This window comes from Vibrio sp. A2-1 (genome assembly GCF_021728355.1).
Taxonomy (GTDB): Bacteria; Pseudomonadota; Gammaproteobacteria; order Enterobacterales; family Vibrionaceae; genus Vibrio; species Vibrio splendidus_K.
This window is the reverse complement of the sequence record NZ_JAKKCO010000015.1, coordinates 1-57485: the sequence shown is the minus strand read 5'-3', so window position 1 is coordinate 57485 and position 57485 is coordinate 1. Positions and strand designations below refer to the sequence as shown.

Here is a 57485-nt window from a genome sequence, read left to right as displayed (position 1 = left end):
AATTGATTTTAATTAATAAGTTAGCAGGAGTTTTCTCAGTAGCTGTGGCTTCTTAATTACTTCTGTTGAGTGATGATTAAGCCGCGCTTTAAACTTCGGAGTTTTGCTGTGTCCCAGAATTGATTTCGTCTAGAGTCTGAAACTCGGCTGCTATACATTCACTTCTTCAATCTTAAACCAAGCTATCTGATCGTTATTCCTTCAAAAATCTATATAAAGGTTGTCAGTCAGCTCAAATGGATTCTAAACAGCTTGTTTTATAGTTTGCTAAAACTACATACGGATAGATCTAACGTATCCCTCAGTGTTTTTTAGGAAACCTTGCGGGGGATTTCATGAAGATTTAACCTCATGACTTAAAATCAGTACTTATAAAGCATTAATAGCATTTGAAAACCCATGATCAAGATGTGTGACTTATGGATTGTTCCAAACTAGGTAGGTCTTATTAAAAATGGACGATGCTTCGGTCAGCAATAAGCTGGGTGTGGAGAATGGATTTGGATTGAACACTTTTACCATCGTGCCTAGTGTTTGCTTATTCGTACTGAGCAAGTTACTTAAGGTAAACAGTAGATACAAAAAAGCCGACGCTAGGCATCGGCTTCATGTTAGTTGTATCAGTTTAAGCTGGTTGAACGAGAGCGAGTGCCTTACGAGATACTTCGTGCGCTGCCTTCGTTAAGTTTTGCTTTTCTAGTGCATCAGATAGGTATCCGTAATCTGATACGTTTGAGCGAAGTGCTAGTGCTTTCTCGAAGTGGGTTTGTGCTTCTGCCCACTTCTGTTCTCTTAAGTAGAACTGAGCCAATGCGCTGTGTGCTTCGGCATTGCCACCATCTTTACTGATGGCGCGCTCTAGCATCACAACGACTGGGTGGTGATCGGCAAGGTTAAGCTCTGGAAGCAACATGTAGAGCTCATTTGAACCACTCTTCGCAATGTTCTCTTTGATCACAGTGAAGGCTTCTGAGTCAGCTTTACGAGCGATCAGTTGCTTCACAAAGCAGGAAACAAGGTGAGAGCTTTGTTTCTGCTTTCTTGAAAGTTTGTTCCAATGACTGATTAAACCTTCGCTACCTTGCTGCTGTGCCACATCGTGAAGCAAGCCGCATTGTGCTTTTTGTTCTAACTCAACTTGCTCATCAGCCGTAAGAAGCTTGTTTTTAGCTAGCTTAGGCGTTAACTCTAGTAATGGCTGCCAGAGTTTAAGCTGCATGTAGGTGGCTTTTAATAGGCCAAGTACAGCGGTGTTATTAGGATATGTACCTTTTAAGGTCGAAAGTGTGTCGAATGCGGCTTCGTAGTTCGACTCACTGATCTGTTGTTTTGCTTTAGTTAGCTCAACGGCCAGTAGAGAGTCCTCTTGTTGGCTAGCAAGCTCGATGTACTTATCACGCTCACTCGTATTACCTTGTTCGTGAGCAGCTTGAGAAGCGACTAAATAACAAAGTAGAGGCATGTCGTGATGATTAGCCCAACGAGTTACTTTCCTCTCTGCGCCTTTCCAATCACCTTCAAGAAGCTTGATGATGCCTTCATTGGTATAACGACGAGAGCGTTTTAGTTTACGAACACTGAACCAGTTCCAAGTCGTTGAGCTTGCGTACATAAGCTTTTTGAATAGGTACTCCAAGCCGAATAGAGCAGCGAGAAGAGCAATGACAAATATAACCAGTGTTGTCACACTCATCTCAATGGTCTTATTTGCTATCGAGATCAGGACATAACCTTGCTGACCTGAGAACTGGGTACCGACAACTAATCCGGCACCTAGAACGAGAAAAAGAAAAATCCAGCGAATCATTATTTCTCCTCCGTGGTCATAACGGTCACTTCACGACGTAGGCGCTCACGTATAACATCTGACAACTCATTTTGAGACTCAAGTTTTACAGGGTATTTCACAGAGATATTCTGCTCACTTAACTGTTTAATCGCCTTCTCAAATTCAATCACTGAGTTGTTATCTTGGTTTAGGTACGCTTTCGACCACTCGCTAGCGGTATTAAGTGCAGCACTGTAGACATCACCTTGCTCTTTGTAGACAGCGCGAATTGCAGTCTCTAATTTGCCCTTGATATTCTCACGTAGGTAGAAGTGTTGCTCAGGAGAGAGTAGAGGGATGACTTCACCATCACGACTACGGAAGGTGATGAAGTTTTCTGAGAAGTCTTTCATCGACGTCATCAGGTTGTTCTGCCAATCATTAATATCTTTCGATACCGCTTTTTTCTCAACAACTGCAGCTTCTGGAAGAATTGCATTGGCAAGCGGTAGCGTATCGACTTGCTGTTGTAGGCTCGTGATGCGCAAAACTAAGCCATCGCGGTCGATAAGAGGGATAGTACGAAGCTTAGTAATGTCATTGGTCATTGATTGGCGCAGTGACACTAAGCTTGGGTCATTTAGTGCTGCGATACGTTGATCGGCGCTTTCCATTAGTTTGGTTGCGCTAACGGCATCATGCTCAAGGAACAATTTACGACCTGCTAGTTTTACTAGGTAATCGGCTTCAGCAAGCAACCAGTCATTTGGTCGACGGCCTTTAACGTCAGCTACTGCTAACTGCAGACTTTGAATACTCTTTTGTTGCTGGGATTGTACGACCTGAGTTTTCTCCACTGCGTGAGAAGCTTCTTGGATAGTCTCTTGCTTGATGGTTTGCAGGTCTTTATTTACTGCAGATTGGGTATTTTGCAGTTGTGTTTGAAGAGCCGAGATTTGAGCCGAGTATTCAGCGCTCTTTTGCTGCATTTGAAATGCGATACCGCCACTGAAAATAATAGAAATAGCGATCGCAATAGCGCCTAGTTTGACACCGCGCTTACCTTGCTTTTCTGCTTTCTCGATTTGCTCTTTATGCTCAACTTGAGGCTGTTCACTTTGAACCGTATTTGACGCAGAGGCATCAAGTTTTTTTTCAGGCTGTTTTGTCTCTGTAGATTCAGCTTTTTCGTTTTCAATAACTACTGGCTGAATGTCTTGTTTTTTTTCAGGTTCAATATGCTCATTATTTTTTTTGCTTGTCATGCTTATTTCCTGTTTCTAGCTAGGGCCGGAGAGCAGCCAGTAATATTTGGTTCGTAGCACTGTGAGTATTGGTCACGTTCGAGAAACCGAGTTGTTGTGCTCGTTCTACTATGCGCTGGCTTGGGACAAATAGTTGTCTCGTTGAAAGCCAAGCCAAATACTCATCAGGGGTAATTGAGCAGAGATACTCCAATTGTTCCTGACTAGTGATGACAACTTTGGACGTTTTTTTGTTTATCCATGTTTGATAGATATTGTGATCGTTAATGGGAATATATTCTCTACGGTAGGTCTCACAATAAGAGACTTGTGCACCTCGATTGAGTAAAGAATCTCTAATGAGCTCACGCCCACCATTTCCACGCAGTATCAAAATGGATTTATTATCTACGCCATTAAGTTCAGTAAGTTTGAGAAGATGTTCACTATCACTCACTTGGGGATAGTTTACTTTTTGTTTACTAACTTTGCTTAAAACGTGCGCAGTTTTTTGACCAACGCCAAGATAAAGCGGCGAAGTTGGCCAAATAGATGAAGTTTTCGAAAGGATGTTTTGGGCAGCGGTCACAGCGTGGTGACTGACTGCAATAATGATATCGCTGTTATTAAGCTGGGTGCTTAAATCCGATGAGTGTGGATTATCAACGATACGAATAAGCGGATGATGGATTGCTTGAATCCCCTCATCCGCTAGTTGTTGGCAAAGCGATTGTCCCTCTGAGCCGGGACGTGTCACCAACACTGTCATGATTATTCTTGGTCAGCGTAGAGCTTGGTTAAGATTTCTCGCGCGCCATCATCCAGCAATTGATTTGCCAGAGTAACGCCAAGCGCTTCTGCATCTTTGCGAAGGCCAGAGATCTCACCACGAACCATTTTAGAACCATCCGGTTCGCCTACTAATGCACGTAGCCAGATATTATCGCCATCTAATAATGAGTAGCTGCCGATAGGAACCTGACAACCACCTTCTAGGGTAAGGTTCATTGCACGTTCGCACAGTACACGATCAGCCGTGTCTTTATGATTCAGTGGTTCAAGGAGTTTAATTAGACGCTCGTCATCAAGGCGACACTCAATACCAACAGCGCCTTGGCCAACAGCAGGGAGAGATTGCTCTGGTTCGATGAAGCTACGAATACGCTCTTCTAGCTCTAGACGTTTAAGACCTGCAGCAGCCAGTACGATCGCATCGTATTGACCATCATCGAGTTTACCTAGACGAGTACCAACATTGCCGCGCAGTTCTTTGATGATGAGATCTGGGCGGTATTCTAGCAACTGACATTGACGACGCAGGCTACATGTACCCACGACAGCACCTTGTGGTAGCTCGTCGATATTGTTGTAAGTGTTTGAAACGAAAGCATCACGAGGGTCTTCGCGTTCACAGATAGTTACTAGACCTAGACCTTCAGGGAAGTCGACCGGTACATCTTTCATTGAGTGAACGGCTAGGTCAGCACGGCCTTCTAGCATGGCTACTTCGAGTTCTTTAACGAACAGCCCTTTACCACCCACTTTAGCCAGCGGGGTATCTAGGATGATGTCACCTTTGGTCACCATAGTTACCAACTCAACCTCTAAACCAGGGTGAGCAGCTTGCAGTGCATCCCTTACAAAGTATGCCTGCCAAAGGGCAAGAGGGCTTTTTCTGGTCGCGATACGGATTGGTGCTGAATTTGTCATGGTGTTTCCGATATAGGTTCTGTAATAGGCTAATCCTACCATTGTGAGGCGAAAATTCTTACTGTTTGATCATTCCATGCTTTGATAGCTGAGGGATTTTCATGAGTTCACCAAAATAGTGTGATTGGTATCTCATTTGAAACATGGGCTATTATTAGAAATAGGTAATAAAGAGGACACTACGGCGCCGTGAGTTTAACTTTTTGTCATCAAGGCATTGGTCAGTATGACAGGTTCCTTTGCTTTACCATTAAGGGTAAAAGTGTTAAATTGATCACGTTTTGTTGCTCCTTTCGTTCAGTAACTAAACAGAAGTGCATTTAATCTCAAACCAAGGACTTACCTTGCAGGCTTACACTCAGACTTTGATTCAACGATTAGACAATCTTAATCAGCAGCGCATTGATCGTGCGTTGGCGTTGATGAATGTCCAAGGCCAGCGAGTTTTCAACCTTATTCCTGCACTACTTCACTTCAATCATCCCATGATGCCTGGTTATTATGACCAACAAGTTCCTTTTGGAATTCGCAGCTTCACGCCTAATGAATTCCAAAAGCAATTTGTCTCTGATACCGAATTAACGCTGGGTGGAAAACTCACCGAGGCTGCTGAACCGGCAATCCTGGGCTTGTACACCATGGGCAGTACTTCTTCTATTGGCCAAAGCACTTCAAGTGATCTCGATATCTGGGTGTGTGTTTCTCCGGATATGGATGGCGCATCTCGCGACAGCCTGACCAACAAATGTCTGTTGATTACCGACTGGGCTGAAACCTTAGGGGTTGAAGCTAACTTCTTCTTGATGGATGAACAGCGTTTCCGCTCAAACCATTCTGAAGAGATGACCGGTGATAACTGTGGTTCTTCACAGCACTTATTACTGCTTGATGAGTTCTATCGCTCTGCCGTTCGTTTGGCTGGCCAGCGTTTGTTGTGGCAAATAATTCCTCCAGAAATGGAAGAGTGTTACGACGAGTATGTCCAAGGCCTGTGTCAGGATGGTTATCTTGATTGCTCGCAGTGGATCGATTTCGGCAAGCTGAACCGCATCCCTGCTGAAGAGTACTTTGGTTCAAACCTATGGCAGCTCTATAAGAGTATCGACTCACCGTATAAATCGGTTTTGAAGGCGATCCTGTTAGAAGCTTATTCATGGGAATACCCAAACACCCAACTGCTTAGTATTGATACCAAGCGTCGCTTCTTCGCGGATGAACCGGATCTGTATGGCATGGATAGCTACTATCTGATGCTCGAGAAGGTAACGCGCTATCTAGAACGCATTAACGACCACACTCGATTGGACTTGGTGAGACGCTGTTTCTACCTTAAGACCCACGAGAAGTTGTCACGAGATGCGGGCATTGGTTCTGTTGCGTGGCGTCGTGAAGCCTTAACTGAGATGACTAAGTCTTGGAATTGGGGACATGAAACCATTGCTGAGCTCGATAACCGCCGTAACTGGAAGGTAGAGCAAGTTAAAGTGGTACACCATGCATTACTTGATGCCTTGATGCTGAGCTACCGCAATCTGATTCAGTTTGCGCGTCGTAACGACATCACTTCGGCAATCAGCCCACAAGATATCAGTATCTTGGCTCGTAAGCTTTACGCTGCGTTTGAGGTGTTGCCGGGTAAAGTGACACTACTGAACCCACAAATCTCTCCTGATCTTCATGAACCAGACTTGAGCTTCATCGAAGTTCGTCAGGGTCAGTCGAATAAAGCCGGTTGGTACTTGTATAAGCAGCCACTGGTAGCGCATCGTATTCTTGGTCAGCCTTCTCTGGAACACCATGAGTACTTGAGTAAGTTGGTTGCTTGGTCGTTTTTTAATGGCTTGATTACCGAGTCGACGCGTTTGCACTCTGTGGTACGTGACGCTCAGATTGATATCGATAAGTTCTACCAAATGGTGAGCGACCTGCGTAATACCTTCTCTTTACGTAAGCGCCGCCCGAGTATGCAAGCTCTGGCGAGCCCGTGTGAAATAAGCCAACTGGCGATGTTCATCAACTTTGAAAGTGACCCAACTTCTGAATTAAGTGGTCGTGCGTTGAAGGTTGATCTTAAGAACGCCGATATCTTCAGTTTTGGTGAAGAGGGTAAGAGTTTAGTCGGCAGTGTTGATCTGGTTTATCGTAACTCTTGGCATGAAGTACGTACGCTTCATTTCCAAGGTGATACTGCAATGCTCGACGCGTTAAAGACGGTACTTGGTAAAATGCACCAAGATGCTTTACCGCCAGAATCGGTCGATGTGTTCTGTTACAGCAAAAACCTGCGTGGTGTGATGCGTAATATGGTGTATCAACTGCTTGCTGAGTGTATCGACTTACGATTGAAACCGATTGAGCCGGAGAAGCGCCGCCGCTTCAAGGCTATTCGTCTGGCAAACAAGATGTTTGGCCTGTTCTTTGAACGTCGTGGCGTTTCGGTGCAGATGCTGGAAAACTCGGTCGATTTCTATCGTAGTATCTCGACGAATAAGCTGAAGGGCTCACCTTTACTGATGCTCGATAAAGAGCAAGAGTATCAGCTACCAGAAGTGGTTGATGGTTTTGCGAGTGAAGGTTTAATTCAATTTTTCTTTGAGGATACCGACAAAGGTTTCAATATTTATGTATTGGACGAGTCGAATCAAGTTGAGGTGTATCACCAATACAGCGGTGAAAAAGATGAGATGATCGCGAGCGTGAATTCTTTCTACACTTCAGTAAAAGATGAGTCGAAGGTGTCATCTAAGTTGATTAATTTCAATCTACCTCAGTACTACCAAATTGTTCATCCTGAAGAAGGTAACTCTTACGTGGTGCCTTACCGTAATGATGCGACTTTAGCTTCTCGGAGCTCAAAGATAGTCAACATCTAGGTTTATTCTCGATAATTGATATTAAGAAAGGAGTGATTGATTCACTCCTTTTTGTTTTTTACCAATAATTAGACCCAATTGATCGCTTCATCTGCGTGCTTCGCGCATTCTTCTTTAACCATCTCAAACAATTCCATGCCCGTCTTAGAACATGTCCACTTGTCGTCGATTAGCTTGAAATGAAAACCACCAGATTTAGACGCTAACCAGATTTCTTTCATTGGTTCTTGGCGGTTGATAATGATTTGGCTGCGGTTCTCAAACTCCAGCGTCATTACGTTACCAGTCACTTCGTAATCAATATCTGCCTCTGATTCATCGATAGCTTCTTCGATGTTTTGCATCTGTATATCGACCAGTTGATGAAATTCAGTCTCGTTCATCCTTTCTATCCTATTGCTTTTCCTGAGTGTGGTGCGATTATAGGGGGCATTGAGTTAATAATCACGATATGCAAAATGAAAAAATTAATTACCGCTCTGTTTATGGTGTCCGTTATTGGACTTTCTGGTTGTGGTCAAACGGGTCCTTTGTACGATCCTGATGAAGTTCAGCAGACTGAACAATCACAATAAGTGAAAACACGCAGAAATCGTTATTTATAAGGGATAAGAACTTTGGATTACTTCAACTATCAGGAAGATGGCCAGCTTTGGGCTGAGGACGTCGCACTTTCACAACTAGCAGAGCAATATGGTACACCGCTGTATGTATATTCTCGTGCAACATTAGAGCGCCACTGGAATGCGTTTGATTCGTCGGTTGGCGAGCACCCACACTTAGTGTGTTATGCCGTTAAAGCTAACTCGAACCTTGGCGTGTTGAATACTTTGGCTCGCTTGGGCTCTGGCTTCGACATCGTTTCTGGCGGTGAGCTAGAGCGTGTAGTTGCTGCCGGTGGCGATCCAGCAAAAGTTGTTTTCTCTGGTGTCGGCAAAACAGCCGCTGAAATGAAGCGTGCGCTTGAGTTGAACATAAAATGTTTTAACGTAGAGTCTGAGCCAGAATTGGAGCGACTGAATAAAGTGGCTGGTGAGCTTGGTGTTAAAGCGCCGATTTCACTGCGTATTAACCCAGATGTTGATGCGAACACTCACCCTTACATTTCTACGGGTCTGCGTGATAACAAATTCGGCATTGCCTTCGACCGTGCTCCTGCAGTTTATGCGTTTGCAAAAACACTCGATAACTTGTCTATCCACGGTATTGATTGCCACATCGGTTCCCAATTAACGGATATCGAACCTTTTATCGATGCCACTGATCGTCTGCTTGCACTGATTGACCAACTACGCGCCAATGATATCAACATCAAGCACCTTGATGTTGGTGGCGGTTTGGGCGTGGTTTACCGAGATGAATTACCACCACAACCTTCCGATTACGCGAAGGCTTTGTTAGCTCGTCTAGACAATCATTCTGATCTAGAGTTGATTTTCGAGCCTGGAAGAGCGATTGCTGCGAACGCTGGTGTACTATTAACGAAAGTCGAGTTCCTGAAGCCAACAGAGCATAAAAACTTTGCCATCATCGATGCGGCAATGAACGATCTAATGCGCCCGGCACTTTACCAAGCTTGGCAGGATATTGTGCCAGTGAGCCCGCGTCAGGGTGAAGCGGTGACTTACGACTTGGTTGGCCCTATCTGTGAGACGGGTGACTTCCTAGGTAAAGACCGTGACCTTGTTCTTGAAGAAGGCGATCTATTGGCCGTTCGTTCTGCAGGTGCTTATGGCTTTGCTATGTCATCTAACTACAACACTCGTTCGCGTGCGGCTGAAGTGATGGTTGATGGCGATAAAACTCATTTGGTTCGTCAGCGTGAAGAGCTTACGAGTCTGTGGGAACTTGAAAACATTCTTCCGGAGTAATTTTAAGCGTTATGCACTTCCACTTTTCTAAAATGCATGGTTTGGGCAATGATTTCATGGTCGTGGACTGCATTACTCAAAATATTTTCTTTTCTCCAGATTTGATCCGTCGTTTGGCGGATCGTCACACTGGTGTGGGCTTTGATCAGCTACTTGTGGTCGAGGCTCCCTATGATCCAGAAACCGACTTCCATTACCGCATATTCAATGCGGATGGCAGTGAGGTGGAGCAGTGTGGTAATGGTGCGCGTTGTTTTGCTCGATTTGTTCGCATGAAAGGCTTAACGAATAAGTACAGCATCAACGTGAGCACCAAGAAAGGTAAAATGGTTCTCAAGATTGAAGACAATGATCAGATCACTGTCAACATGGGCATTCCTGAGTTTGAACCTGGCAAAATCCCATTCAAGGCAAAGCAGCCTGAGAAGACGTATATCTTAAGAACGGATGTACACACCTTGTTCTGCGGTGCCGTAAGCATGGGTAACCCGCATGTGGTTACTGTTGTTGATGACGTCGATACTGCAGATGTGGAGACCTTAGGTCCGCTTCTTGAATCACATGAACGCTTCCCTGAGCGTGTTAATGCTGGCTTTATGCAAGTGATTAACCGTGAAGAAGTTCGTTTACGTGTTTATGAACGCGGTGCGGGTGAAACTCAGGCATGTGGCAGCGGTGCATGTGGCGCAGTTGCGGTTGGTATCAATCAAGGTTTGCTGGCTGAGAACGTGAAAGTTCGTCTACCTGGTGGTGATTTGCAGATTAGTTGGCAAGGTCCGGGTAAACCTCTGTTTATGACTGGCCCGGCAACCCATGTGTTTGATGGTCAACTTTCTTGCTAATAAACATTCATAACCAATAGATTCATAAAAATAAAGGATAGGTTTTGTCTTACGTTCAAGCCGACGCACTCACCGCAGAAGTGGTCGCGGAATATTTACGTGATAACCCAGATTTTTTCCAAGACAGGAAAGGTTTGGTTGATCGCCTTGCTATCAATAATGTTGAGCAGGGTGCTGTTTCTCTGGTGGAGGTTCAGCTTAAACGCCAACGCCACCGAATCGAAGAGCTAGAGGAAGAAATCACTGGCTTGATGTCGTTGGCAGCGAATAACGATAAAACCTTCTATGAATTTATGGATCTGCAAGCTCAGGTATTGAAATGCAGTGATTTCATGCAAGTCATTAAGGCGGTTGAACAAAAGGCGATTGAATTAGGTTTGAAAGCTCATATTCGCGTACTGTCTCAGTTGGGCTTTTATCAGCTTAACGGAGAGCGTTATTCGAAGTTTTCATTGAACCATTTCAACGGTAAAGATGCTTATTTAGGGCGCTTGAGAAAAGCGGACAGACAAGATTTGTTTGGTGATTTTCCAGTTCCAGAGCTAGGCTCTTATGTAGTACTTCCGCTTGCTAAGCAGTCTCCATTGGGTTTGCTTGCCTTTTCTAGTGAAGATGGCGGACATTTCCAACCTCATATGGATACGCTATTTTTACGCCATTTAGCACTTGTTGTGTCTCATTTGGCGGACACCTTACCTTGGCAGATAAATAATGAGCCTAGAGCCCAAAATACCTCTTCCTAACAGCCTTCAAAAGCCACTTTCTCGCTTCTATGAATATCTCAGAAGCGAGAAGGGACTCAGCCTACACACCCAACGTAATTACAAACAACAACTTGAAACTATGGCTTCTCATTTGGTCACACTTGGACTGAAAGATTGGGGCCAAGTAGACGCGGCGTGGGTAAGACAACTTGCCAGCAAAGGCATGCGTGAAGGAATGAAAGCGAGCAGTATCGCGACGCGCTTATCTTCACTACGCAGCTTCTTTGATTTCCTAGTGTTACGTGGCGAAATGACTGCAAACCCAGCCAAAGGGGTTTCTGCACCTCGCAAACAGCGTCCTTTACCTAAAAATCTCGATGTCGATGAAGTTGGACAGTTGCTTGACGTGAATGAAGACGATCCATTATCGATTCGTGATCGAGCGATGATGGAGGTGATGTATGGTGCAGGTTTACGTCTCGCTGAACTGGTTGGCATCAATCTTAAAGATGTGCTGGGCCGGCAAGGCGAAATCCGAGTGATTGGTAAGGGAGACAAAGAACGCAAAGCGCCGTTTTCAGGACTGGCTAAAGAGTGGGTCGATAAATGGCTCAAAGTGCGCGGTGATCTTGCTTCTCCGGGAGAAAAGGCCCTGTTTGTGTCCAAGTTAGGGACCCGGATCTCCCATCGCAGTGTGCAAAAGCGCATGGAAGAGTGGGGTAAGAAGCAATCCGTTGCGAGCCATATTAGCCCGCATAAACTGCGTCACTCCTTTGCAACTCACGTGCTTGAATCGAGCCAGAATCTTCGTGCTGTCCAAGAGTTGTTGGGGCATGAAAACATCTCAACTACCCAAATTTATACTCACTTGGACTTCCAGCACTTAGCTCAAGCGTACGATGAGGCTCACCCTCGAGCACGTAAGAAGAATAAAGAATAGATTAAAGGTTTTACTATGCGAATTTATCGAGGGTTGAAGCCCATCAAAGCCATGACCTTTGACTTGGATGACACCCTGTATGACAACTGGCCTGTGATCATGAAGGTAGAAAAAGAGATGGCGCAGTGGCTTTACCAAAAGCACCCTGTGTCGGCTTCTTTATCGCTTGAAGAGTGGCAGGGCATTAAGCAGCAAGTCGCCTCTGAAAACCCAGCTTTAAAGCATGATGTTACTGTTTGGCGTGAAACACAGATTAAGAGTGGCTTACTGCAGTTGGGCTACTCTCAGCAACAAGCTGAACAGGCGGCTCGTGAGGGGATAGAACATGCTTTGTGGTTGCGCAATCAAGTCGATGTTCCTCAAGAAACGCATCGAGTGATGGCAGAACTTAGCCAACGCATTCCTTTGGTTGCGATTACCAATGGCAATGTCGATCCACATAAAATTGGTTTAGGGCAGTATTTTCAACGAATCCTTAAAGCTGGCCCAAACGGTAGAGCAAAACCTTACCCAGATATGTTTGATAAAGCGCAACAATACTTAGATGTTGATGCCATCAACATTCTTCATGTCGGCGATCATCTTAGAACGGATGTTTACGGAGCTAAGCAAAATGGCTTCCAAGCATGCTGGTTTAATGACATTGGTTCCAATTTATACCTCTCTTCGAAGGCGAGTGTGCTGCCTGATGTTGAAATAGAGCAACTTAGCGATCTTATGCGACTAATTTAAAGACCTCTGTAAGCTTATTGTGTCGCATTTATGATATTGAATTGTTACATTAGTCGCAATTAAATGCCTGTTTAGGCTAGGATAATTGGCGACTACTTTTTATCGATTCATTTCAGTCATAGCAGTGGTTGCGGGTTCTTCACTTCACTCTATTTCGATCAAGGGTTGGCATGCAAACATTTACATTTCTCGCAAATACTGAGGAGCTATTTAAATCTCAATTTGATCAGCGAGAGTGGTGTGACAGCAAACAATATCTTATTCAACTTTTCTCTGCCCAATCTTCTGATGTGGCTCGTCGAATCGCGAGTGTTGCTCTCAATCGCCTAAGCAATGCCACCTTAATTGGCCAGAGTGCGCGTCATGTTATCTGTGACAATTGTCTTGAGAGTAGTTGTACCTTAATCATTATTAGTGAGTTTAATGAAACCCGTTTAACCTCCGCGGTTCAGCCTTTTACTGGCAACCCAAACCAAGACAGCCAAGAGCTCGCTTCTCGACTAGATCTCTCGAAAGATGCTAAAACGGTCATCAGCCTATGCGATCAGGTTGAAGGTCGTGATTACCCTATCTATAGCGCCTTTGAAAACCTACCCTATACGTTGCCTGTTGCTGGTGGCTTGTGTCATGAGAATGAATACGGGCGTTGGGTTATGCATAATGAACAGACCTACCAACACGCTTGTGTGGCGGTGGCTCTGACTAACCCCAGATTGAAGGTTTGGTCAGATGCCTATTCTGAGTGGAACCCGATCGGGATGAAACTACGAGTCACACATGCAGTCGGAAATCGCTTATACGCGTTGAACGACAAGCCGGCTATCGACGTATTCAAACATTACCTTGCTGATGGTAAAGATCTCCCTTTCAGTCAGCTGATGAGCTTTCCGCTTTATCGAGAGCTTGGCAGAAAGAAGGGCATATCGACACCGCTGCGCATTAATGATGATGGCAGTATCGAGTTTGATAGTCCTTGGCATGTCGGCGAAGAGGCACAGTTTTGTTATAACCATCCTTCTTTGACCGCAGAAAAAGTGCGTCATGGCGCTGAGATGCTTGCCATGCATCAGCCGGAATCGGTGATCATCTATAACTGCGTCTCTCGACTTGAATTCATCGACAGTAAACTTGAGCTCAAGCCATTTGAGGGGATAGTAAATGCGTGCGGCGCATATTGCATGGGTGAGCTATACCGCAACGACGATCGCCAAGAGATACTGCATCACAGCCTCACCTATATTGCGATGAGAGAGTCGGACGAGATTAATGAGTTTCGTTGTGAAGATTTCCAGCGTGACTCAACGGTATCGCCACTGCTTAATCTCGTTAGAAATGCGGTGGCTGATCTCGACAGTATGAACACGCAGATGGAGAAAAAACTTCATCAACAGGCGCGTCGTTTAACCGAAAGTTACCGCATTGATTCCCGCACCGGGCTGCCCAACCGTATCGTGTTAAAAGAGCGTCTCAATACGATTCTCTTCAGTGAGCACTTACTGACGTTAAAGCTGACTAATTTCCATCAAGTTAACGAGAAGTATGGTTACCAAGTGGGTGACCAGTTGTTACTTGATTTATCTAATCATTTTGTCGAGCGATTACACCTTAGTGTGGCTAAGGAATCTCAGGTGAAAGTAGAGCTGTTCAGCATTGGTGTCGGCGAATGGGCGATCATTTTTAACGCCAATGTTGGCTGCGATAAGATAGAGCAACGTTTCGTTGAGTTTGCTGACGATATTGAGCACATCAATTTTGAGCCGTATGGCTTGGCTGATATTGATTATCTGTCAGTTTCTCTGTGTGGCGGCTTCGCTAGTCGTTGCGATTTCCTAACCGATAGTGGTGATGAGATCTTATTAAAAGCGATCGAAGCTCGACGTTATGGGGTCAGGAATAACACTCACATCACCAATGCTAAAGACATTCAGGTGAGTGAAGAAGATCGCAAAGAGCAACTCGGCTGGCTGAGCTGTGTAAGTCGTGCGATTTTAGATCAGAACATCATCACTTATTCCCAGCCAATTGTGGCATCCGGTACTCACGAAATGATTGGCCAAGAGTGCCTGGTCAGAATTATGGAGTCAGACGGTACCATTGTGCCACCAGGTAAGTTCTTACCTATCATTGCCGACACGCACCTTTACACTCGCCTCAGCCGACACATGATTAAGAACACCATAGGTTATATGGCGGATAAGCAAAGCCCATTTTCTATCAACCTATCCCCGCAAGATTTGTTGAGCGACAAGACGCTTGAGGTACTCGAGACCGCCATCAGTGCTATGAACGATCCCACTCGACTTGGCCTAGAGGTTCTCGAGTCTGAGCAGATTAAAGATTACGGTCGCATGATTGAGGTGTGTGATCACTTCCGTGCTCTCGGGGCGAGAATCATTGTTGATGACTTTGGGTCTGGCTATTCCAATATTGATGAGATCATTAAGCTTGAGCCGCAGATTATCAAACTCGACGGTAGTCTGATTCGCAACATCGACAAAGACCAAAAGCAAAGAAATATCGCCTCTCAGTTGGTTCGCTTATGTCAGGTGTTTAATGCGCAAACCGTCGCTGAATTTGTCCATAACCAACAGGTTTGTGAGATAGCAGAGCAAATGGGTGTCGATTATCTGCAAGGTTATTACTTTGGTGAGCCTAAGCGACTGTTTTAGTTGTTAAAGCTTTCCGTATCCTATTGTGACTTGCTTTAAAAATTGTTTTGCCGCTATTGGTGACTGTTTTGGGTGGAATCAATGATGTCTAACTAACGTCACAATATTTATAAGACGATCGTAAGTATTCCGTGCAAGCCTTATCTATAATAAGCACAATAACCAATCATTAACGTAACGATTAATGTGAATATGCAATCGACCTCTCTCCTGATACAAGACATAGAACAAACCCAGCGTGAATTGCAAAAGATAGATTTTCATCAACATGAAGACCTACTGATTCAGGTGTTTTCTTCTTTCGAGAAAGGTTCGGTTTTGGCTGCCTGCCAAGTGATTCAAGCGGCTTTCCCTAACGCTAGGCTGATTGGCTGTAGTGCAAACCACTACATCAGCCAAGGCGTCATCCTGCATCAAGGCCTCTATCTTATTGTCACTCGCTTCGATGCGACCTCTTACACTTGTGGCGTTGTCGAATACAGCAAGCAACCACTATTAGATAGTCAATCGATGTGGCAGCAGCTTGAGTGTAATACCAATACTCAAAATATCATCTGTTTCGCCGATCGCTTGCAGATAAACAACCGCGACTTATTTTCAGCGTTTGAACAATCGAGATATTCATTGCCTATTTGTGGCGGTGCATCGACCATCACAGATAATGGGCGATGGGTAATGCTAGACGGCATTTGCTATGAGAATGCTTATGTGATGTTGGCGTTGCACAGTGTCGAGCTCGTAACCACCAAGGGTTATTACACCGAGTGGAACCCTATTGGCCGCACTTTTCGTGTCACTGGTGCTCAAGATAACCGGTTGGCTGAATTGGATGGTATGCCTGTTCGCGATCTTTATAATCGCTACCTTGCTGATGGCCTCGAAGTACCTTTCGAGCAACTGCATAATTTCCCCTTGATGGTCGGCGACCCGAAAGAGCAAAACATTCACTTGCCACTCAAGGTGAGAGAATGTGGAGAGATAGAATTTAGTGGTCATTTTCAGATTGGTGATGAGGTCAGGTTTTGTTACGACCACCCTTCACTGACCTTGGAGCAGATCCGACTCGGTGTTCAACAGATTGCCTCTCATAGACCGGAGCAGTTTTTTATCTACAACTGCACCTCTCGTATCGATTTTATTGATGGTAACCAAGAAGTAGAAGTCTTCCAGAAGCTCGCAGACACCTATGGTGTGTACTGCATGGGAGAACTCTATCAAGATCGTGGCCAACAACGAATCCTGCATCATAGCCTCACTTATCTCGCGCTTAGAGAAGGTGAAGGCAAGGCTGTACAGCCATTAGAGACACAACCCACGACCAACATATCGCCTCTGTTTTCATTGATTCGAAATGCACTGCTTGATGTTGATGACATGAACAATAGCATGGCGACTAAGATTCAGCAGCAAGCGACCGCATTGACGGCGAGCTATCGAATTGATCGTCGCACTGGGTTACCCAATAGAAGTGTACTGCGTGAGAAGCTGTCACAAATGAGCTCTGACAGTCATTTGTTGGCTTTGAAGGTCACCACATTTGGTCAAATCAATGAGAAGTATGGTTATCGAGTAGGTGACAAACTTCTGCATGATCTGAGTGAGTACTTTCAGAAAGCACTGTGGCAGTTTTTTGATGAGGGTTGCCAGCTCTACAGTATTGGTATTGGTGAGTGGGCGGTGGTGTTTGATAGTTGGGCCAGCCAAGAACACATTCATCAGCGTTTCTCTGAATTTTCAGATCAAACCGAGCATGTTAATTTTGAGCCGATGGGGCTACCCGATATCGATTATCTTTCGGTTTCGGTCTGCGCAGGTGTCGCGAGTCGTCGCGATTTCCCTACGACCTCCATTGATGATTTATTACTGAAAGCGATTGAAGCTCGACGCAGCGCGGTGAGTCAGAATAAACATCTGGTGAGTGCCAAGGCGTTAATCCAATTAGAGAAGCATCGCCAAGAACAACTCGGTTGGCTATCGTGTGTCAGCCGCGCGGTGCTCAACCAAAATATTGTTGCTTGCTCGCAACCCATTGTATCGGCGCATAGTCATCAAGTAGAAAGCTACGAGTGCTTGGTTCGAATCGAAGAAGATGGTCAGCTGATCGCTCCGGGTAAGTTCTTACCAATCATTGAAGGAACCCACCTCTATACGCGTCTGAGTCGCCAAATGATAACGCGCACTTTTGATTTTATGAGCCAAAGAACGGACTCGTTCTCAATTAACTTAGCGCCACAAGATTTCAGCAATGAGAAAACCATTCTTCACCTTGAACAAGCCATCAAAAAAATCAGTCACCCACAGCGTATTGGCTTAGAGGTGTTAGAAACGGAACAAATTCAGGATTACGGTCGCTTGATCGAGGTGTGTAATCACTTCCGCGATCTTGGTGTGAATATTATTGTCGATGACTTTGGTTCGGGCTATTCGAACATTGATGAGATATTGAAACTGGAGCCACAAGTGATAAAGCTTGATGGCAGTTTAATCCGCAATATCGATCAAGATAAGAAGCAAAGGAAGATAGCCCAGCAACTCGTCAGTCTGTGTCAGATCTTAAATGCTAAGACGGTGGCTGAATTTGTTCATAACGAACAGGTGTGTCGAATCGCAGAGGATATGGGGGTCGATTATTTGCAGGGTTACTACTTTGGTCAGCCTCTACGCTTATTCTGATAGGGAGAGTAAAATCTCTTTTCAGCGAACAGCCAGCGTGTGCGTTTCACGTGAAACACTAAATGGTTCAATAGATTAAAGTACGATGTGAAAAGGGTGAGCTTACGGCTCACCCTTTTTGTTTTTAGTATCTGTCCCGCCCTGAAATGTGCTTATTGCCTTCCTACGCTCCTGCTTGATCTATTTGAGAGCGTGGCCACATTTGTCGGCGTGGAATACTTTTAGATACTGTTGGTAGTAGTCATCAATGAGCTTGGCAGGTTCACTTTCACCTAAAGATTTGAGTAACTCAACACCCACTTCGCAAGTACACAGATGGCCACTGTCTTGATTGCGGCGCAAGGTGTAAGAGGATTCGCTGGTAATGTTGAGGTGAACTTGTGGGACAGCTTGTAACCACGAGCTCTTGTTAAGCATCTTCTTCGCTTCTTGCCATGTGCCATCCAAGATGATGAATAACGGCTTACGATTCTGGGCTTGGGTCATTACAGCTTGCTGGCACTCAATGCTTTGATCACTCGGGAATAAAAGAAACGGTTGTCGTGTTTCATCTTCAAGCAGCGCCATTAGCTCGGCTGGTGGTGTTTTCCTTTGCCACACAATGGACTGACACTGCTCAAGGGATTGCTCAAGCAACTTTCCGGTGTTGGTGTCTCGCAACAGCTCATTCTCATGAGTCAGCAGTACAAGTTCGGTTTGGCTTTCAACCGTCGGTATTAGATGACAAACGCACTGGTGAGTGAAGCCACAACCATGGCAAGCTTGTTGGTTACTCATCTTTACAGCTTAACTCCACTTTGTGCAGGTGATACACCATCAGCAAACAAAACTACATCGCTGATATCAGCATCATCTGTAATTGGAGCAACACTTGGGTTGAGTGGGTAGCTCACACCAGAGTATGACAATGTGTGTTTCGCAGGTGTTGCACCGCCGCCGCTGACATTGAAGATCAGATCTTGCCAACCGTGGTTTTGTGATTTACCTAAGCGTATGTCGCCCTTAACCAATGTCACTCGACTATTGAAGCGCCAGTTATCTTGATGATTTTCAAAAATAAGCAGTGTACAGCCACCAGAGCCACACCAATCGAGCAGGGCAAACAGTTCTTCTTTACCATCGCCATTTAAGTCGTAGGTTAACCAGCGGTACTTGGTATCGTCAGGTGAGCTGTTGTTGATCTTAAAATACTCACGGATCGCTTGGTCGACTTTTTGATCAAGTTGATCTCTGGAGTTCACCTGCTTTGCGGTTAGATCAACGTTAGCGGTGGTGTTGACTTGCGCTTGTGCACTCTTAGCTTCGAATAGCACCAGACCGCCATTGGCAATCGGGTAGACAACGTTGCCCACTTTCTCTTTTTCAGCGACCAGCTTGCCGTTATCGAGCGTGAAGATGCGCTCGGAGATTAAATACTGTTGCTGGTGGCGAGTCATAACCACTTGTACCTGATTTTGGTTCAGTTGCTGCCAGAAGCCTTGTTCAACAATAGAGGGGTCGCCATTGCTGTACGAGTATGTCGTAATGGCGCTGTGGTCATCGTTGAGCTCAAGGTTGATAGAGAATCCAGTGTTCTGCGTTGAGCTAGCGAAGTAGAGTCCGCTCCAGTCCAATGTTGGATCTTGGTTAGAGACCGTTGCACAGCCATTATAGTTACTGTCATTGAGGTTAAGCTTGGCATGCCATCCATAGATAGAATCGCTCATGCCGTCGCTGCAACTCTCTTTTGTAAGGTTGAGTTTGCCTTGCGCGGCTTTACCTTCTAATTGGTAATCACGACTGCTTGGTGTGGTGCGGCTTGATTCAATATCGAGGATCTGTGGCTGTTCGCCCATCTTAGTGTATTTGAGCTGGTCTTTATCGAAGCTTGCTGACCAGAAAGGTTCATTGCCGAATACACGTGTTGAACGCAGGGGTTGGTCACAACGATCAGGGTTTTCTGCGGTGAGGATATTCACTTGATCAACCACGAAACGTGCCGTGAAATCTGCGTTATACCCTGTTTGGCTCGGTACGGTTAGATGACCAATCAGCTCGCCGTATAAGGCTTGGTAAGGTCTCGTTGAGAGCCCTTGCGCTTCTAATGCGAGTTCTGGCGTTAAATCTAACCAGTATTGTTGTTGGCTACCGCAAGGGGTGAAGGTTCGGCTTTCATGGCCAACCACCACCTGGCCACGCATGATGAAGGTTTGCGGTTGAATGCTTAGTGGCTCATCCAAGGTTGCTGGTGGTAGTTCTGGCTTTTGGGGGGAATCTGGTGCTGTGACACAGCCTTGTAGAGCGAATGCGACTAGCCATGTCACTGGGTTTTTCATTACCTTCATGTTATATCTTCCTCGGAGCAACCGTTAATTGGATTTATTATGGCATATTGGTTATTTAAAACAGAACCTGACACCTTCTCTATTCAGACTCTGAGAGTACAAAAAACCTCTTGTTGGGAGGGTGTACGCAACTATCAGGCTCGAAACATGATGCGCGATGACGTTAAGCTTGGAGACCTGGTGATGATATACCATTCATCATGTAAAAAAGTTGGCGTAGCGGGGATCGCTAAAGTAACCAGAGAAGCCTACCCAGACCATTTTCAATTCGATCCAGAAAGTGATTACTACGATGCCAAGTCTTCGCCAGACAACCCACGTTGGATAATGGTGGATGTCGAGTTTGTGCGAGTGACTGAGCGCTTAATTCCTTTGGCAACGCTTAAAGCGATGCCTGAGCTAGCAGAGATGCCGTTGGTTAAACGGGGCAATCGCTTATCCATCATGCCGGTTACAGAGCAAGAGTGGCAGGCGATCTTAAGCAAAGAAGTGCTAGGTTCTCGTTAGCGTTAGAGAGAGCTTTTTACGTAAGGTTCAAAAAAGGCAGCCATTGGCTGCCTTTTTATTTATTCAGATCTCTTCGACGAGATGAGGTTAGAGCAGGTGCTTTTCTAGGTAGTGCGCAACGGCGTCGTCTGCGCTGCTGCCAATCACTTCATTGTCTGGCAAAGCTTTAAATACTTTCTCATGCGATGTACCCATCACTAAGCCTTTGCCTGCCATAGCCAGCATCTCGGCATCGTTCATTCCGTCACCAAAGGCAATACAGTTATCCAGTGTCAGGTTCAGTGACTTCGCAACAGCGTCTAAGGCATGGCCTTTAGAAACTTCAGCGGCCATCACTTCTAAACACCAAGGCGTTGAAAAGGCGATGTTCAGCTTGTCGCCAAAAGTATCTCTTAGCTTTTGTTCAAACGTGACGAGATATTCGTGGTCCTGTTCTGGGTGAGTGAAAAAGACTTTCGCAATACCTTCGCTTGGTGCATTTTCTGCTTCAAAGCGCTTGTAGCTAAAGCCAGACTCACTGTGGAATTTTGCCAGCATTTCGTCTTCACGGTCCAGTAGCCAATCTTCATTCTGGTACATGTGAATAAAGAGATTTGGATCTTGGCGAACAATATCGATAACAGGTTGAACGAGTTCCTGAGGCACGTTCTGGCTATACATCAGTTGATCGTTCTGGTCATGCACGCGTGCACCGTTTGAAGTGATCATGTACGCCGGAATACCTGCGATCTGACGAATACCCGCCACATCGACGTGGTGACGACCCGTAGCGAAGATAAAGGTATAACCTTGGTCGTGTAATTTCTTAAGTGTTAGCTTGGTAAAGTCGCTGAGCTGATGGTTGGGAGCCAAAAGCGTACCATCTAAATCAGAAGCAACAATTTTCACGGAATCTTTTAGTGCAGGAATACTCATTTAACCCTCATTGCAAAAATGCTTAACCAATATCGACGCTAGCCAACGCTAGAATCGTTTTAACTACAATATCTCTAGGTAGAAATTGTATGCCAATTTCATGCAAGAAAAGAGGGCAAAGCTCACTTACTTCTCTTCCTCTTTAGCACTTATGTTCTTGGTCGGTTACTCAGCTTATTCGCTTATTCGCTTATTCGCTTATTAGTTTATTAGCTCTAGGCAAAAAACTGATTGATAGCATTCAGTGTTTGATTGCGATATTCGTCTTTCTCAAACAGCACCTCATGCTTAGACCCTTCAATGGCCTTAAACTGGCAGGCTGAGTTGGTTTTCCTCAGTTTATTGATGAACTTCACTTGAGCGCTGTTGCTGACAATCTTCTCTTCTCCAGCTTGAATCAATAACAGTGGGATCTTGATTTGACGAGTTTGTTGTATCGCCTGCTTCGCTGCCATTAACCCTTGCCATACCCAGCGAGTGCTTGGTCCGCCAACCTGCAAAGAAGGGGACCCGTCATACAAGCAACGAAACCAGTGATAGCGTACCTTGCTGTGGCTGAGTAAGTTATTTTCGAAGGGCTTAGAGTAGTACGCTTGCTGCCCCGGGGCATAAGTCGGCTTAGCATAGAAAGCGGTGAGTACTTGCCCAACAACCATCGCGATGGGCTTGAAGTACCATTCAGTCTTAATCCCAAACATCGGAGCGCACAGAGTAACTTTGTCAAATGGGTGATCGGGGTGAGTTTGTAGATAGCGAGTAGCTATGGTGCTGCCCATTGAATGTGCCAGTAGGTAGCGATTGGAGTATCGGCTTAGGTCAAAACTGGCAATGACGTCAGACATGTCTGAGGCGTAATCATCAAACTCATGAATGTGACCAATGTCAGAGTCTGTTACCATACGTTCCGACTGGCCTTGACCTTGGTGGTCAAATGAATAAACGTCATAGCCTTGCTGATAAAAATCATAAAAGAGTTCTTGGTATTTCAAGCAACACTCAATGCGGCCATTTGAAATAACAATGGCTTTGGTGTGCATTGGTGAGGTTAGGCTACACCAGTACAGCTTCTTTTTACCTGATGATGTGACATACCCATCTTTACGTTGTTGCCAAAGGGCAGGGATCGGGTGTTTAATCGCTTGCTCGAACTCAGGTTCTTGCGTGTACGAAAATGGGGCGGCACTGTGGTTTTCCATGGGAAATTACCTGAACTGATGCATGTGAGAGCTTTATCGCTACTAATGTTGTTAGATTAAAGAACTAGTAAGGAAATGCAAATGGATACTCATGTTTGGCTTGCTTATGTCGTCACGGCGATATTGTTTAGTTTGGCTCCGGGCTCAGGTACCGTTAACTCAATCAGCAATGGGCTAAGTTATGGCACCAAGAAGTCACTTGCGTCGATCGCCGGCTTACAGCTCGGTCTTGCATTCCACATCATGCTGGTGGGTGCAGGTATTGGTGCTCTGGTGGCTCAATCTGCGTTGGCGTTCACCATCATCAAATGGGTAGGTGTGGTTTACCTTGTTTGGTTGGGTATTCAAAAATGGCGTGATAATTCTAGCTTGGTGGCTTCAGAAGAAAGCTCAACGCTATCGAGTGGTAAGCTGCTTAGAAATGCCGTGCTTATCAATCTAACTAACCCAAAATCTATCGTGTTTTTGGTGGCTCTGTTTCCTCAATTTATCGATCCTACACAACCGCAAGCACCGCAGTTATTAGTGTTAGGAGTTACAACAGTATTCATTGATAGTGTTGTTATGTTGGGCTACACATCATTAGCTTCACAAATGGGACGTTTTATTCGTTCTGATCGTATAATGAGTAAGATAAATAAAATATTTGGTGGTATGTTCATGGGTTGCGGTGCCTTGCTTGCTGCCGCTAAAGCTTAGTAAAGCAATACAGTTATAGATGAATCAATAGAGTTATAGATAAATGACCGCTACCTACGTTGCTCGACAACCTATCTTAAACCGTAACAAGAACACGCTTGGTTATGAGCTGTTGTTTCGCGACGGAGAAAGGAATGCCTACCCAGCGCATATTGAGTCTAATCGAGCAACGTACCGTCTGATTGTTGAGAACTTCTTATCGGTTGGGCATAACCCTTCGATTCCATCTTCGCGCTGTTTTATTAATTTCCCTCATCAAAGCTTGATTCGTCGGCTTCCTTTAGGCTTGCCGAAAGACAAGGTTGTGGTCGAGATTCTTGAAACCTGCCAACCGACGGATGAGCTGTTAGAGGCGGTCAAAGAGCTCTATCAAGCGGGGTACATGATTGCCCTAGATGACTTTACCTCTACGCCAGAATGGGAACGATTCCTTAAATACACGCATATTGTTAAGCTCGATATCATGCAAATGGGCTTGGATGAAGCGTGTGATTTGGTAAGAGCTCATCAAGGGAAGAAGTTTAGCTTTCTGGCTGAACGAGTCGAAACTGAACAAGAGTTTAAGCAAGCGAAAGAGGCGGGTTTTAAGTTCTTCCAAGGGTACTTCTTCAGCAAACCTGAAATCATCAAGACCAAGTACATTAGCCCTGAGCAAGTAATTGCGATGGAGCTGTTCCAAGAAGTGTGTAAGCCGGAAGTCAACTTCCAACGTGTCGAAAGCATCGTCGCGAAAGATGTCGCCTTATCGTATAAGTTACTGCGTTTTGTGAATACCATGTCACCTCGCCTTGAGGTCACCATCTCTTCGTTCCGCCAGGCTTTGGTTTATCTGGGGCAAGAGAAGCTGAAAATGTTTGTCTCGTTGGCAGTGGCGTCTTATGTCTCTGATAAAAAGCCAAAAGAGCTATATGGCTTATCGCTTCAGCGAGCTCAGTTCTGCCAACGTATGTCTCGTTATCAGGCATTTGAAGGGCATGCCGAGCAAGCCTTTATGATTGGTTTGTTCTCGTTGCTTGATGCGCTGCTCGACTTGTCGTTAGAGAATTTAGTTGAGCAACTGCCTTTGTGTAAAAGTATCAAGGTGGCTCTGTTACGTAGAGAAGGGCCATATGGAACCTTGCTGGCCCTTGAAGAGAGCTTTGAACATGCCGATTGGCAGCAGATGGATGAGCACTGTGCTCATTTAGGATTGAGTGTGGAACAGGTTAAAACTGAGCTCACCGAAGCTCGACGCTGGAGTCATAACGTAACCAATCAGCTCTGATTTATCTTCGTTAAACTTTTATGACAATTATAACGCACGCCTTGACGTGCGTTTTTTTACACCTATCATATATGCATATCCATATATGAGTATGTAGTTATGCTTCCTCACCAATTTTTTAAATTACTGTCCGATGAAACGCGAGTGCGTTGCTTAATGTTGATAGTGCGCAATGAGTGCTTGTCTGTTGGTGAGCTCACTCAGGCATTGCAAGAAAGTCAGCCAAAGGTTTCACGCCACCTTGCGCAGTTGCGTTCAAACGGCATTTTGACTGATGTTCGCCAAGGACAATGGGTGTTTTACCGCCTGTCACAAGATTTACCAGGTTGGATGTTAAAGTTAATTGACGATCTTATCGCATCGAACTGTTTGAAAACTGAATACCAGCAAGATATTGAGCGCTTAGAAGCCATGACTTCACGCCCTCAATGTTGCGTTTAATTTAATATTTTTAGATTCACCACGAGCTGAGAGAATAGAAAATGACAGTCAAAGTAGGTATCAATGGTTTTGGTCGTATCGGCCGCTTAGCACTTCGCGCAGGGTTTGATTGGGCGGAAATCGAGTTCGTACAGATTAACGATGTGGCTGGCGACACCGCGACATTGGCTCACCTTCTTGAGTTCGATTCGGTTCAAGGTCGCTGGAACCACGAAGTCGCGGTTGAAGGCGATGAGATGATCATCAACGGTCAACGCATTAGAACTACGCAAGAGCGCGACATCGATGCGATCGATTGGTCTGGTTGCGATGTTGTCCTTGAAGCGACCGGTGTTCACCGTAAGGCCTCTTTCCTAAATAAATACCTTGAGCAAGGTGTGAAGCGCGTTGTGGTATCGGCGCCAGTGAAAGAAGAAGGTATTGCAAACATCGTTGTCGGTGTGAACGACAATATCTTCGACCCAGCTGTACATAAAATCGTAACCGCAGCATCTTGTACAACCAACTGTCTCGCGCCAGTGGTTAAAGTGATCAACGAGAAGCTGGGTATCGAAAATGCAGCTTTCACCACTATTCACGATCTAACCAATACGCAAACTATTCTTGATGCGCCCCATAAAGATTTACGTCGTGCTCGTGCATGTGGCATGAGCCTTATTCCGACAACAACGGGCAGTGCTAAAGCGATTGTTGAGATCTTCCCTGAGCTTGAAAACCGCATCAATGGCCACGCGGTTCGTGTACCACTAGCTAATGCGTCTCTAACTGACATTATCTTTGAAGTGAAGCAAGACACCACGGCAGAAGAAGTCAACGCGATGCTGAAAGAAGCGTCTGAGAACGAACTAAAAGGCATTCTTGGTTTTGAAGAGCGTCCACTGGTTTCTATCGATTACAAAGGCGACCAACGTTCAACCATCGTAGATGCACTCTCAACCATGTTAGTGGGTAAGCGCATGGTTAAGATCTACGCTTGGTACGACAACGAGATGGGTTACGCGACACGTACGGCAGAGCTAGTACGTACAGTTGGCCTAGCTTAATACTCTTCATACTTGAAGCTGCAAGCGTTGTTAACTGCGTAAGTTCACCGGAGCGCCGGCCGCCCTAATCACATAGAACCCCTATGCTCATAGGGCTGAACTTACTGGTTGCCTAGCTGCAACTCCAATTATTTTGAGTATCGGTCTATATACAAAAGAATTTTAAGAGATTGATGACGATGACGAATTCTCAAGTACACCCAACATGGCAGCTAGATTTAAAAACAGGTGCGTTAGTGCTTACTCCGTGCCCTGGTACTAAAGGCACTGACCTAGATGCATCTCTAGCGCAACTTAAAGCGCAAGGCGTAGAAGCTATCGTGACAGCACTTGATGACCATGAGCTTGCAAGTAAAGACGTGGCGGCACTTGGCGAAAAAACACGTGCGCTAGGCATGCAATGGTTCCAGGTCGAAATTGAAGACGACTGTGCACCGGGTGCTGATTTTGCTGCGAAATGGCAAGCGGCTAGCCCTGCGTTGCATCAAGTGGTTGATAACGGCGGCAAGGTTGCGATGCATTGTATGGGCGGTTCTGGCCGCACGGGCTTACTAGCTGCACACTTATTGCTAGAAAAGAACTGGGACATGAGCAAGATTGTTCAAGAGGTGCAGGCACTGCGTCCGGGCGCATTTACTAAGCCTATTCAGGTTGAATACATTAATGGCGTAGCGAACAGCTAATAAGCCATTGTTGTTATACAAGGAGCTTTTGATATCTGGAGTGTTGAACTCATCATGATCCAAAAGCTCTTTTTGTTTAGATTGCAGAGATAGCGTTATGTTTTCAAATCTAAGTAAGAGCGTTCGCCAATACATGTTGGTGACTTTCAACTACTGGAACTTCACCATTACTGATGGTGCACTTCGTATGCTGGTGGTTCTGTATTTTTACGACCTTGGCTACAGTTCACTAGAAATCGCCTCACTGTTCCTTTTCTATGAATTCTTTGGTGTGGTGACCAACCTAATCGGTGGCTGGTTAGGGGCGCGTCTTGGGCTCAATAAGACCATGAACATCGGGTTAGGGATGCAAGTCGTCGCCTTGGGTATGCTCGCGGTGCCAAGCGCAATGTTGACTATTCCTTGGGTCATGGCGGCGCAGGCGTTGTCTGGTATTGCTAAAGACCTCAATAAGATGAGTGCCAAGAGCTCAATCAAAACCTTGGTTCCGGATGAGCAGCAAGGTGCACTTTATAAGTGGATTGCAATTCTGACCGGATCTAAGAATGCACTGAAAGGTGCTGGGTTCTTTATCGGTGGCTTACTGCTTTCGACGATTGGTTTCCAATACGCAGTGCTAGCGATGGCTGTTGTGCTGACATTGGTGTTCATTGGCAGTTTGGTGAGCTTAGAAGCGGACATGGGCAAAGGGAAAACCAAACCTAAGTTTAAACAAATCTTCTCTAAGTCTGAATCCATCAATATCTTGTCGGCTGCGCGTATGTTCCTGTTTGGTGCTCGTGATGTGTGGTTTGTGATTGCTTTGCCGATTTACCTCGGCAGTGTGTTTGGTTGGGATCACTCATGGGTGGGTGGTTTCTTAGCAGCTTGGACAATTGCTTATGGCTTTGTACAGGGCATAGCGCCGAAGATTACCGGTAAAGCCCAAGGCAAGGTGCCTGATGGACATGCAGCGCTATTATGGGCGGGTGCGTTGGCTATCGTGACTGCCTGTATTGCCTATGCGGTGCAAATTGGCTGGCAACCCGAGTTCGTTATTATCGGTGGCTTGATGGTGTTTGGTGCCATCTTTGCGGTGAACTCATCGGTGCACTCATATTTGATTGTGAGTTATGCGAAAGGCGATGGCGTTTCTCTTGATGTCGGTTTCTATTACATGGCAAACGCGATGGGTCGCTTGATTGGCACGATATTGTCGGGCTTGGTATTCCAAATGGCCGGTTTGTCTGCGTGTCTGTGGGTATCTTTTGCGTTCTTAGCGATAACGACGGTGATCTCTCTGCGTTTACCTAAAGTGCCGCAAATCTCAGCAGCATAAGCTTCAGCCTCACGTACTAAATTCACACGAGCCAAATTCGCGATAAGCCTCTCCTTTAACACTAAGCTGACTTGGTATTTATTCCGGTCAGCTTTTTTATTGCTATAGTAGAATGATTGAATATTAATCAGGCATTTACATGAAGCAGCGAATTCTCTTTTTTGATTTAGCACGATGTGTCGCGGCCATAGCAGTTATCGCGATTCATGTTTTGGCGCCTTATCGGAATGAATTAGGCACCATTCCTTTCGGTGAGTGGCTGACCGCCATTACGGTGAACGGTTTCAGTCGTTGGGCGGTGCCGGTGTTCATCTTGATTACTGGTGCTCTGATGCTGAGTGATCAGCGCCCGTTTGACGCCAAGTACTACCTCAAGCGTCGTCTGGGTAAGGTGCTGATCCCTTTCATTGTCTGGTCGCTTTTCTATACCTACCTATCGGGTTGGTCGGTCATGGGCTTCGATGCTGCCGTCAGTTGGGATGTGCTACTCAATAGCTATCATCACTATACCTACTATCACCTTGGCTTCTTTTATTACTTCATCCCACTCTACTTTGTGATTCCTTTTTTACAGATCATGGTCAGAAAGTACGGTGATAGATCTGTCTATGCCTTTACGGCGGTATGGTTGTTCACTACGTTATTGTTCTTATTGAAAATCGATGGCCCTTGGAGTCACGAATTGTGGTTGTATACCGGTTACTTACCATTGGGTTACTTGCTGTATAAGATTGTGCCACTTAACAAGATGACAGTTGGCGTGAGTGTGTTACTGGGTGGGCTAGCGTTACTAACCACGGTTTACATGGTGGTTGATGCAAGCTTGGTGACAGAAGAGTACACGGTAGGGCGCTGGCTATCTTACAAAACGTTGAATACCGTATTGGCAGCGAGCATGGTGTTCATGGTATGTCGTTATTATGGTGAAGGCTTGTCTGAGAAGAGCAATCAAGTGGTTGGTTTTATCAGTAAACACAGCTTAGGTATTTATCTGCTGCACCCGATTTTCTTGTGGCCAATGAAAGAGTTCGGTTGGTACCAAGGACACCCTGCTTGGGTTATTCCATTATGGATCGTGATCAGCGGAGCTGGCGCGTTATGGATGAGCTGGTTGGTCTCTAAGTCAGAGAGAACGCGTTGGTTATTGCCTTAGCTGTAGGGGCTAAGGCTTTTTGATGGGTTGCTTAGAGGAGACAGTTGAGGCGGCTAGGGTTAGCGCTTCAACGCAAAGTGTAAGAACTTATCGCCTTGGTAGGTTAAGGTTCCTTTGTCGCCAGGGTTAAGGGCGTGGAAGTAGTGGATGCCGACTTGGAATTCTCGTTTTGGACCAACGACACCACGTTGAACGTAAATCCAGTACTCTTGATCTTCTTGGCCTGGTTCTGCATCAGGAAGGTCGATGGATTGTTTGTCTAATACCGTGACATTCACTTTCTTTTCTGGCGCATTTTCACCTTGCGAGTGTTTTCGATAGAAACCAATAAATACCCAAGCCGCTAGACCAGCAAGTGCAAAGATGGCAAAAAAGAGTGAATTAGGCATATAACCTCCATGTAGTCGTGATGGTTATTCTAGTCTTTCAAGCAATAGGGATATGTGTTTAAAGCTGTTATTCGTGAACTGTTGTAAGCCAAGCTGATTATTTTTCGGCAGACATCACATTTAGTGGCTTGTTTGGGATAAAGCATTGTTATTTATTGTCTCTTTCTCACGTAAATATCAGTAAATTTGTATAAAAATAAGGGAATGCTCGACTAGAATTATAGTGTGGAGTGGGAGGGCCAAGATGACCGATATTGAAAAAGTGGTGACAAGAACTCGCAATATAGAGAAGTTATTGAGGCTTCAATATCATGCCGAAGGCGAAGGATTGCATGAGCTTGTAACAAGCTGTGAAGAAAGGCTACCGCACGATATGGTGAGCAAGCTGCGTTATATCGCAACGTGTCGTAATAAGGTAGTCAATGAACATGAGGCTAAGTTGGAAGACCAACATAAGTTCATCATGATGTGTAACGACTGTGAGAAGGAGCTGACTCCACGTAGTGGTCGTTTTATCTGGAGAGTTGCGATCTTACTGATGATGGCAATGACTTTAGTAGCCGCGGGTTTCTATTATGCGAACTGGGATGTGCTAACACTGCATCTGTTTTCGAAGTGAAAAAATTGAACAAAAAAGGGACGCTCATGGCGTCCCTTTTTTTATTTGTAACTTGCTTAGTACATCATCGGTAGTGTCATTAGACCTACAACTACCGCGATCATTACAAGTCCTTGTCTCTGCGAAGATGAAATCATAACACTACTCCTAAATTTGGTTGTCTCTCGCTATGTTTTAAAGAATAGCACTACTTATAGGTTTAGATCAAGAATTACTTTCGAAAGCTTTAAAAGTAGTAGAAAACTATTAGTTTTTGGCTTGTTTGGGTGTGTTTAACTGTATCTTTTGGTGTGTTCTTATTTTATACGTTGTGCTTCATGTTTATCCATTTTTAATTTAAGTTGTTGTTTTATAATGGTCATTTTGTGTAATTTATATTGTTAAAGGTTGTTAAACTGTATTAATAGGGGTTGGTGGTTTCTGGCTTTGATTTTGTTCTGTTTTAAATTTTTCGGATTGGTTTTTGTAGGAATTTTTACAGAGGACTTGAAAAAACCTGACAAAGTTGGGTTTTAAGAAAGCAAGCCACTTACTTTGTAAGTCTAGAGTGATGTAGTGTTTTCATTTCCCTATTAATTCTGGATTTGTTTGTTTAAGTTGTTGTTATAATTAATCTTAATTGCAGAGTTTTTGAATTTTCAAGTGTGGCATTTGATGATATATGGGGGTTTTATAAGGAGTCTATAGGTTAGAAGTGACTAAAATTGAAGTCTGGACGCTCTAATGCCAATTTAAATAAGTTTGTCGATGAATCGCTCTAGTTTTAAAAGAATAGCCATAGTCATCATAGTAATTGTTACGACTTCAATCTAAAGAGGCTCTTTTTAGTGGAAGCGTAATCAAGATCCAATTTTGAGGGGCTGAGGCTTTACATCAACACTCGTGTGCCTAGACTGGCGACGATTTAAAGCAATGGGGCAAATGGTATGTGGAGTTGGTTGGCGGTTTCCTTATCTGGTATCGGAGCAATAGCAGGAACGAAACATGGACATATCGGTCAGGCCTTGTCGTATAAGGTATTTACCTTTGTATTATTGGCGACCATTGCTTTAACTCAATCTGTCGTTTCTGACTTTACCTATTGGATAGTCGCTGGGTTGGCGATCTCTGCAATCGCAGATGTCCTTCATACGGTTACTCAAAAGCGTCCTTTGCATTTTGTGTGCTTCTTATTGGCTCAGCTCTGTTACAGCAAAGCATTTTGGTTACAGCTATCAGGAGAAATGGTCTGGTGGTTGTTCGCGCTCCTATTAGCGGCTTGTGTCGTTGCTTTCTTCTTACTTCTGCCTCGCTTAGACAAACTCGTCTTTCCTGTGGTCATCATGGGTATAGTGCTTATTCAGCTTGCATGGGCTTCTGGTGAGCTCTGGTTGCTTGATCCTCAATTGTCACATGCGGTTGGTTTTGCTGGCTGTAGCGTGTTACTACTTTCGGCACTGGCGTATGCGCTAAATTTCTATCGTAGCCCAATCAAAGGTGCCTATTTTTGGGTGACGGGCAGTTACTTTCTCGCGCACGCTCTCATTGTTGCTTCCCTTACCATTTAGGGTAGAGCTAGCTTAATTCTGAGCTACATCAAGGCAGCTAAGATGAAAGTAGGTACTCTACGTCCACTTCATTAAACATGAGATAGAGTTATGACTACCGAAATTCATGCACACAATGTTTTAAACCTACTGAGTGAAAAGCCCCTGACCCGTGAAGAGTTGACGCAAGAGCTCGCTCAAACTTACGGCGCAGAAGCTCGCTTCCATACGTGTAAGCTAAATGGTCTGGATTTAGAAGGCCTGCTGAAATTTTTCCTGAAGATGGAAAAAGTCGTAGTTGTTGATGACAAACTTTGCACCAATCGCGAACGCGTGTGTAACCACTAATCTCGAGTAACAACTGGTTTTTTGAGCCCTTTGACTTTTATATAAGAAGAGTGGATGCGATGTTTCGGCTCCACTCTTTAAATTATATCTTCTAGCTTTCTATCTGCTCTCGCAAAATTCCCTTCTAATTACGTAAATTAATCCTTTTATTACTGCGTTCGAAAATCAATGTTGAGGCTGCTATACTCCGCGCACTTACGCTTTCGAGACAAACTTATGGAAATTTTATCTGCAGCGACCATGCTGTTTCTTATTATGGATCCGCTTGGCAATCTACCAATCGTGCTCTCTATCCTTAAGCATATTGATCCGAAACGTCGCCGTATTGTTCTTGTTCGTGAACTGATGTTTGCGCTGATTATCCTGCTGTTGTTCTTGTTTGCTGGCCAAAGCATTATGAACTTCTTGCACGTGCAGCCTGAAACCTTGAGTATCTCTGGTGGTATTATTCTGTTCATCATCGCGATTAAGATGATTTTCCCTAGTGCAGGCAGTATTACCGGCCTCGCGGCGGGTGAAGAACCATTTATTGTGCCGATGGCGATCCCAATGATTGCTGGCCCTTCAGTGATTGCGGCATTGATTCTGTTGTCGACACAGCACCCTGACAACATGTTAGAGCTTTCAGGCGCAGTGATGCTGGCTTGGGGCGCGACCTTCTTTATTTTGATGTTTAATGGCTTCTTCCTACGAGTACTGGGTGAGAGAGGCCTTAAAGCCATCGAACGCTTGATGGGCTTGTTACTGGTTATGCTGTCGACGCAAATGTTCCTAGATGGCGTAAAGGGCTACATGGGGTAACATCAGTATCATTGCTGAATAAAAAAAACGCCGCTCAAATGAGCGGCGTTTTTGTATCTGAGCTTAAGTTTTATTACATCATGTGTTTGCGTCTGATATCGAGGAGAGCAAAGACTCCGAAAATCAATATTGACCACTTCTCCCAACGTGACATTTCGATCTTATCGCCAAAAGCACCGATGAAAATCAGCATCTGCAGGCCGTGCATGAAGAACAAGAATGCTGTCATGATATAAAGCGCAATCGCAGCATTACCTGGGAATGGGTAGAAAATATTTGCGATTAAGATAAACCAAACAAAGGCGATGGCCGCTTTGGCTAATGGAAGCAAGAACTTCATTCAATAACTCCTATTCTTCAGTGGTTCGATTAAACAGACGGTAGCTCGACTGCCCCGTGGTCTTATCGCGATGCAATTCCCAGTTCTCTGGCATTGCTTCGAGTTGTAATTCTTTTTCTGTCTCAACGTAAATGATGGCATTGTCGGCAAGCCAGCCATTGCTCTCAAGAAGCTCCACAGTTTCAGCTAATAAGCCTTTACGAAATGGAGGATCAAGAAAGACCATATCGTAAGGAGTCCCCGGCTTTTTGAGGAAAGAGATCGCATCGGTGTTCACCACGTTGATGTTGTCTGCTTTGAGCTCTTTTGCATTATCAGCAAGCTGCTTAGCGGCCTTCTGATTCATTTCTAGCAGCGTCACTAATTTTGCTTGGCGAGAAGCCGCTTCAAAACCTAGGCCGCCAGAACCGGCAAATACATCCAAGCAAGTTGAATGTGGGATATCTTGAGCCACCCAGTTAAAGAGTGTCTCTTTTACTCGGTCAATGGTTGGGCGTAATCCTTCTAAATCATGAACAGGCAGCTTTCTACCTCTCCATGAGCCACTAATAATTCGAACAAAGCCTCCGGATGGCTTTTTTTGTGATGTGTTTTGCTGGCGACGTCTTACCATAGATTTTTTGACCGCTAATAAAGTGATACTATACCGAGCCCAATTTAAGTGGGTTCGAGTATTAAATAAATTTGCAATGACAAAGTGTATCAAGCTAAAAGCAAACTTATCACTGCTTTGTCATTTTTCTTTACTATTCGTTTGTACAAGCTTGTATTGTATAACAATAGCAAAGAGTCGACGTGTATTAAGTCAATACAGCTAATTAGTAGATCTAGGAAACTCCTCTGATGACGGAAAAAAAGAAGCGCGGATTATTATCGTGGCTTGGTTTTGGTGACGAAGAACAAAGCCCAAAAACTCAGAATGAAGCGAACGTAGAAAACGTTGAAGATCAAACTGAAGTTGAATCACAAGTCGAGGTTGAACAAGCCGAGTCTGAACTAGAGGTAACTACGCCAGTTGAATCTAAGCCAGTTGATTCAGAGCAAGCGCTTGAAGAGATTCAGCAAGAGCAGCAGCCTGTCGTAGCAGAAGCAGAAGCAGAAGCAGAAGCAGAACAGGAAGAAGTTGCTGTTCCTCAAGCTCAGGTTGAAGAAGTTCAAGATAAGCCGACAGAAAGCTTCTTTGCGCGCCTTAAGCGTAGCCTTAGCCGTACTAAAGCAAACATCGGTGCTGGCTTCTTTGGCTTGTTCAAGGGTAAACAAATCGATGAAGACCTGTTTGAAGAACTAGAAGAGCAACTTCTGATTGCAGACGTGGGTATGAATACCACGGTTAAGATCATTGAAAATCTGACAGAAAAAGCATCTCGCAATGACCTAAAAGACGGTGAAGCTCTATATGGTCTGCTCAAAGAAGAGATGGCAGATATCTTAAGCCAAGTGGAACAGCCACTGGTTGTTGATACGACTAAAACACCTTACGTTATTTTAATGGTTGGTGTGAACGGTGTTGGTAAGACAACCACCATCGGTAAGCTGGCTAAACAATTCCAAAGTGAAGGCAAGAAAGTGATGTTGGCGGCGGGTGATACCTTCCGTGCAGCAGCGGTTGAGCAACTTCAGGTTTGGGGCCAACGTAATAATGTTCCTGTGATCGCTCAGCACACAGGTGCCGATAGCGCGTCTGTTATCTACGATGCCATTGAAGCGGCGAAAGCGCGTGGCGTTGATGTTGTGATTGCCGATACTGCAGGTCGTTTGCAGAACAAGAGCAACTTGATGGAAGAGCTGCGTAAGATTGTTCGTGTAATGAAGAAAATTGATGACTCTGCACCGCACGAAATCATGTTAACGCTCGATGCAGGTACCGGTCAGAATGCGATCAGCCAAGCGAAGCTGTTCAGTGACGTGGCACCAGTAACGGGTATTACGCTCACTAAGCTAGATGGTACGGCGAAAGGCGGCGTGATTTTCTCAATTGCTGACCAGTTCCAGATTCCAATCCGCTACATTGGTGTGGGTGAAGGCATTGATGACCTGCGTCCATTTGAGTCTAAAGACTTTATTGAAGCACTATTTAGCCGTGAAGAGTAACGCGAGTAGCAAAGTGGTTTATCCTTAACCTGCTACCGTTTTAAATTTGATATGAGTGATCGTAAGAGGAATTTTCGGTGATCAAATTTCAGCAAGTGAGCAAAGCCTACCGAGGCGGACGACAAGCGCTCCAAAAAGTGGACTTTCACCTTAAACGTGGAGAGATGGCTTTTTTGGGTGGGCACTCTGGAGCTGGTAAAAGTACCTTGCTGAAGTTGATCTGCGCCATCGAGCGTCCAACTGACGGACGTGTTTGGTTTAACGATCACGATATCACTCGTATTCCAGCTAAAGACATTCCCTTCTTACGTCGTAACATCGGGATTGTTTTTCAAGACCATCGCCTACTGATGGATCGCTCGATTTTTGATAACGTCGCACTGCCTATGCGTATTGAATCTATTTCTGAAAATGAAATAAAACGCCGAGTCAGCGCTGCGTTGGATAAAACCGGCTTACTAGACAAAGCCCGTTGTTTGCCAAGCCAGCTTTCTGGTGGTGAGCAGCAACGCGTGGGTATCGCTCGCGCTGTGGTTAACCGTCCAACTCTGCTTTTAGCGGATGAGCCGACCGGTAACCTCGATCCTGAATTATCTAACCGTGTATTACGTTTGTTTGAAGAATTCAACCGCGCAGGTGTCACGATCATCCTAGCGACGCACGATATCGGGTTAGTGAACACTCGCCCTCAGTACCGTCATCTTGAATTAAACCAAGGCTTTTTGAGTGAGGTTGAAGACTATGGCCGCGAATAAGCGCATTAAAAAACCTCAATCCAATCGAGCAGCAAACCGGGCTTCAAGCGACGGCTTCTTTGTTGTTCATTGGAAACAAGCTAAGTCATCGTTCTCGCAAATGTGGCAACGTCCGTTGGGCAACTTGTTGACCCTTGCGGTGATCTCAATGGCTTTGGCGATGCCAGCTTGTTTGTACCTACTGGGTAAGAACGTTGGTGAAGTGGCTCAAGATGTCACCAGCCCGTCACAAATAAGTGCTTATGTAGAGGATGGTATTCCTGAGCCGAGAGTAATGGTGCTTAAGGATGAAATTGAAAGTTGGGATCAAGTCGAGCTGGTGGAATACATTTCACCGCAACAAGGGCTTGCGGATCTAAGCCAGTATTCTGGTTTTGAAGATGCCCTGACTATCCTAGATGACTATTCATTGCCAGGTGTGTTGGTGATTACGCCAAGCGTGCACAGTGATGTCTTAATCAAAGAATTAGCAAGCAACGTTAAAAAACAAGAGCTAGTGACCGATGTTCGTTTAGACGAAGATTGGTTAGCTCGATTAGATGCGATCAAAGCATTAGCAGCGGTCATCGTTATTACCCTAACGGTATTGATGTTGGGCGCGGTATTTTTGATTATTGGCAATACATTACGCTTTAATGTGTTGGCGCATAAAGACGAGATTCAAACCATGAAGCTGATTGGTGCCACCGACAGCTACATTCTTCGACCATACCTTTATGCTGGGATGTGGTTTGGCGTTTTAGGTTCGATTAGTGCTTGGGTTATGACGGCATTGATTACCGTATTGCTCAACAGTGCAGTGGATGATTTGGCTCAGCTTTATGATAGCCATTTCCGCTTAATTGGCCTGAGTTGGGATGAGTCTTTATTACTTTTGATCGTCGGAACCCTGCTTGGTAGTGTGGCTGCGAAGCTTTCTGCACAGCGTCACCTAAAAGAAATTGAACCAGTTTAGGTGAATAGAGTCATATTTATACGAAAAATAGGCAGTTCTTAACCAGTTTTTGCCTTGTATAGACGAATTGATTATGCATAATTACTTCCCCCTCCTTGAAACCTGTTCATTTTAGGTTCAAGATTGTCGGGTTTTAATAGATGTATTACTCCAGATCAGAGATTGATGAGGAACCGAATGGCAAACCAAGCGTATCAAATGGCTTTAGTCACACAAGATAGTTTAGATAGCTATATCCGCTCAGCGAACAGCTACCCTATGCTGACTCCTGAAGAGGAACGTGGACTTGCAGAGCGATTACATTACAAAGGTGAGATCGACGCTGCGAAAGGCTTGATCCTTTCCCACCTAAGATTCGTGGTGCACGTTGCAAGAGGCTACTCTGGCTACGGGCTACCAATGGCTGATCTCGTCCAAGAAGGTAACATCGGCTTGATGAAGGCTGTTAAGCGCTTCAATCCAGAAGTTGGTGTTCGTCTAGTCTCTTTTGCTGTTCACTGGATCAAAGCTGAGATTCATGAGTACGTTTTGCGTAACTGGCGTATCGTTAAGATCGCAACAACGAAAGCACAACGTAAATTGTTCTTTAACCTTCGTAAGTCTAAAAAGCGTTTAGGTTGGTTCAATAACGGCGAAGTTGAGACGGTTGCACGTGAGTTGGGTGTTGAGCCTTCAGAAGTTCGTGAGATGGAATCACGCTTAGCGGCACAAGATGCTACGTTTGAAGCCCCGATGGATGACGATGACGGTGGTTCTGCTTACACGGCTCCAGTTTACTACCTAGAAGACAAAGCATCAGACGTTGCAGAAACGGTTGAAGCGGCGAACTGGGAATCTCATACCAATAATCGTTTAGGACTCGCATTGAAGAGCTTAGACGAACGCAGCCAGCACATTGTGCGCTCACGTTGGTTGGATGATAACAAGTCGACACTGCAAGACTTAGCTGATACCTACAGCATTTCTGCAGAGCGTGTTCGCCAGTTAGAAAAGAATGCGATGAAGAAATTGAAACAAGCCGTTGGCGATTTCTAATCGCATCTAGCTTCTATCTAATAGTAGAGCTAGCAAATCGCTGAATTTTGAAAAGGCCGAGATCGAGAGATCTCGGCCTTTTTGTTTTGGATCGATTTCTCAATTTTTGCGATCGAAATTTGCAAAGTGATTTTGTGGATAACTCTGTGAGAAGTTTATTCGTCAGCTGTCTAAAAGCAGGGTGTAGTAAGGCTTTGAAGGGGTTTTTCGAGTGGGGATATGTTTCAGTTAACCCACAGCTAGATCAGGATCATTACTACATGTTGTGGATCTATTTTTAAAAAAGCACTTTATTCACGCAATTCACAGGTTTATCCACAAATGGTGTAAAAGTGATCGCTGGTGGATAACCTTATTAAGTGGATGTGATTGTTAGCCTTGGGATAGGTTACAATGGCAGCAAAGTAAATCAGTATAAAAGAGAAAGTCATGGACCAGTTTAAACATATCGATGTTAAAGGTGCTCAAGCCCTTATTGAACAAGGCGAAGCTCGACTTGTCGATATACGTGACCCGCAGTCTTTTGCGGTAGCTCACTCAAAAACCGCTTACCATCTTACTAACGATACGATGGTGTCGTTCATGGATGAGGTTGAGTTCGAACAGCCAATCTTAGTGATGTGTTATCACGGTATTAGTAGCCAAGGTGCGGCACAATATTTAGTGAACCAAGGCTTTGAAGAGGTATATAGTGTTGATGGTGGATTTGAAGCTTGGCATCGTGCTGAACTTCCAGTGATCGCGGGTTAATAGCCTTTATCACTTGAACCGCTTCAAGCATCTCTCATAGCATGAATAGGAAGTAACAATGATTAGATTGATGGTGTTAGACAATCCACGTCTTGCTCAAGCGTTTATTGATTATATGGCCTCTCGTCTGATCCCTATTCAGATGTCACCTGAGGGAGAAGGGCGTTTTGCTCTTTGGCTTCTTGATGGTCAATATCAGGTTGAAACCGAGGCCGAGCTCAATCGTTTCCTGTCGGAACCCAATCATAAGCGCTATCAAGCAGCATCTTGGGACATGGCAGAGACCAGAAAGAGCAACTTTCATTATCACACGCCAAGTTTTATGGGCATGTTAAAAGCCAAAGCGGGCCCCGTGACACTCAGCCTGATGTTGGTGTGTGTGGTAATTTTTGCACTACAGCAAGTCGGTTTTGGTCAAGCTATTTTCAACGCCCTACATTTCCCTGCGGTTGACGGACAACAATGGCAATTGTGGCGTTGGTTAAGCCATGCTGTTCTGCACTTCTCTGTTATGCATATCGCATTTAATATTTTGTGGTGGTGGCAGTTAGGTGGGGACATTGAGAAAAAACTAGGTAGCCTCAAGCTACTTCAGATCTTTGCTGTCTCTTCTGCGCTTTCAGGTGCTGGGCAGTACTGGGTTGAAGGGGCGAATTTCGGTGGTTTGTCTGGTGTTGTGTATGCCTTGGTTGGCTATCTATGGGTGGTGGGTGCAAAAGCCCCTCAGCTTGGTTTAGGTATTCCAAGACAGATCGTCGGCTTTATGTTGGTGTGGCTAGTGCTTGGGTACATGCAACCGTTCATGGCCATTGCAAACACAGCTCATTTGGCTGGCCTAGCCGCTGGTGTCATTATTGGTTGGATTGATGCTATGAAAGCACCGAGTTCAGCACGAAGTGAGTAGATGCTTTTTGGCAGTAGCTAAATAATAGAGACAAAAAAAAGCGGCCAGATGAGCCGCTTTTTTATTTGGATTCGTTTTTACATCATTATTACTGATAAAGGTATTTGGTAAACAGTAGGTCAGCAATGAGGGTTTTGCCTGTTTCAGGAAGCAATACCTTGTTGAGATGTTCAACTAAGGTTTTTCTTAAATCTTCACGACCAGATAGAGACTTAATGGTTTCTTCGTTTTGTTTACCGAGCAATTCAATCACAGCATCACGAATCAGTGGTTGGTGGTGCTCAATGGCTGCCAAGTCGTTACTATTCGCAACCATAATATCGAGGCGAACCTGAATGTAGCCCAGTTTTTTACCTTTAGTGTAAAAATTGGTGGTCAGGTCAGGCTCTAGCGTGAAGTAGGCTAGTTTGGGTGCCGATTCCTCTTCAGCGAAACTTGATGCTGAAAAGAGTAGGGTAATCGCAAGAAATATTTGGGCTACATAACGTTTGTGCATATTTGTGACTTTTCTTTAGTTTATTCGCGATATTCGAAACGCATTAGTCTTGTTACAATGAGCGGTCTAAATCTAAATACGTTTACAATTCGAAGAACGCTTTAATTTTGTTCGAAAGTTGAAGCTTTATTGTACGTGTAAAGTCACCTATTGAATACTAGTATGAATCAGCCAATATCGCTGTATCTTAATTCGTTAATGAATGTAGATTGGCAAAGTACAGAAACATTTGATTTTCCTAATAAAATTACCAGAGAGTGGCTTTTGGAGCAAGGTTCTCTTTCCCGCAAGTTGGGCAAGAGCTGTCAGCACCTGTCTGTTGAATTGCTTCATAATCAAGTTGTAGAACGCTCAATGCTACAACAGGACGAGGAACTTCTTTTATCATCGTTTGATTGCTTACTGCGTAAAGTGATTTTGAAGGGTGATGATGAGCCGTGGGTGTTAGGGCGAACCTTGATTCCTCGAGTCACATTAGAAGATCATCAGCACTCTGACCTTTCTCAACAAGGTAATGTCCCACTTGGTTTAACCGTGTTCAGCGCTGAGAACGTGGAGCGAGATGCGCTGCAAGTCGGTTGGGTTATCGCAGGCGATGAGCGACTGCTCGCGCGTCGTTCTCGATTATGGATGAACCATAAACCGATGCTTGTGGCAGAACTGTTTTTGCCAACATCACCCATTTACTCTAAGGAGAGTGTGTAAATGTTTGCCACCAAAGCGAAGGCGTATTGGCAATTAACGCGAATGAATCGCCCGATTGGTACCCTGTTACTCCTTTGGCCGACCTTATGGTCGCTGATTATCGCCGCGCAAGGCATGCCTGATTTTGATGTCTTGGTTGTTTTCGTACTCGGCGTGGTATTGATGCGTTCAGCTGGCTGTGTGATCAATGATTTTGCTGACCGTAAAGTGGATGGCCATGTAAAACGCACCAAGCAGCGTCCATTACCTTCCGGTTTGGTTTCTAGTAAGGAAGCTATTCTGCTCTTTTTAGTGTTAGCCATGGTTTCATTCTTACTGGTGCTAACCATGAATCCGCTGACGATTAAGCTTTCTGTTATCGGTGTTGGCTTAGCTTTCATTTATCCTTTTATGAAGCGTTTTACGCACCTTCCACAGTTGTTCCTCGGCTTAGCGTTTAGTTGGGCAATTCCAATGGCTTGGGCGGCGCAAACTAATGAGCTACCTAGTGTGGTCTGGTTTATTTTTATTATCAATGCGCTGTGGACGATTGCCTACGACACACAATATGCAATGGTTGACCGAGATGATGACTTGAAAATTGGTATCAAATCGACGGCTATTCTATTTGGTCGTTTCGACAAGCTTATTGTTGGCTTCTTACAGCTAGTAACGCTGGCGATGCTAATAGCGTTAGGCATGCATTACCAATTAGGAGATACCTTTTATTGGGCACTGCTGGTTGCGGGGGGCTTGTTTGTGTATCAACAACATCTGATGCGCCATCGTGATCGAGACTTATGTTTCCAAGCTTTCCTAAACAACAATTATGTTGGAATGGCAGTGACAGCAGGTTTATTCATTACCTTCTGGTAAGCACGAGTTTTTTGCTAAACGAACGCTCAATAAAAAGGCACCCAATGGGTGCCTTTTTTGATCGTGTTCAGTCTAGTGATTAAAGCAATTGTTAATCAAGCGATTACTCTGCTTGGTGGATACTCTCTTGAATCGTCAGACGGACCTCTGGGTAAAGCATTGAGTAAAGAAGCTTAGCGAATTGCTGAGTCTTTTCTAAATCGCAGTTACCATCGTTATCCAAATATTGCTGCTGTTTCAAGGTTGCGAACATCGACGCAAACACGCCTTTATCGAAGAACTCTGGTGCATTAATGCCTTGTAGACGCCCCAGTCGTTGTGCGATGTCTTGGCTCTTCTGCTCAAGATCAGATTTATCCAGATCAGGGTTTTCTGCCAATAGGTTCAAAGCAATAGAGTAGCGCTGTAGCGTTTCTGAAATCGTACGGCCTAACAGCATCAGTGCTTGGCTGTTTGATTGGTTGATGGTGACTTGGTTGTCCGACACCACAAGCATACCTTGGCCAACAAGCTCTTCAATGATGTTCGCCACCACGCTTTCCAGCTGATCTTCGTCGTAGCTTAAGAACAACTCTTTCTTCAAGAACGGGTAGATAGCAGCAACGTTCTCTTGAATCGTGTCAATGGTTAGGCCGTGCTGACGAATGGTCATCTGAGCAATTAATGATGGTAGAGCAAACAAATGAATGATGTTATTACGGTAGTAGGTCATCAGAATTGACTGGTGACGGTCTAGCGAAATGATGTCGCCCATTGAGTCTGATTCAATTAGGAATTTGTTCAGCGATTCAGCGTGTTTTACCAGATCTTCAGCGCTGTCTTTTGGTACCGTAAATGTATCAGAGTAAGGTACGTTCTTAAGCAGAGATAGGTAACAGTTGATCTGAGAAACCAAAGAATCACGAGACAATGCACGCTGTCTTGAAGCCAGTAACGCCGTTGCACAAAGTGTTAGTGCGTTGGTCGCTGCTGCATCGTTAATGTGCGTCATCATTTTGGTTGCCAGGTCATTGACCACTGGATTCATCCATTGTGGCTTGCTGGTTCCCATTGGATCGATATCTTTAGTCCACTCTGGAGCGTGCTCGTTCAGATATTGGTTAAGCTGAATCGGCTCACCAAAGTTCACGTAGCCTTTACCAAAATTGCGCAGTTTACGGAGCGTACGAATCACTAGGCTCGCATTTTCTTTTTCTTTGCGCTTACCACGAAGTTCTTTTGCGTAGGTCGCCACTTCCATTACGTGCTCATAGCCGATGTACACAGGTACTAACGTCACTGGACGGTTCATGCCGCGCAGCATAGCCTGAATAGTCATCGCCAACATGCCCGTTTTCGCTTGCAGTAGACGACCCGTACGAGAGCGACCACCTTCACTGAAATACTCGACCGAGTAACCTTTGGCGAACAATTCCGCCAGATATTCACGGAAAATAGTCGAGTACAGCTTGTTGCCTTTGAAGCTACGACGAATAAAGAACGCACCACCATGACGGAAAATAGGACCGGCAGGGAAGAAGTTCAGATTGATACCCGCAGCGATATGCGGTGGCACCATGCCTTCGTGGTAAAGCACGTAAGAAAGCAGTAAGTAATCCATGTGACTGCGATGACAAGGCACATAAACAATCTCGTGACCATCTTGAGCCAGCTTACGAACGGTTGAAGCGTTGCTGATATGCAGGCCTTGATACAACTTATTCCACAACCAACCAAGAATCTTCTCACCGCGTTTGATTAGCGAGTAAGAGAAGTTCGCAGCAATCTCGTCCATGATGTCTTGAGCTTCTTTGCTCGCTTTCTCGATCGAGATGTTCTTTGCTTGTGCTTCATCTTCAATCGCTTTCTTGATCGCTTCAGATTTTAGTAGGCGGTCAAACAGAGCTTGGCGACTTGGCAGGTTAGGGCCTGATGCCGCCAATTTTTGGCGAGAAAAGTGAATACGTGCCACGCGCGCCAGTTTGTGTGCGATGGTATTGTCGGTGCCGTGTGAGTTAGCCATGTAACGTAGAGAAACCACAGGACTAAAGCGAACCAAGCAGTCACGACCTGCCAGTAATACCGCTTTTGATTTCTCTAAGCCGTTCATTGCTTGTAGGTAAGGTTTCTGGTTATTCTCTTTACCAGGCTTACGCCCCCACAATACAGTGGCAGGGATAACTTGAACGTCGAGATCAGAGTCTTCAGCATGCAGTGAAAGCAGCTCAGAGAAGACTTCAATTGATGAGCTTGGTACATAATCATCGTCTTGCAGTAGAGTTTTGCGAGAAGAGATAAAAACGTAGCGTTGCAGTGATTTGCCATTGATTTCAAGCTTGCTCAACGGATCAGGTAATCCTAATTCAAGTGCATGTTTTTGCAATGTAAGAATGTCTACACTTGAGCGAAACGGTAAGGCGTATACAATCGGTTTGCTCAAATCAATGTTCAAATCCTCAACAGGGTTTGAAGGAATTGATGTGCCCTTTACCAATACGGATAAAGGTAGCTTCATTAATGAACGTGAAAAAGATTGTCCAGAAGACATATAGGTTCACTGCCTCAATAGTTATTTCAATGTGCTCAAGCGTATCTCTATTTCTATGATGAAAAGGATAAATCCTGTGAGTGAAATAGGGATAAGCCTAGGCGTAAATTTAATCGATGCAAGAATACCAGAAACTGGTCTAACCTTTTAATGGAAATAGTCATATTGCCGTTAAGTTTGTGGAAAATCATTCATCGACTGATTGAGTATAGGGTTAAAAATGACCAAAAAATCAAACACCGGATTCAAACGTATAGTGAAAGCGGCGGGCTTTTCATGGCAAGGCATCACGAGCTCGTTTAAAAATGAGGCGGCATTTCGACAAGAAGTCTTCATGGCCGCAGTGCTTATTCCGTTGGCGTTTTACTTAGATGTAAGCCAAGTTGAGAGAATCTTGATGATTTCAGCAGTCGTGTTGGTGATGGTTGTCGAGTTGATCAATACCGCGATTGAAGCGGTCGTTGACCGAATCGGTAGTGAACATCATGAGCTTTCTGGGATGGCGAAAGATGTTGGCTCAGCTGCAGTTTTTATCTGTTTAGTATTAGCGGGTTACGTGTGGCTAGATATCTTGTTTTTGTAATTCGCTAAAAATGAACTAAAAACAACCAATTGCTTTGCTTTTGTTCAGTTACTGGATATACTCACAGTCAACTGTATAAAAAGACAGGTGAATCATGAAGCCGTTAACGCCCCGCCAGCAACAAGTTTTTGACCTTATCAAAAGTAAGATCGAAGATTTCGGTATGCCACCGACACGTGCAGAAATCGCGCGCGAACTTGGCTTCCGTTCTGCTAATGCTGCAGAAGAACATTTAAAAGCTCTTGCTCGTAAAGAAGCGATTGAGATTATCCCGGGTGCGTCTCGTGGTATTCGTATTTTGCTTGAAGATGCAGCGAATGAAGAGCAAGGTTTACCACTAATCGGTCAGGTTGCCGCTGGTGAGCCTATTTTGGCTCAAGAGCATGTAGAAATGCATTATCAAGTTGATCCAGGCATGTTTAAACCACAAGCTGACTTCTTACTCCGTGTAAATGGCGAAAGTATGAAAGACATCGGCATTATGGACGGTGATCTATTAGCTGTTCATAAAACACAAGATGTCCGCGATGGTCAGGTTGTCGTGGCTCGTGTCGATGATGATGTAACGGTAAAACGCCTAGAACGTAAAGGTTCAACGGTGCTGTTACACGCTGAAAATGAAGAGTTTTCTCCAATCCATGTCGATCTGGAATCTCAACACTTGTCTATTGAAGGGCTTGCGGTTGGTATTATCCGGAACACTGACTGGATGTAATCAGTACAAACAGCTTATTGATATTTATTCTCAATAACTTGTTATTGTAATTGATATTCATTATCATCTTCTTTGTCGAGATACAAGGAAGATGATGATGCCAAATCCAACCAAACCTCAAATGAAGCCGCTTATTCCTAAGCCGCGCTCTTCTGTTCAAAAGGCTCCTTTTGATCGAGGGTCTGCACATCAGGAATTTCAAGTTCCGACGGATCTCGTTCAACATCTTTGGTTTCGTAGCCGCGAAAGCCTTGCCGATGACGGCTTAGTCTATGACCCTATCGCAGCTCAAGCCTGCAAGCGCTGCCAATTAGCACCGGAATGTCTTACTGGTGAACTCGACCAACAACAACTTCTCTACGCAACATTGACTCAGCTTTGTGACTCTCAAGTTCAACAATTTCTATCTCATAACCCAGATGCTTGGATTATCAATGTTGGGGCAGGCCTCGATACTCGTTTCTACCGTTTAGATAATGGCCGCTGTCATTGGGTTGAATTGGATGTAACTGAAAATCTAGTTTGGCGCCAACGCCTGTTCCACAAGAATGAACGCTACCGTTTGGAGTGTGGTTCGGTTGATGATCTGACTTGGTTGGATGAGCTCAACATCCCAGAACAAGCCTCAGTGATGGTGGTGTGTGAACATGCTTTGCTTGATTGCAATGAACAACAGACCGCATATTTTATTCAGTCATTGAGTCGTTACTTTACTCATGCACACGCGTGTTTAGTGTTAGCTGGAGACAAAAGCTCTAGTGCTCTGGGGCAAAAGCTTGGTTCAGGAAAATATGCACATGGCTTATCTTCTCCAGTAGACAGTGTTCTTAATTGGCTGCCATGGGCGCAATGGGTAAAAGCGTTTTCTCCACTTGATCAACAATGCAATCGTTGGAAATTGTGGCAGCGATTACTGTGTAAGATCTCGCAGGTCAAAAAGCGCTTAACGCCACAGTTAGTGCTTGTTAAATGGTAGTGCGAGCGACTTTGTTTGCAGGTAGCTGAATAGAAGTATCAAGATAAGTAAAACCCTACAACATAGTGAAAGCCCACCCACTAGGTTAAACTATCGCCTCTAATCAAAGAGGTGAGCGTGAAGCTATTTAATCCCCAAACTATTTTTCAAACGCTATCCAATCAGGCGATGCACAAAAAAGTGCTATTGCTCGCGATCCCGATGGTTCTCTCTAATATTACGGTGCCACTGCTGGGTTTAGTCGATGCTGCGGTTATCGGTCACCTAGAGCATTCTTGGTATTTAGGTGGTGTGGCCTTAGGCGGCACCATGATCAGTGTGACCTTCTGGTTGCTTGGTTTCCTGCGTATGTCGACGACTGGATTGGCCGCGCAATCTTATGGTGCGAATGATGGTAAGCAGCTTGGTTTAGTCTTTGTGCAAGGCGTGACTATGGCCTTAGGGTTTGCTGGTGTCTTTTTGCTTTTACACAGCTTTGTTGCGGATGCGGTTTTCTCATTGAGCAGTGCCAGCGAGCAAGTCAAACATTATGGCCTGCAGTACTTCTCTATCCGTGCCTGGAGTGCGCCTGCTGCGCTAACTAACTTTGTAATTTTAGGTTGGTTGCTCGGAACCCAAAATGCTAAAGCGCCAATGTGGATGGTGATTATCACTAATATCACCAACATTGTTTTGGATATCGTATTTGTGATTGGCCTCGGCTGGCAAGTTGAAGGTGCGGCATTGGCATCGGTGATAGCGGACTATGCGGGTTTAACGTTTGGCTTAATTTGTGTTTATCGAATCTGGATGAAGAGGCAACTGCCATCTCCATGGGAGCTGCTTAAGAAAACCAGCCAAGGTTTGAGTCGTTTCGTAAAACTGAATCGCGATATCTTTCTGCGCTCGCTGTGTCTGCAAGCGACTTTCACTTTTATGACCTTCCAAGGTGCAAGTTTTGGTGATGATGTGGTGGCGGCCAATGCGGTATTGATGAGCTTCTTGATGATCATCTCTTATGGGATGGATGGTTTTGCTTATGCAATGGAAGCTATGGTCGGAAAGGCGATTGGCGCGAGAGATAAAGAAGAGTTAAATCAGTCTTTGATTGGCACTTTCTTCTGGAGCTTCAATATTTGTTTGGTACTGACCATAGCGTTCGCGATTGTTGGGCCTAGTTTGATTAATATGATTACTACAATTCCAGAGGTTAAGAGTCAGGCTGAGGTATATCTGCCATGGCTGATTGCGATGCCGCTAGTTTCTATGTGGTGCTTCTTGCTAGACGGTATTTTCGTGGGCGCTACCAAAGGCAAAGATATGCGTAACAGTATGTTTGTGGCCACCTGCAGTTTCTTTGCGATTTTCTACTTAGCATCAGGTTTAGAGAACCATGCGCTGTGGCTAGCAATGTTGAGCTTTATGGCAATGCGCGGCATTGGTCTTGGTGTTCTATTTATCTCTCAGTGGAAGAAAGGGGAGTTTCTCGCTTAGCTTAGATAGCTTAGTTCAGGGAGCGAAAAAGAGAAATTGCGCAGGTAAGGTAGCATTTAGAACATCATGATCTAATTGCAAGAATGACTATATAATTCAGTGGTTTAAATAAAAACAGCAAGCTCATGGCTTGCTGTTTATGTATTTGGCCTACAGGTGGTCAAATAGTCCTATTGGTTCTTTGTTTAGAACAAACGGTTAAGTCCGTTCAGCGCTGCGACGCGATACGCTTCGGCCATTGTTGGATAGTTGAAGGTCGTATTCACAAAGTACTCGATGGTATTGGCTTCGCCTTTCTGTTCCATGATCGCCTGACCGATGTGGATGATCTCAGCAGCACGCTCACCAAACACGTGGATACCTAAAATCTCTTTAGTTTCACGATGGAAAAGTATCTTCAAGCTACCAATATCTTTACCTGCGATTTGAGCACGAGCTAAGTGCTTGAATGAAGATCGTCCCACTTCATACGGTACTTTAGCTGCGGTAAGCTCTTGTTCTGTTTTTCCGACAGAGCTGATCTCAGGAATGGTGTAGATACCTGTTGGGATGTCTTCGATAAGGTGTCGTTCTGCTTCACCTTTCACCACGGCTTGAGCCACGAATCGACCTTGGTCATAAGCAGCACTTGCTAGGCTAGGATAACCAATCACATCACCAACAGCGTAAACATGTTCAACACTGGTTTGGTAGTTGCTGTTGACTGATACTTGTCCTCGAGAGTCCGCTTCTAAGCCAACGGCACCAAGATTCAGCTTGTCAGTATTACCCGTTCGGCCATTGGCATACAGTAGACAGTCGGCACGCATTTTCTTACCTGATTCTAGGTGAATGATCACGCCATCGTCAGTACCTTCAATTTTCTCAAAGGTTTCATCGTTACGAATAACAACGCCGCTGTTCCAGAAGTGATAAGACAGAGCATCCGAGGTTTCATTGTCTAAGAATGACAACAGGCGATCGCGAGTATTAATAAGATCGGTTTTAACGCCTAAACCACGGAAGATCGACGCGTACTCACAACCAATAACGCCAGCACCATAGATGATGATGTGTTGAGGGTCGTGTTTAAGAGAAAGAATCGAGTCGCTGTCGTAGATACGTTCATGCAGAAAGTCGACGTTGTCTGGCTGATAAGGGCGAGAACCTGTTGCGATAACAAATTTGTCTGCGCTGTAATGTTCTTCAGTACCATCGCTCTGCATGACAGAGATAGTGTTAGTATCGATAAAACGCGCAGTACCAAACACTAATGTGCACTGGTTACGGTCGTAGAAGCCTTGACGCAATCGAGTCTGTTTGTCGATGACTGACTTAGCATGCCCCAGAATGTTGGAGAACGTTGAGTGAATGCTTTTATTGTTCTGACAAAACAGCGGGTTGCTATTGAATTCAATGATGCGGCTTACTGCATGACGCAGTGCTTTTGAAGGAATCGTTCCCCAGTGGGTGCAACCACCACCAACGCTGCTCTCTTTTTCAATGATTGCAACGTTCAACCCGGCTTTGGTTAATCCCATCGCTGCCCCTTCTCCTCCGGGGCCACTACCAATTACGATTACATCAAAGTGGTTGGAGTGCGGCATAGATATCTTCCTTGTTATATTTGATTAACATTGCTTTAGCGAGATTTTAACTGATTCTGTTCTTGGGTACATGAAAAGGGCATCAGAGAGTCGGTGGGATCACGCAGTGTTATCGAAAAAATAATATTTGGTATGTTGTATGTCTCCAAATGACAGTGTGGATATTGAAATTTTTTCTTCGAACGTATTTACTTCGGTACGTGAACAAAGAGGTGTGTTTAGTGTCTTATATAACCAGAGTGCCTTATATAAATATGTGATTCGAGTTATATTGAACAGAGTATTAGGCATGCCTGTTTTGGCTGTAAAAGAAGAGTTTGATAAAGTATGAAACCAATGGGCATTCGCGCGCAGCAAAAAGAAAAAACTCGTCGCAGCTTAATCGATGCAGCATTTAGCCAGCTCAGTGCCGATCGTAGCTTTTCCAACTTAAGCTTGAGAGAAGTTGCTCGTGAGGCTGGAATAGCGCCGACTTCCTTTTATCGTCATTTCAAAGACATGGATGAGCTTGGCTTAACCATGGTTGATGAAGGTGGCTTACTGTTGCGTCAGCTAATGCGTCAAGCTAGGCAACGCATAGTAAAAGAAGGCAGTGTGATTCGTACCTCGGTTGAAACCTTTATGGAATTCATTGAAAGCAGCCCAAACGTATTCAGACTGTTATTGCGAGAGCGCTCAGGAACCTCTTTTGAGTTTCGTGCTGCAGTAGCTCGTGAGATACAGCACTTCTCTGCTGAGTTAACCGAATATTTGATAACGACTGGCATGACACGAGATGAAGCTTTTACTCAAGCTGAAGCCTCCGTCATTTTGGTCTTCAACTCAGGGGCAGAAGCATTAGATTTAGATCGACGTCAGCGAGATGAATTGGCTGATCGCTTGATCATGCAATTGCGAATGATGGCCAAAGGTGCTTTTTGGTATCGTAAAGAACGTGAACGTAACCGATTAAAAGGCGGGATTGAATAATGTCGAATGAAAATAATACTGTAAACCGTGGTTCTGAAAGAAAGACACTCGTACTTGCTGTTGTTGCAGGTGTGTGTGGTGATGCACTGTTATCTTGGGTAACAATGAGCGAAGTGGGCTTCTCTATTTTCCCACTGATTGCGTTAGTTTTGGCTGTACAAGCACTTTACCAAGAATACCTAACTAATCCAGTATCTGAAGATATTCCATTAGTGGGTTTAGCTTGTTTCTTTGTCGGTGCATTTGGCCACTCGGCTTTTGTGAAAGCACAATACCCTGATGCAGGATCAAACTTCTTTGCGATTATCGTCGCTATGCTACTACTCGCTTGGGTAGGTAAGAAGCTAGGCTTTATCGGTAAAACCGCTTAAACCAACGTATAAATAAAAAAACGAGCCAATTGGCTCGTTTTTTTGTATCTGTTGTACTATCTAGAGAGCGAGATTTACGCTTTACGCTCTAGGAATACACCGGCTTCCATGTGGTGCGTATAAGGGAACTGGTCAAATAGAGCAAAACGAGTGATGTCGTGCGTTTCGCTTAGAATGTCTAGGTTCTCTTTCAATGTCTCAGGGTTACAAGAGATGTACATGATGCGCTCGTAGCCTTGAACCATCTTACAAGTATCAACGTCCATACCTGAACGCGGTGGATCAACAAAGATAGTGTTGCAGTTGTAGCTCTTCAGATCGATGTTTGCTTGTTGCAGGCGACGGAATTCACGCTTACCTTCCATTGCTACGGTAAAATCTTCCGCAGACATACGAATGATCTGAACATTATCAATCTTGTTCGCCGCAATGTTGTACTGAGCAGATTCAACAGATGGCTTCGCTAATTCTGTCGCGAGGACACGCTCAAAGTTTTGTGCCAGTGCTAATGAGAAGTTACCGTTACCACAGTAAAGCTCCAATAAGTCACCTTTGCTGTCTTGAGTACAGTCGACAGCCCACTCAAGCATTTTCTCTGCTACTTTACCGTTGGGTTGAGTAAAGCTGTTCTCTACTTGTTGGTAGATATAGCTGTCACCATTCACGTCTAGCTTTTCAATGACATAGTCGCGATCAAGGACGATTTTCATCTTACGCGCACGGCCAATCAGGTTTAGGTTAAAACCTTCATCATTCAATTGCTGTTTCAGTGCTTTAGCATCTTGAATCCATTGCTCACCCAATTGACGGTGGTAAAGCAGTGATACCAAAATCTCACCACTCAATGTAGAAAGAAAATCTACTTGGAATAGCTTGTGGCGTAGAGAGTGGTTCTCTTTCATTGCATCTGTTAGTAGAGGCATTAAATCGTTGATAAGACGGCTAGCTGCTGGGAACTGGTCTACACGGTATTTTTCTTTGGTCTCTTGATTGAACATGACGTAATACATATCGTCACCTTCATGCCACACGCGAAATTCAGCACGCATGCGGTAGTGTTGTTCTGGAGATTCATACACTTCCAACTCAGGCACATCGTATAGTGAGAACATTTCAGTAAGACGCTCAGTCTTTTCTGCTAGTTGTTCTTGGTAGCGTTGCGGGTTTACATCTAAATTCGCCATTGTTATGCCTTTTTGCTGTCGTGCTTTTAAATCAAGAGCGCAGATTTTATTCAATCACAGGCGCTTGTCCAGTGTTGAGAGCTATTCAATGTAAATCGAGCATGAAAACTATAGCTTATAACTATCTTAGACTAGACAAATGATTCATAGGTTAATACTATCTCCCGCAAGCTGGTGCCATTTGGATGTATAGATGGCTGAAGAGGGAATCTGGTGTGAATCCAGAACTGACGCGCAGCGGTAAAAGAGAACGAATATTCATAAGACACTGCAAATAGCTTTTTGTGGGAAGTCGAATATGAGGTAAACCATAAGGTTGTGCTCTTGAGTCCGAATACCTGCCAGTAGCTAAGCCATACAATGTGGTTTGGTAGGAATTTACGCGATTTAGGATCACAACATGAACAAATCCCTTTTAGCGGTTGCTGTAGCATCGCTACTTTCACCTATCTCCAATTTACACGCCCAAGAAGCCTCTGCCGACGAAACCATGGTAGTAACGGCTAACCGTTTTGAGCAGTCTGCCACTGCGACATTAACTGATGTTGAAGTTGTTACTCGCCAAGATTTTCAAAGAACACAAGCTAAAACAATCCCAGAGGTGTTGAGAAGATTAACAGGGATCCAGATTACTCAAAATGGTGGTAGAGGGCAGCTCGCTTCTATATTTGTTCGCGGAACAAGTTCTGATCAAGTTCTAGTTTTAGTTGATGGTGTTCGTTTTGCTCGTGCAGCAAAAGGTGCAGTAGATTTCAACCAGATCCCATTGAGTTATGTTCAGAGAATCGAGTATGTACGAGGAGCTAGAGCTTCTTTATACGGTTCTGAAGCAATTGGTGGTGTAATCAACATTATTACGATTGCTCGTGCGACGGATGAGTCAACAACATTGAGTGCTGGTTTGGGTAGCTTAGATTATCAAGAACTTAGTCTAGCATCCGGCGTTGCGACTTCTGAAAATGGTCAGTTAAACCTTGCTATTAGCCATGAGAGCGATGAAGGCTACAATGTTAAGCCCGTACCTGGCTTAAATGATGGCGACCGCCATGGCTTTGAAACGTTGAATGGTTTGATTGGTTATACTCATAAGTTGAATGAACAATTCAGTGTATTTGGTAATGTTCGTGCTTATGAGAATATTTACCAATATGACAATACATATAGTACACGTAGCTATATGGAGTCTGAAAAAGACGATTTATCAGTGTCTATTGGTGGTACTTATCAAGGCAGCCAATTACACTCTGAGATGCAAGCAACAGTACAAAGCCAAGATTCTTGGAATTATCAATTTGGTGAAAGCAAAACTTCTGGAACTCAAGACGAATTAGAACAAAACAATGTTCAGTGGGTCAATAGCTATAAATTGAACAAGAATGTTGTGTTAGCTGGTGGCGTTGATTGGCGCGATGAATCATATGTAGATAAAAACGCAAATAAAACATTCGACCGTTCTAACTTGGCAGTATTCGGCCTATCTTCAGTCACTGTTGATTCTGCGACGTTAGAGGCAAGCGCAAGAGTCGATGACAATGAAGAATTTGGTACAGAAACGACATATAACGTCGGGGCTGGCTATCAACTTATTCCAGAATTTGGTGTGAAAGCTTCATACGGTACAGCTTTTAAAGCTCCGAACCTTTACCAGCAGTATGATCCGTCTTATGGAACTCAAGATCTTAAGCCAGAAGAGTCTGATGCGATTGAGGTGGGCTTCTATGGCCTAGTGAAAGACGTATATTGGACATTAACTGGATACGATTACAAGATCACCAATCTAATCGATTACCACCCAACAACATATAAGTACATCAACGTTGACGGTGAGACGCATATTCAAGGTGTAGAAGTGACTGCCGAGTTTGATACGGGCATTGTTCAACACCAGTTGAGTGCTGATTATAAAGATGCAGAAGGTGATAACGGTAAGCAACTGCAGCGCCGAGCAAAAGAGCTGTATAAGTGGAATGCATTGGTGGCATTTGACGTTGTCGATTGGTCTATAAGCTATCAATATGTCGGTAAGCGACCTGATGTTGATTACGGGACATGGCCATATGGTGATGTAACTCTACCATCCTACTCATTGGTTGACACTGCTGTTAGCTATTATGCTAATGAAAACACTACGATCAGTGCTCGTGTTGATAACTTACTTGATGAAGACTACGAAACGGCTTTAGGGTACCCAGCCGCAGAGCGTGCTTACTACTTGAACGTAGCTTACCAATTCTAATTTACACCTAAACCGCCTCCGGGCGGTTTTTTCTTATTGGGTATATCAATGAAAAAGAAAGTCGTCATAAGTTGGTCGTCAGGTAAAGACTCGACATTAACGCTAGAGCGTCTACTTGAAAGCTCCGAATATGAAGTTGTCGCTCTATACACGACATATGTTGGAGATGAAGTTCCTTTCCAAGTGACTCCCATTGATGTGGTTGCCATGCAGGCGCAATTAGTCGGTTTGCCACTCATCACGATTGAGCTCCCGGAAGTGTTTCCTAGTAATGAGATTTATCAAAGTACCATTGTCTCCGCACTTAAAGGTTCTGGCTTATCAATCGATGCGGTCGCGTTTGGAGACATGTTTTGTAATGGCATTGCCGATTATCGAAGAAGCTATATAGAACCTGCGGGGTGGGAGTGTGTGTTTCCCTTAATGGGAGAGAGCAGTCAGGCACTTGCGAGTGAAATAATAGACAGAGGAATCGAAACCTTTCTCGTCACGGTCGATAGCGATGCATTAGACATGAGCTATTGCGGGAAAAAATACACGCTTGAACTAATAGACAGTTTACCGAGTCATGTCGATCCATGTGGCGAAGATGGTGAGTTCCATACCTTAGTGATGTCAGCGCCATGCTTTAAAGGTAAGCTCAAGATAGATCTAGAAAATGTAGAGCAAGGTGAGCGCTTTGTTCATCAACGTTATCAAGCTTGCATTATATAGAGTGAGGATTGGCGAAAACTAAGCGAAGGAGTATCATTGCAGCGAAACTTATTATAGGTAATCGTTGTGTCGGATAGTCTACAAAAAAATATATTGGTCTTTGATTCTGGAGTGGGTGGCCTATCTGTATATAAGGAGATAAGCCAGTTACTACCGAATCATAACTATACTTATGTATTCGATAACGAGGCTTACCCATACGGTGAACTCGATCAACAAGTTCTTGTCCGCAGAGTCCAAAGTATCGTCGCTAGCTTTGTGGCTAGCCACGCTATTGATATCGTAGTAATAGCCTGCAATACCGCAAGTACGATTGTCTTACCTACACTGCGTGCTAATAATCTAATCCCAATTGTTGGCGTTGTTCCGGCAATCAAACCTGCATCCCTACTTGCCAATAAAGCGGTGGGTCTGATTGCTACTCCCGCAACGATTACTCGTGAATACACACACGAGCTCATCAAAAACTTCTCGAGTAATAAAAGAGTCGAACTGTTAGGTTCTACTCGGCTGGTGGATATGGCCGAAGATAAACTCAGGGGGGAGACGATTGACCTTGAAGAGCTGCAACTCATCCTTCAACCGATGATCAATACAATTGATGTGGCCGTTTTAGGATGCACACATTTCCCGCTGATAAAATCAGAGATTCAACAAGTCCTAGGTAAGAGTGTTTTATTGGTTGATTCTGGTAAAGCGATTGCGAAGCGAGTTCAAGATTTATTGGATTTGGAGAGTAGTGATAAAGAAGGGGGAGTGCGTGAGGTTTTTTGTAGTGCACTTCCTAAGAAAGAAAGTGCACTAAATAGCATGTTGAAGCAGTTAGGATTTAGCTCAGTTCAGCTTCGTCCGTTTCTGGATGTTTAGGATCATTTGCAACTCGCACTTTTAAAGTTCGTTGCATGTAATCTTTATCGTTAAGTTCTGAAATAGCATGATTCACATCATTGCTAGCCATTACGACAAATCCAAAGCCTCTTCTTTTACCAGTACGTTTGTCTTTCATTAAGCGTACTGCAAATACTTCACCATACTCTGAGAATAATTCACGTACGTGTGACTCATTCGCTTTGTATGGAAGGTTACCTACATAAAGTGTTTTTGTTGATGCCTTAGGTTCTGAATCTGATTTTGAGTCGGTGCTTGAAAAGTTAACAACAAAAGCGGAAGCCAAGACACCAAGGATAAAGGTAATTGCAGGCGATATATCTACCTGAGAGAAAACAATGCCACCTAGAACAGCTAGTGCGACAATTAACAACATCGATTTTTTTGAGTTCATATCGGAATACTACATATTAATAAACGAAATAGACGCATCTACTCTTAACAAAATAGATACATGAATCTTACGTTCATGGTTTCCATTTTGCCAATGTATTGCTGTGATACGTCTCAAATGTTTAGTTTTTATTCGAAAAATGCGGATCTGGTGGCTTTTTAGGCGAACAAAACTTTTATTCAAAAAAGCCCTTGTGCTCTATGTCGATCTCTCTATAATGCCGCCTCACCGACACGGAGTGAGACGAAAGTCACACAGCGAAATCGGTAGAGAAAAAGGAGTTGAAAATAACCCTTGACTCTCTAAGTGGTGCAGGTATAGTACGCACCCCTAGCGACTGAGATGTAAATCACAAAACGCTAGCGCTCTTTAACAATTTAAACCTATCAATCTGTGTGGGCACTCGTTGATGAATATCAAAACGTTATTGGTTCTTTTTCGAAAGAGCGTAATAACAGTTACTTCGGTAACAAACTTGATTTCAATGAACTGAGTGACCAATACAAAATTAAGTTTACTTAATTTTGGCACAGTCAATTCATTATCATTCTGTTGGAATGGTAATAGCTTTAGAATTACATGTTTCTGTTCTTTTTCGAAAGAGCGGTAAATATTAGTTTTGAAGTCAGTATTCGTTGAGTCACAAAATCTTAAATTGAAGAGTTTGATCATGGCTCAGATTGAACGCTGGCGGCAGGCCTAACACATGCAAGTCGAGCGGAAACGACACT

At 44.5% G+C, this 57485-nt stretch carries 55 protein-coding genes, 1 rRNA gene and 1 riboswitch; of the genes, 39 read left to right on the top strand and 17 right to left on the bottom strand.

Features of this window, described 5'->3' with window-relative positions:
* Nucleotides 1-625: 625 nt before the first annotated feature.
* From L3V33_RS22850 to hemC, 4 genes are read right to left on the bottom strand one after another with little or no spacing between them, the layout of a single operon-like run.
* Nucleotides 626-1807: a heme biosynthesis HemY N-terminal domain-containing protein gene (locus L3V33_RS22850; protein ID WP_065205720.1), complete on the bottom strand. Its 1182-nt coding sequence runs from the start codon at nt 1805-1807 to the stop codon at nt 626-628.
* Nucleotides 1807-3033, bottom strand: coding sequence for a uroporphyrinogen-III C-methyltransferase (locus L3V33_RS22845; RefSeq protein ID WP_237291240.1), 1227 nt, complete (start codon nt 3031-3033; stop codon nt 1807-1809). Before L3V33_RS22845 ends, L3V33_RS22850 begins: the two co-directional genes overlap by 1 nt.
* Before the next feature lie 19 nt (nt 3034-3052).
* Nucleotides 3053-3781, bottom strand: coding sequence for a uroporphyrinogen-III synthase (locus L3V33_RS22840; RefSeq protein ID WP_054542664.1), 729 nt, complete (start codon nt 3779-3781; stop codon nt 3053-3055).
* A 2-nt stretch (nt 3782-3783) separates the two neighbouring features.
* Nucleotides 3784-4722 (bottom strand): hydroxymethylbilane synthase, encoded by a 939-nt coding sequence (hemC, locus tag L3V33_RS22835; protein WP_009848205.1) that lies wholly within the window; start codon nt 4720-4722, stop codon nt 3784-3786.
* 344 nt (nt 4723-5066) lie between these two features.
* On the opposite strand from hemC, the gene L3V33_RS22830 reads away from it, so the two are divergent.
* Nucleotides 5067-7595 (top strand): class I adenylate cyclase, encoded by a 2529-nt coding sequence (locus L3V33_RS22830; RefSeq protein ID WP_017084846.1) that lies wholly within the window; start codon nt 5067-5069, stop codon nt 7593-7595.
* A gap of 68 nt (nt 7596-7663) precedes the next feature.
* Here the strand turns inward: L3V33_RS22830 and cyaY are convergent, their stop codons facing one another.
* Complete coding sequence (gene cyaY, locus L3V33_RS22825; protein WP_171309431.1) at nt 7664-7978, bottom strand: iron donor protein CyaY; 315 nt, start codon at nt 7976-7978, stop codon at nt 7664-7666.
* On the opposite strand from cyaY, the gene L3V33_RS22820 reads away from it, so the two are divergent.
* The 8 genes from L3V33_RS22820 (at nt 7958) to L3V33_RS22785 (ending at nt 18026) form a co-directional block, all read left to right on the top strand.
* Entirely contained in the window at nt 7958-8170 is a 213-nt protein-coding gene (locus L3V33_RS22820) for a lipoprotein (RefSeq protein WP_017104751.1), read from the top strand. The two genes, cyaY and L3V33_RS22820, sit on opposite strands and share 21 nt — an antisense overlap.
* Before the next feature lie 42 nt (nt 8171-8212).
* Complete coding sequence (gene lysA, locus L3V33_RS22815; RefSeq protein WP_009848209.1) at nt 8213-9466, top strand: diaminopimelate decarboxylase; 1254 nt, start codon at nt 8213-8215, stop codon at nt 9464-9466.
* Nucleotides 9467-9477: 11 nt separating this feature from the next.
* Nucleotides 9478-10308: a diaminopimelate epimerase gene (dapF, locus tag L3V33_RS22810; protein ID WP_004736615.1), complete on the top strand. Its 831-nt coding sequence runs from the start codon at nt 9478-9480 to the stop codon at nt 10306-10308.
* 44 nt (nt 10309-10352) lie between these two features.
* Nucleotides 10353-11051 (top strand): DUF484 family protein, encoded by a 699-nt coding sequence (locus L3V33_RS22805; RefSeq protein WP_237291239.1) that lies wholly within the window; start codon nt 10353-10355, stop codon nt 11049-11051.
* Nucleotides 11020-11952 carry a tyrosine recombinase XerC gene (xerC, locus tag L3V33_RS22800; RefSeq protein WP_065205724.1) on the top strand — a complete coding sequence of 311 codons (933 nt, stop codon included), beginning with the start codon at nt 11020-11022 and terminating at the stop codon, nt 11950-11952. The genes L3V33_RS22805 and xerC overlap by 32 nt, the downstream gene beginning before the upstream one ends.
* Before the next feature lie 15 nt (nt 11953-11967).
* A complete protein-coding gene (gene yigB / locus L3V33_RS22795) occupies nt 11968-12684 on the top strand; it encodes a 5-amino-6-(5-phospho-D-ribitylamino)uracil phosphatase YigB (protein WP_017090345.1) in 717 nt (238 codons plus the stop codon).
* Nucleotides 12685-12854: 170 nt separating this feature from the next.
* Nucleotides 12855-15353, top strand: a complete 2499-nt coding sequence (locus L3V33_RS22790; RefSeq protein ID WP_237291238.1) for an EAL domain-containing protein — start codon at nt 12855-12857, stop codon at nt 15351-15353.
* A gap of 192 nt (nt 15354-15545) precedes the next feature.
* Nucleotides 15546-18026, top strand: a complete 2481-nt coding sequence (locus L3V33_RS22785) for an EAL domain-containing protein (RefSeq protein WP_237291237.1) — start codon at nt 15546-15548, stop codon at nt 18024-18026.
* A gap of 180 nt (nt 18027-18206) precedes the next feature.
* Here L3V33_RS22785 and L3V33_RS22780 read toward each other — a convergent pair whose 3' ends face one another.
* The gene (locus L3V33_RS22780) at nt 18207-18803 is read right to left on the bottom strand and encodes a DTW domain-containing protein (protein WP_146458258.1); all 597 of its coding nucleotides are present in this window, start codon (nt 18801-18803) and stop codon (nt 18207-18209) included.
* Nucleotides 18804-18805: 2 nt separating this feature from the next.
* Nucleotides 18806-20350, bottom strand: a complete 1545-nt coding sequence (locus L3V33_RS22775; RefSeq protein WP_237291236.1) for a hypothetical protein — start codon at nt 20348-20350, stop codon at nt 18806-18808.
* A gap of 39 nt (nt 20351-20389) precedes the next feature.
* On the opposite strand from L3V33_RS22775, the gene L3V33_RS22770 reads away from it, so the two are divergent.
* The gene (locus tag L3V33_RS22770; protein WP_017096078.1) at nt 20390-20857 is read left to right on the top strand and encodes an EVE domain-containing protein; all 468 of its coding nucleotides are present in this window, start codon (nt 20390-20392) and stop codon (nt 20855-20857) included.
* Between the two features lie 87 nt (nt 20858-20944).
* On the opposite strand, the gene L3V33_RS22765 is transcribed toward L3V33_RS22770, so the two are convergent.
* Nucleotides 20945-21772, bottom strand: a complete 828-nt coding sequence (locus L3V33_RS22765) for a Cof-type HAD-IIB family hydrolase (protein ID WP_114634112.1) — start codon at nt 21770-21772, stop codon at nt 20945-20947.
* 215 nt (nt 21773-21987) lie between these two features.
* Nucleotides 21988-22968, bottom strand: coding sequence for an alpha/beta fold hydrolase (locus tag L3V33_RS22760; protein ID WP_171309424.1), 981 nt, complete (start codon nt 22966-22968; stop codon nt 21988-21990).
* Between the two features lie 81 nt (nt 22969-23049).
* Between L3V33_RS22760 and rhtB the strand changes: the two genes are divergently transcribed.
* The 7 genes from rhtB (at nt 23050) to L3V33_RS22725 (ending at nt 29569) form a co-directional block, all read left to right on the top strand.
* The gene (gene rhtB / locus L3V33_RS22755) at nt 23050-23667 is read left to right on the top strand and encodes a homoserine/homoserine lactone efflux protein (protein ID WP_004736604.1); all 618 of its coding nucleotides are present in this window, start codon (nt 23050-23052) and stop codon (nt 23665-23667) included.
* A 43-nt stretch (nt 23668-23710) separates the two neighbouring features.
* Nucleotides 23711-24931 (top strand): EAL and HDOD domain-containing protein, encoded by a 1221-nt coding sequence (locus tag L3V33_RS22750; RefSeq protein WP_004736603.1) that lies wholly within the window; start codon nt 23711-23713, stop codon nt 24929-24931.
* Nucleotides 24932-25030: 99 nt separating this feature from the next.
* Nucleotides 25031-25372: a metalloregulator ArsR/SmtB family transcription factor gene (locus tag L3V33_RS22745; protein ID WP_017104736.1), complete on the top strand. Its 342-nt coding sequence runs from the start codon at nt 25031-25033 to the stop codon at nt 25370-25372.
* 41 nt (nt 25373-25413) lie between these two features.
* The gene (locus L3V33_RS22740; RefSeq protein WP_171313192.1) at nt 25414-26415 is read left to right on the top strand and encodes an ArsJ-associated glyceraldehyde-3-phosphate dehydrogenase; all 1002 of its coding nucleotides are present in this window, start codon (nt 25414-25416) and stop codon (nt 26413-26415) included.
* A gap of 173 nt (nt 26416-26588) precedes the next feature.
* Nucleotides 26589-27098 carry a cyclin-dependent kinase inhibitor 3 family protein gene (locus L3V33_RS22735; protein ID WP_237291235.1) on the top strand — a complete coding sequence of 170 codons (510 nt, stop codon included), beginning with the start codon at nt 26589-26591 and terminating at the stop codon, nt 27096-27098.
* Nucleotides 27099-27195: 97 nt separating this feature from the next.
* The gene (arsJ, locus tag L3V33_RS22730; protein ID WP_237291234.1) at nt 27196-28416 is read left to right on the top strand and encodes an organoarsenical effux MFS transporter ArsJ; all 1221 of its coding nucleotides are present in this window, start codon (nt 27196-27198) and stop codon (nt 28414-28416) included.
* A gap of 139 nt (nt 28417-28555) precedes the next feature.
* Nucleotides 28556-29569, top strand: a complete 1014-nt coding sequence (locus tag L3V33_RS22725; protein ID WP_237291233.1) for an acyltransferase — start codon at nt 28556-28558, stop codon at nt 29567-29569.
* Nucleotides 29570-29628: 59 nt separating this feature from the next.
* Here L3V33_RS22725 and L3V33_RS22720 read toward each other — a convergent pair whose 3' ends face one another.
* Nucleotides 29629-29958, bottom strand: a complete 330-nt coding sequence (locus tag L3V33_RS22720) for a DUF2500 domain-containing protein (protein WP_004736596.1) — start codon at nt 29956-29958, stop codon at nt 29629-29631.
* Between the two features lie 244 nt (nt 29959-30202).
* Here L3V33_RS22720 and L3V33_RS22715 point away from each other — a divergent pair, with 244 nt between their 5' ends.
* The 4 genes from L3V33_RS22715 (at nt 30203) to L3V33_RS22700 (ending at nt 33252) form a co-directional block, all read left to right on the top strand.
* Entirely contained in the window at nt 30203-30577 is a 375-nt protein-coding gene (locus tag L3V33_RS22715) for a DUF4145 domain-containing protein (RefSeq protein ID WP_102478820.1), read from the top strand.
* 926 nt (nt 30578-31503) lie between these two features.
* Nucleotides 31504-32124 carry a lysoplasmalogenase gene (locus L3V33_RS22710; RefSeq protein ID WP_029405933.1) on the top strand — a complete coding sequence of 207 codons (621 nt, stop codon included), beginning with the start codon at nt 31504-31506 and terminating at the stop codon, nt 32122-32124.
* Between the two features lie 90 nt (nt 32125-32214).
* A complete protein-coding gene (locus tag L3V33_RS22705; protein ID WP_017063767.1) occupies nt 32215-32451 on the top strand; it encodes a YecH family metal-binding protein in 237 nt (78 codons plus the stop codon).
* A gap of 216 nt (nt 32452-32667) precedes the next feature.
* Nucleotides 32668-33252 carry a YhgN family NAAT transporter gene (locus L3V33_RS22700; RefSeq protein ID WP_009848232.1) on the top strand — a complete coding sequence of 195 codons (585 nt, stop codon included), beginning with the start codon at nt 32668-32670 and terminating at the stop codon, nt 33250-33252.
* Between the two features lie 73 nt (nt 33253-33325).
* On the opposite strand, the gene L3V33_RS22695 is transcribed toward L3V33_RS22700, so the two are convergent.
* On the bottom strand, nt 33326-33592 hold the full coding sequence (locus L3V33_RS22695; protein WP_009848233.1) for a DUF1145 domain-containing protein: 267 nt from the start codon (nt 33590-33592) through the stop codon (nt 33326-33328).
* A 10-nt stretch (nt 33593-33602) separates the two neighbouring features.
* Nucleotides 33603-34205, bottom strand: a complete 603-nt coding sequence (gene rsmD, locus L3V33_RS22690; protein WP_017104730.1) for a 16S rRNA (guanine(966)-N(2))-methyltransferase RsmD — start codon at nt 34203-34205, stop codon at nt 33603-33605.
* A gap of 230 nt (nt 34206-34435) precedes the next feature.
* Between rsmD and ftsY the strand changes: the two genes are divergently transcribed.
* The 6 genes from ftsY (at nt 34436) to glpG (ending at nt 40082) form a co-directional block, all read left to right on the top strand.
* On the top strand, nt 34436-35683 hold the full coding sequence (ftsY, locus tag L3V33_RS22685) for a signal recognition particle-docking protein FtsY (protein WP_237291232.1): 1248 nt from the start codon (nt 34436-34438) through the stop codon (nt 35681-35683).
* 77 nt (nt 35684-35760) lie between these two features.
* On the top strand, nt 35761-36438 hold the full coding sequence (ftsE, locus tag L3V33_RS22680) for a cell division ATP-binding protein FtsE (protein ID WP_004736585.1): 678 nt from the start codon (nt 35761-35763) through the stop codon (nt 36436-36438).
* Nucleotides 36425-37393 (top strand): permease-like cell division protein FtsX, encoded by a 969-nt coding sequence (gene ftsX, locus L3V33_RS22675; protein ID WP_004736584.1) that lies wholly within the window; start codon nt 36425-36427, stop codon nt 37391-37393. Before ftsE ends, ftsX begins: the two co-directional genes overlap by 14 nt.
* Before the next feature lie 177 nt (nt 37394-37570).
* On the top strand, nt 37571-38428 hold the full coding sequence (rpoH, locus tag L3V33_RS22670) for an RNA polymerase sigma factor RpoH (RefSeq protein ID WP_026012297.1): 858 nt from the start codon (nt 37571-37573) through the stop codon (nt 38426-38428).
* Between the two features lie 429 nt (nt 38429-38857).
* On the top strand, nt 38858-39178 hold the full coding sequence (glpE, locus tag L3V33_RS22665) for a thiosulfate sulfurtransferase GlpE (RefSeq protein WP_004736711.1): 321 nt from the start codon (nt 38858-38860) through the stop codon (nt 39176-39178).
* A gap of 58 nt (nt 39179-39236) precedes the next feature.
* Nucleotides 39237-40082, top strand: a complete 846-nt coding sequence (glpG, locus tag L3V33_RS22660) for a rhomboid family intramembrane serine protease GlpG (RefSeq protein ID WP_237291231.1) — start codon at nt 39237-39239, stop codon at nt 40080-40082.
* An 88-nt stretch (nt 40083-40170) separates the two neighbouring features.
* Here the strand turns inward: glpG and L3V33_RS22655 are convergent, their stop codons facing one another.
* Nucleotides 40171-40578 (bottom strand): flagellar basal body-associated protein FliL, encoded by a 408-nt coding sequence (locus L3V33_RS22655; protein ID WP_004736708.1) that lies wholly within the window; start codon nt 40576-40578, stop codon nt 40171-40173.
* A gap of 162 nt (nt 40579-40740) precedes the next feature.
* Here L3V33_RS22655 and L3V33_RS22650 point away from each other — a divergent pair, with 162 nt between their 5' ends.
* Together L3V33_RS22650 and ubiA are read left to right on the top strand one after the other, a co-directional pair.
* Nucleotides 40741-41283, top strand: a complete 543-nt coding sequence (locus tag L3V33_RS22650) for a chorismate lyase (RefSeq protein ID WP_004736706.1) — start codon at nt 40741-40743, stop codon at nt 41281-41283.
* Nucleotides 41284-42138, top strand: coding sequence for a 4-hydroxybenzoate octaprenyltransferase (gene ubiA / locus L3V33_RS22645; RefSeq protein ID WP_004736705.1), 855 nt, complete (start codon nt 41284-41286; stop codon nt 42136-42138).
* A 103-nt stretch (nt 42139-42241) separates the two neighbouring features.
* On the opposite strand, the gene plsB is transcribed toward ubiA, so the two are convergent.
* Complete coding sequence (plsB, locus tag L3V33_RS22640) at nt 42242-44665, bottom strand: glycerol-3-phosphate 1-O-acyltransferase PlsB (protein ID WP_004736704.1); 2424 nt, start codon at nt 44663-44665, stop codon at nt 42242-42244.
* A gap of 220 nt (nt 44666-44885) precedes the next feature.
* Between plsB and L3V33_RS22635 the strand changes: the two genes are divergently transcribed.
* The 4 genes from L3V33_RS22635 (at nt 44886) to dinF (ending at nt 48412) form a co-directional block, all read left to right on the top strand.
* Complete coding sequence (locus tag L3V33_RS22635; protein WP_054542654.1) at nt 44886-45248, top strand: diacylglycerol kinase; 363 nt, start codon at nt 44886-44888, stop codon at nt 45246-45248.
* A gap of 94 nt (nt 45249-45342) precedes the next feature.
* Nucleotides 45343-45963 (top strand): transcriptional repressor LexA, encoded by a 621-nt coding sequence (lexA, locus tag L3V33_RS22630; protein WP_004736702.1) that lies wholly within the window; start codon nt 45343-45345, stop codon nt 45961-45963.
* Nucleotides 45964-46060: 97 nt separating this feature from the next.
* On the top strand, nt 46061-46939 hold the full coding sequence (locus L3V33_RS22625) for a class I SAM-dependent methyltransferase (RefSeq protein ID WP_237291230.1): 879 nt from the start codon (nt 46061-46063) through the stop codon (nt 46937-46939).
* Between the two features lie 117 nt (nt 46940-47056).
* A complete protein-coding gene (gene dinF, locus L3V33_RS22620; protein WP_171330969.1) occupies nt 47057-48412 on the top strand; it encodes an MATE family efflux transporter DinF in 1356 nt (451 codons plus the stop codon).
* Nucleotides 48413-48597: 185 nt separating this feature from the next.
* Here the strand turns inward: dinF and sthA are convergent, their stop codons facing one another.
* Nucleotides 48598-49998 (bottom strand): Si-specific NAD(P)(+) transhydrogenase, encoded by a 1401-nt coding sequence (gene sthA, locus L3V33_RS22615; RefSeq protein ID WP_004736699.1) that lies wholly within the window; start codon nt 49996-49998, stop codon nt 48598-48600.
* Between the two features lie 327 nt (nt 49999-50325).
* On the opposite strand from sthA, the gene fabR reads away from it, so the two are divergent.
* Together fabR and L3V33_RS22605 are read left to right on the top strand one after the other, a co-directional pair.
* Nucleotides 50326-50967, top strand: coding sequence for an HTH-type transcriptional repressor FabR (gene fabR, locus L3V33_RS22610; RefSeq protein ID WP_004736697.1), 642 nt, complete (start codon nt 50326-50328; stop codon nt 50965-50967).
* Nucleotides 50967-51338, top strand: coding sequence for a YijD family membrane protein (locus L3V33_RS22605; protein WP_065205740.1), 372 nt, complete (start codon nt 50967-50969; stop codon nt 51336-51338). Before fabR ends, L3V33_RS22605 begins: the two co-directional genes overlap by 1 nt.
* A 74-nt stretch (nt 51339-51412) precedes the next feature.
* Here L3V33_RS22605 and trmA read toward each other — a convergent pair whose 3' ends face one another.
* On the bottom strand, nt 51413-52522 hold the full coding sequence (gene trmA / locus L3V33_RS22600) for a tRNA (uridine(54)-C5)-methyltransferase TrmA (RefSeq protein WP_171330967.1): 1110 nt from the start codon (nt 52520-52522) through the stop codon (nt 51413-51415).
* A 155-nt stretch (nt 52523-52677) separates the two neighbouring features.
* Nucleotides 52678-52883, top strand: a riboswitch (cobalamin riboswitch).
* Nucleotides 52884-52922: 39 nt separating this feature from the next.
* Between trmA and btuB the strand changes: the two genes are divergently transcribed.
* From btuB to murI, 3 genes are read left to right on the top strand one after another with little or no spacing between them, the layout of a single operon-like run.
* A complete protein-coding gene (gene btuB / locus L3V33_RS22595; RefSeq protein WP_171330965.1) occupies nt 52923-54758 on the top strand; it encodes a TonB-dependent vitamin B12 receptor in 1836 nt (611 codons plus the stop codon).
* Between the two features lie 48 nt (nt 54759-54806).
* Nucleotides 54807-55472: an ATPase gene (locus L3V33_RS22590; protein WP_054548337.1), complete on the top strand. Its 666-nt coding sequence runs from the start codon at nt 54807-54809 to the stop codon at nt 55470-55472.
* A 60-nt stretch (nt 55473-55532) separates the two neighbouring features.
* Nucleotides 55533-56339, top strand: coding sequence for a glutamate racemase (gene murI, locus L3V33_RS22585; protein ID WP_054548336.1), 807 nt, complete (start codon nt 55533-55535; stop codon nt 56337-56339).
* Here the strand turns inward: murI and L3V33_RS22580 are convergent.
* Complete coding sequence (locus tag L3V33_RS22580) at nt 56302-56754, bottom strand: RNA-binding protein (protein ID WP_004736687.1); 453 nt, start codon at nt 56752-56754, stop codon at nt 56302-56304. The two genes, murI and L3V33_RS22580, sit on opposite strands and share 38 nt — an antisense overlap.
* Nucleotides 56755-57406: 652 nt before the next feature.
* Here L3V33_RS22580 and L3V33_RS22575 point away from each other — a divergent pair.
* Nucleotides 57407-57485 (top strand): 16S ribosomal RNA (locus L3V33_RS22575); the annotation flags it as partial.

What these genes read in the sequence shown, in the direction of transcription:
- L3V33_RS22760 (WP_171309424.1), bottom strand. Translation starts at nt 22,968, where the DNA reads ATGGAAAACCACAGTGCCGCCCCATTTTCGTACACGCAAGAACCTGAG.
- L3V33_RS22720 (WP_004736596.1), bottom strand. Translation starts at nt 29,958, where the DNA reads ATGCCTAATTCACTCTTTTTTGCCATCTTTGCACTTGCTGGTCTAGCG.
- L3V33_RS22845 (WP_237291240.1), bottom strand. Translation starts at nt 3,033, where the DNA reads ATGACAAGCAAAAAAAATAATGAGCATATTGAACCTGAAAAAAAACAA.
- L3V33_RS22655 (WP_004736708.1), bottom strand. Translation starts at nt 40,578, where the DNA reads ATGCACAAACGTTATGTAGCCCAAATATTTCTTGCGATTACCCTACTC.
- lexA (WP_004736702.1), top strand. Translation starts at nt 45,343, where the DNA reads ATGAAGCCGTTAACGCCCCGCCAGCAACAAGTTTTTGACCTTATCAAA.
- L3V33_RS22700 (WP_009848232.1), top strand. Translation starts at nt 32,668, where the DNA reads ATGGAAATTTTATCTGCAGCGACCATGCTGTTTCTTATTATGGATCCG.
- xerC (WP_065205724.1), top strand. Translation starts at nt 11,020, where the DNA reads ATGAGCCTAGAGCCCAAAATACCTCTTCCTAACAGCCTTCAAAAGCCA.
- L3V33_RS22705 (WP_017063767.1), top strand. Translation starts at nt 32,215, where the DNA reads ATGACTACCGAAATTCATGCACACAATGTTTTAAACCTACTGAGTGAA.
- L3V33_RS22590 (WP_054548337.1), top strand. Translation starts at nt 54,807, where the DNA reads ATGAAAAAGAAAGTCGTCATAAGTTGGTCGTCAGGTAAAGACTCGACA.
- arsJ (WP_237291234.1), top strand. Translation starts at nt 27,196, where the DNA reads ATGTTTTCAAATCTAAGTAAGAGCGTTCGCCAATACATGTTGGTGACT.
- L3V33_RS22625 (WP_237291230.1), top strand. Translation starts at nt 46,061, where the DNA reads ATGCCAAATCCAACCAAACCTCAAATGAAGCCGCTTATTCCTAAGCCG.
- L3V33_RS22710 (WP_029405933.1), top strand. Translation starts at nt 31,504, where the DNA reads ATGTGGAGTTGGTTGGCGGTTTCCTTATCTGGTATCGGAGCAATAGCA.
- sthA (WP_004736699.1), bottom strand. Translation starts at nt 49,998, where the DNA reads ATGCCGCACTCCAACCACTTTGATGTAATCGTAATTGGTAGTGGCCCC.
- fabR (WP_004736697.1), top strand. Translation starts at nt 50,326, where the DNA reads ATGAAACCAATGGGCATTCGCGCGCAGCAAAAAGAAAAAACTCGTCGC.
- L3V33_RS22840 (WP_054542664.1), bottom strand. Translation starts at nt 3,781, where the DNA reads ATGACAGTGTTGGTGACACGTCCCGGCTCAGAGGGACAATCGCTTTGC.
- L3V33_RS22850 (WP_065205720.1), bottom strand. Translation starts at nt 1,807, where the DNA reads ATGATTCGCTGGATTTTTCTTTTTCTCGTTCTAGGTGCCGGATTAGTT.
- L3V33_RS22770 (WP_017096078.1), top strand. Translation starts at nt 20,390, where the DNA reads ATGGCATATTGGTTATTTAAAACAGAACCTGACACCTTCTCTATTCAG.
- L3V33_RS22580 (WP_004736687.1), bottom strand. Translation starts at nt 56,754, where the DNA reads ATGAACTCAAAAAAATCGATGTTGTTAATTGTCGCACTAGCTGTTCTA.
- L3V33_RS22650 (WP_004736706.1), top strand. Translation starts at nt 40,741, where the DNA reads ATGAATCAGCCAATATCGCTGTATCTTAATTCGTTAATGAATGTAGAT.
- btuB (WP_171330965.1), top strand. Translation starts at nt 52,923, where the DNA reads ATGAACAAATCCCTTTTAGCGGTTGCTGTAGCATCGCTACTTTCACCT.
- L3V33_RS22635 (WP_054542654.1), top strand. Translation starts at nt 44,886, where the DNA reads ATGACCAAAAAATCAAACACCGGATTCAAACGTATAGTGAAAGCGGCG.
- rsmD (WP_017104730.1), bottom strand. Translation starts at nt 34,205, where the DNA reads ATGGTAAGACGTCGCCAGCAAAACACATCACAAAAAAAGCCATCCGGA.
- L3V33_RS22695 (WP_009848233.1), bottom strand. Translation starts at nt 33,592, where the DNA reads ATGAAGTTCTTGCTTCCATTAGCCAAAGCGGCCATCGCCTTTGTTTGG.
- rpoH (WP_026012297.1), top strand. Translation starts at nt 37,571, where the DNA reads ATGGCAAACCAAGCGTATCAAATGGCTTTAGTCACACAAGATAGTTTA.
- L3V33_RS22820 (WP_017104751.1), top strand. Translation starts at nt 7,958, where the DNA reads ATGAAATTCAGTCTCGTTCATCCTTTCTATCCTATTGCTTTTCCTGAG.
- ftsX (WP_004736584.1), top strand. Translation starts at nt 36,425, where the DNA reads ATGGCCGCGAATAAGCGCATTAAAAAACCTCAATCCAATCGAGCAGCA.
- L3V33_RS22605 (WP_065205740.1), top strand. Translation starts at nt 50,967, where the DNA reads ATGTCGAATGAAAATAATACTGTAAACCGTGGTTCTGAAAGAAAGACA.
- L3V33_RS22790 (WP_237291238.1), top strand. Translation starts at nt 12,855, where the DNA reads ATGCAAACATTTACATTTCTCGCAAATACTGAGGAGCTATTTAAATCT.
- L3V33_RS22765 (WP_114634112.1), bottom strand. Translation starts at nt 21,772, where the DNA reads ATGAGTATTCCTGCACTAAAAGATTCCGTGAAAATTGTTGCTTCTGAT.
- plsB (WP_004736704.1), bottom strand. Translation starts at nt 44,665, where the DNA reads ATGTCTTCTGGACAATCTTTTTCACGTTCATTAATGAAGCTACCTTTA.
- L3V33_RS22715 (WP_102478820.1), top strand. Translation starts at nt 30,203, where the DNA reads ATGACCGATATTGAAAAAGTGGTGACAAGAACTCGCAATATAGAGAAG.
- trmA (WP_171330967.1), bottom strand. Translation starts at nt 52,522, where the DNA reads ATGGCGAATTTAGATGTAAACCCGCAACGCTACCAAGAACAACTAGCA.
- cyaY (WP_171309431.1), bottom strand. Translation starts at nt 7,978, where the DNA reads ATGAACGAGACTGAATTTCATCAACTGGTCGATATACAGATGCAAAAC.
- ubiA (WP_004736705.1), top strand. Translation starts at nt 41,284, where the DNA reads ATGTTTGCCACCAAAGCGAAGGCGTATTGGCAATTAACGCGAATGAAT.
- glpG (WP_237291231.1), top strand. Translation starts at nt 39,237, where the DNA reads ATGATTAGATTGATGGTGTTAGACAATCCACGTCTTGCTCAAGCGTTT.
- ftsY (WP_237291232.1), top strand. Translation starts at nt 34,436, where the DNA reads ATGACGGAAAAAAAGAAGCGCGGATTATTATCGTGGCTTGGTTTTGGT.
- hemC (WP_009848205.1), bottom strand. Translation starts at nt 4,722, where the DNA reads ATGACAAATTCAGCACCAATCCGTATCGCGACCAGAAAAAGCCCTCTT.
- dapF (WP_004736615.1), top strand. Translation starts at nt 9,478, where the DNA reads ATGCACTTCCACTTTTCTAAAATGCATGGTTTGGGCAATGATTTCATG.
- L3V33_RS22780 (WP_146458258.1), bottom strand. Translation starts at nt 18,803, where the DNA reads ATGAGTAACCAACAAGCTTGCCATGGTTGTGGCTTCACTCACCAGTGC.
- rhtB (WP_004736604.1), top strand. Translation starts at nt 23,050, where the DNA reads ATGGATACTCATGTTTGGCTTGCTTATGTCGTCACGGCGATATTGTTT.
- glpE (WP_004736711.1), top strand. Translation starts at nt 38,858, where the DNA reads ATGGACCAGTTTAAACATATCGATGTTAAAGGTGCTCAAGCCCTTATT.
- L3V33_RS22750 (WP_004736603.1), top strand. Translation starts at nt 23,711, where the DNA reads ATGACCGCTACCTACGTTGCTCGACAACCTATCTTAAACCGTAACAAG.
- L3V33_RS22775 (WP_237291236.1), bottom strand. Translation starts at nt 20,350, where the DNA reads ATGAAGGTAATGAAAAACCCAGTGACATGGCTAGTCGCATTCGCTCTA.
- yigB (WP_017090345.1), top strand. Translation starts at nt 11,968, where the DNA reads ATGCGAATTTATCGAGGGTTGAAGCCCATCAAAGCCATGACCTTTGAC.
- L3V33_RS22740 (WP_171313192.1), top strand. Translation starts at nt 25,414, where the DNA reads ATGACAGTCAAAGTAGGTATCAATGGTTTTGGTCGTATCGGCCGCTTA.
- L3V33_RS22735 (WP_237291235.1), top strand. Translation starts at nt 26,589, where the DNA reads ATGACGATGACGAATTCTCAAGTACACCCAACATGGCAGCTAGATTTA.
- L3V33_RS22745 (WP_017104736.1), top strand. Translation starts at nt 25,031, where the DNA reads ATGCTTCCTCACCAATTTTTTAAATTACTGTCCGATGAAACGCGAGTG.
- L3V33_RS22725 (WP_237291233.1), top strand. Translation starts at nt 28,556, where the DNA reads ATGAAGCAGCGAATTCTCTTTTTTGATTTAGCACGATGTGTCGCGGCC.
- L3V33_RS22785 (WP_237291237.1), top strand. Translation starts at nt 15,546, where the DNA reads ATGCAATCGACCTCTCTCCTGATACAAGACATAGAACAAACCCAGCGT.